The following is a 51117-nucleotide window of genomic DNA, read 5'->3' as shown; positions in this document are numbered from 1 at the left end:
CCGTACTGCCCCCCGGGCAATACCGTCACTATGGTATCCATGTAGGCCTTGAGGCCCGTTGTTCCGCCAGCCGACTTTTCGCCGTATTCGTATTCCGTCTTTTTTACAGGCTTCAATCCCGTATTCGTATTCCTGTACTGTATGACGCTTTGCGGCTGCACGCCGTTGAAGCTGCCTGCAAACGAAACATAGTCGCTCCGCGTGGTCAGCGTATCGGCGCCGTCCACCAGGTCCTCGAACACCGTACGGTAGTAGTTGGGCTGTCCGCCGTTGACCCCTTCGGAAATGAAGGAGCTCACGCTCCTTGAGTTTACCGTCGTTAACTGGTTCAGCTGGCTTGCCGTTATCTCCGTAAGCAGCCTCTCGTCGTATACCTTCGACATGGCCGAGCCGCTCGAAAAGCCGGCGGCGTCGGTATAGCGGTAGCTCTTTACCGTAGGCAGGCCGATGACCGGATCGTTGGTGATCCGTTTGATGCGGATGCCGCCGGCAGCCTGGCCTTCGATGGGCGTAGTACTGTTGTTGCTGTAGCCCAGGGTCGCCGTCATCGACAGCTCGTTTTCGTCGATAAAGGTCTGCAGGTAATAGGTTCCCGCCGTCAGGTCGAAATGCTTCATCATGCCACCGTTATCTGCGTCGTCAAGTATCTTCCATGTGTCTATGAAAGCGTATATCCCATCTTCGACCTCTCTGTACAGCCTGGCGTCAAAAGAGCCCTTTATGTTGCCGTCGCCCGTCAGCGACTTGGGATAGCGGACCAGGTTGATGCCTACGCGCTGGCCGTAGTTGATCGTGAACTTCCCGCTCTCGAAGTCGGATTCGAAGTGGTCCAGCGGCGGGGCACCGGATGGCCTGTAGACGTAGCTGGTAAGGTTGCCCGGGATCTTGACGTAGTCCTTGCCGTTGAAGCCCACGTTGCCCTCGTAGTCGAAGGTCGTGCTGCCACCGGTGGGATAGGTGATTTTCTTGAGCGCACCGAACTGCGCCGTAAGCGGGCTCGGGTCGCGGTTGGGCCCGCCGGGATAGATATAGTCGGGGATCATGATGTTGCCGAAAGAGCCTCCCTTGTAATAGCCGTAATGGTCTACGAAGGCCTCCGTCCTGTTGGGATAGGAGCCCGTCTCCGCTATGTAGTCGAAGGTATGGACCTGTTTCCTGGTGGTGTCGAGCACTTCTCCCTCCTTCCAGCCCGGCAGCTCTTCCAGGCTCTTCAGCTTGAGGTACTTTTCCAGATAGGTACCGGTTCCGAAATAGCCGTATTTGAGCCTGAAGTTCTTGATGACCTCCCCCGAGCTGTTGTCGGTAACCGTAATGCTGCCAAGGACCGGAGGGCCGGTCAGGATGTCCTGGCGGGATGCACCCCCCGAGAAGTCTACCGTCTGCTTCTCTGAAATGATCGTCGTCAGCCTGACCGGCTCTATATATGAGGAGAAGCCGAAATAGGGCGCGTAGAGCTGCGAGGAGCCGCCGCTGGACACGTCCTCTACCTTTTTGTAGGTCTGGCTGTTGGTGCCCAGCTGCGGGTAGGAAGTTTCGGTGGTATAGAGGAACCGGATGGCCTCGGTATTGGCTGCGTTGGTAATGGAGGTGAGGTACCAAGCCGAGACGTGGTATGGGATGTTGTAGCTGCCCGGGCCGCTGTAGGTAGACTTCGGTTTTGTATGTTCCACGTCGCCGAAACCATATTTGGTACCGTCTTCCGTGGTGATGGTAAAACCGGCCGCAGACCCGCTGATCTTCAGTTTCGAGTACGGGAACAGGGTAAACGCACCATTCACCAGCGTGAATTTGCCCGAATAGCCCCCGAAGTTGAAGCTGAAGATATCGGCCTCGCCGTCGTAGCCGCCCTCCATAACACCTTTCAGGAAGTTCTGCATGTCTGTGGATTCATAGCCGCCCGCAGCGACGATATTGCCCTGCACAAAGCTGCTTCCGAACCGTTGGTTTTCCGTATCAACAATATCGTCCACCCTTCCCCTGATCTGGCGGGTAATAACCCCGCCGGCCTGCAGGTTCCAGCCCATTCCGGTCCAGCCGTTGGGCTGGGCGGGCCTGAAGCCGTCGTAGCTGTAGCTCAGTACGATGGGAACGTTCAGGTCGTGCCCCGTAACGGTGAATATCGGGATGGAAAGGTTCGGCGCCCCGCTCGACTGGTTGACCGATGCGTCGCCGTAGCGGCCAAGGGTTGAGGCTGTAGCCGACGGGCTGACCAGGTCGGTGCGCAGGTAGTTCATCGGGTTTTCGGAAGTTTTCTGGGCCAGGAGGCTGGCCGGAAGACCAAAAAGGAACGCGCACAATATAAAGCACTTTGCAGGGCGGCTCAGATAGTCGGCAGCATATCTTGATACGCTGAAAAGCAGGCGGCGAAGGACAGCGTCCACGCCCCCGGTTGGGTAGAGTGTTTTCATTAGATGGGTTTATAGTCTTGGTTCAGGCAGCCTCCATATTCCGAAAAGCGCTGGAACCGGATAAATTTGACAATTCGGTTTCGGATTCGCAAGTTTATTTAAAACTTGTTGTCAAGGCCTGTCAGGAGGTATCTGTAGTGGTGTTCATAAGGTTAGCCGTCGGTCAGTTTTATAGGATGATGGAAGACAGAGGCAGATTCCATAAGGGAACTGAAAAAACACAAGAGGCGATTGGATTTTATCAGGCTGTTTTGCCCGTGCTTTTTATCATCAATTCCAATCTGGTCACCCATTGCCGGTAATCCTTAGCCCGTTTCTGACTAACGATAACAGGGCTTTGAACAGCAGGCGCGATATGCAGCTCTATTTTACCATTATCGATTGTCCTGGACTTTGAGACGGCGTAATAATTGACAATGAATTTCCGGTTCACCTGGAAGAAAAGGCCGCTGTCTAATGCAGCGCCGATCTGATCAAGCGTTTCGGGAATGAAGATCTTATCGCCTTCATGGGTGACCAGGAAATTGGCGCCTTCTTCATGGATGAAGTAGGCAATGGCTTCCTGCCGGATAGGTACTGAAGCGAGGTTTTTAGTAACTAAAAATGTTGCGGGTTCATGATGCGTTTCATCTCCTGAACCATGGATATGTAAAGAGGCAACAGCATCCGTCAGGTGTTGGATCTCCCGGTTGGCGGCTCTCAGTTCTTTTCTATAAGTCAGAGCGACCTTTGCAAAATAGAAGGCTACGTAATAAAAGTTCACCACGATGATCATCAACACGGCAAGCGGGTAGTCGTTGGTGTAAAAGAAGGTTTTGAACACATCTTTTCCGCGCAGGGTGAAATAGGCGAGTCCTAAAAGGAACTCGATGATACCAGGAACACAGATGCCCCAGAAAAACTGCAACAATGCCCTTTTTAACAAATTTCCGGTCCAGGGGTATTTTTTATCCAGTCTGCGTACTACATAGGCGACCAGTTCGATCTGGATGATGGCAAGGGGCAGTGATGCAAAAAGGGATAGCCAGTAGTCTATCCCGGCCATCATTTTAAACAGCGGAATATCTATGCCATAAACCACCAGGTAGTGGGTGGCCAATAAGGCCGCAATAATCCGCAACGGAAAATCATTGTAGCGAATGGATTCGTCTCCGGTGACAAGTTCCATAGGTCAAAACTTAAGGGTTAGCCTGTTTGTTATACTAATAACAATAAACGACCGTTGGTTGTTTAATAGTATCTAACCGGATAAACCTATGAACCGATATGAATTTTCTCAAAGCGGGATAGATGAAAAACTGGCCACGCTTTACGCTTCTTCCGAAGAAGAAATCGCTATCGAAGCCGAACAGGCAAATGCAGATTTTGCGAAATGGGTGGACGATAATTTTATCCTGACGGCAGATGAACTGGCATTCCTGTACAGGATCGATCCAAAATTTTTAGGCGATGCAGGAGTGCAGACGGCCCAGGCCATTACGGACCGTGTGCCGATCAAACTGACCCGATTTCCAAGACCGGGTGAGGGCGGTGAAAAATACATCATTACCCGCCCATCCAAATGGTCGCTGGAATTTGAGATCGGCTGGATCATGATGCCATAATCTGAAAATGGCTCAATCGATGATGCGTTGTTTGGTTGCCTCTGTTATTTGTATGGGTTTACCTGCCAGCTCTGATATCGTTGCCTCGATCATCTGGCACATATTCGTTAAGGCGAGGTCGTTATCATCCATCCCGAACGGCTCTTCAATTTCGTCTGCAATGGCTTCAAATGCCACGAAGGTATAGGCAATAAAAACAACCATCAGTGGGGTAACCCATCCAAGGCTGTCCACCAGACCGAAAGGCAATAAAAAGCAATAGATGTAAACGGTGCGGTGGAGGAGCACGCTATAGCTATAGGGTATGGGTGTTGACACAATCCGTTCGCATCCCCCCACAACATCGGCCAGCCTGTCTAAATTTTCATCGAACCGTGCCTGCTGAATAGAATCTATTCTGCCTGAATTCTTCGCTTCCTCAACCCAACGTGCTAAAAGTTTCATCAGGATGGTAGGTTTATACTGTGCCGGGGCCACTATTTCCAGCTGCTCCCTACTTAACTTTTGAGCCAGATCCTCACCCGCATCAGTGCCGCGCAGCTGATGCTTTAATGCGTAAGTAAAAGCGCTGAGCAGCTGTATGAATTCCGTGATTTCTGACTCGTTGGCTTTGGGATTAATTAAAGTGAGTGCCTGGCGGGTCATAGATCGTGCTATGTTGAGCAATGCACCCCAGAGCTTTCGCCCTTCCCAAAAGCGGTCATAGCTTGCGTTGTTGCGGAAACCAAGGAAAAGGGCCAGCACGAAACCGAACAAAGTAAAAGGAGCGGGATTAAGCGGGATTTTGAAAGAGAAAATGCTGCCGTGGAAATAAACAACGACCACGGACAGGATAAACAACAGAGATAGACGGGGCAACAAGCGGGGCAATACAGAGCCATGCCATACAAACAGCATTCGGAACCAATGCTCTTTTCTTCTAACGATCATAAGGTATTCTTAGCCCTGCAAAAGTAAAAAACCAAAATACAGGGAATTAATTGATAAAATAATAATTAAATTTATAATATTTATCAACCAAAAGAAAGCATATCCAATGCAGTCGGCAGGCGGTCAAGACGAAGGTGTATTACTCCGGTCATTACGTGATGGGAATGAACTGGCTTTTGACCAGTTATATCGCCTGTACAGCTATCAGATTTACACTAACATCCTGCGCATGGTCAAAGACCCGGATGTCGCGCAGGAGCTTTTGCAGGATGTATTTCTTAAGGTCTGGGAGCGCAGATCGTTTATTGATCCCCAAAAGTCGTTTAAGGCATACCTGTATCAAATTGCCAGAAGCAGGGTATTTGATTTTTTCAGGCATGAGAAAATCGCGCGAAAGGTAGAAAGCTATTTATCGGGCATCCATACCGAACTGCATACAGACCTGGAGGATCAGTTGCAGTATAAAGAAACCCGGGAACGATATGACCACGCTGTTTCGATGCTGCCTGAGCAACGCCAGAAAATCTATATACTGTGCAAGATCGAAGGAAAATCATATAGCGAAGTAAGCAACCTGCTCCGGATTTCTTCCTCGACGATACAGGACCATATGGTAAAGGCCAATAAGTTTATCAGGGCCCACCTCGGCGAAGCCATCGCACTCCTGCTTATCAGCAGGCTTTGAGCGGTTCTTTCTTTCCATCATTCTTTGTTTCCGCTGCAATAAAATCCGTCCGGTTGAAATCCTGGTAGCCCTGAAAATGTTCTGTTTTTTTACATTTTTATTTTTCCCTTCAGCAGTTACCGAACGCGACGAAATAAATTAATATTTTAGAGAAAACCCAAACAACCTAAACCAGCACCTGCGTATGAGTAACAAGAAGTGCGCCCTGTTTATTGGTCTAAACAACATAAATGGATTCCCGCCCCTGTCAGGGGCTGTGGAGAATGCAAAGGCCATGTATAGCTGGGCGAAAGCCCAGGACTTTGAAGCAAAATTACTCACTGATGAAGGCCAGGCCAGGGTAACACTGGACGACCTCTTCAATGCTATTGAGGATTTTATTAAACGCTCACCTAAACAACTGATTGTTTACTTTGCCGGCCACGGGTATATCCGGGACCCGGGCAGCGAGATATGGCTTCTCTCTGATGCGAGGCGACGGAGCACGGAAGGGGTTAACCTGAGAGCCAGCAAAGAGGATGCCCTGAACTTTGGTATTGAAAATGTGGTATTCATTTCGGATTCCTGCAGAACGGTAGCAGCGAGCATTGATGAACTGCGCGTCAGCGGGGGGAGTATTTTCCCCAATGAGGCAGTCCCTGATACCAGGACCAGGGTCGATGTGCTTTACGCCACAAGGGCGGGAAGCTCGGCCAAGGAAGTAAAGGACCCCAATGGAAAATATAGTGGCATATATACCGAATGCATGCTTGATTGTCTGTACGGCCAGGTCCCCCAGGTAATTAAGGAGCTGAATATGCTGACGCCTCCTGTGATGGCGGTCATCTCCTACGATCTGAACGAGTACCTCGAAGAACGGATACCTTTGCTGATTGCCGAAAGAAGACTGGCCATTAAACAACATCCGTTCGGGGAAGTAAATTCAAGGGCGCCTATTTACCTTTCAAAAATAATATACATGCCCGAAGGAATTCATGGTATCGGCCCTCCTGTATCAGAAGCACAGGCTCCTTATGATCGCGATTACGACCGACCGGACCGACAATCATTGGAAGAGAAACTTTTAACGTTGCGGAAGAGCGAGCCTGAAACCTACCAGTATATTAACGAAACCTCCTCCTTCATTAACAATATTATCAGCAATCCGGTTCCGGATGAGGGCCATTTAATCCGCCTTCCCTATAGGGGAGCAAATACACCTGAAGGGACAATCCGTGTAATCGGTTTAGAAAATTTCGGTGTTTACTTCCTTCAGCGTCCCTGGAGATCCGCCGAACGGTATACCCGCCATAGCGCAGTTATCCGGACAGGCGGTGATAACTCAAAATGTATCCCGATAACAGTGCTGCCCGGATTTGCCTGCCGGCTGATATTTAACGAAAATAAAGATCTGGTACTGCTGGATTACTATCCTATCGGGACCAATGAACAGCGGTTCCAGTTGTACCAATATGAAGCTGGTTACATAGCGGAAAGAAAATCACTGATCATTGCTGCGGCCAAACAGGGTGTTTTTGAAGGCGGTGATCTGGCAGCAGAAAATCTAAGGCAATACAAAGCGCTCGATCCGATGCTTGGCTTGTTCGCTGCTTACGCCTATATGGAAACCGGGAACCGGGCAGGGGTGTTATCCGTTTATGATTTTATGGCCCGTGAACGCGAACCGGTTCTTTTTGACGTTGCCATGTTGCGCAACCTCGCCAGCCATCGTAGCCTGGAAGAATTTGTATTTGGACGTACGCCGGCAAGAGGCAGTACGCGTTTGATGCCCATACTCACCCAAGGATGGTCCTATCTGAAAACCGGCTTCGGAGAACGCGGCTTTTCTCTTAAAGAATATCTGAACCCGGGTTTATGGACTTCGTTCCGGCCGGAAGTAATCGATAATTTTTTCCGGTATTATAACTATTCAGCATTTTAGCCATGAGAATTTTATTCATCCACGGCAGGGGCCAACAGGACAAAGAGGAAGTGATACTTAAAAATGAATGGGTATCGGCGCTCCGGGAGAGCTTTGATAAAGCCGGGCTGATCATGCCCGGGGAGCTGGTGTTTGATTTTCCGTATTTCGGAAATCAGCTGATCGCATTGCAGCAGGAATACCAGGAGAAAATAGACAGTGGCGAATACAGGATGCGTGGTCCCGGACTGCCCGAAGATCCTGCACTTGAACTCGAGCAACAGCTCCTGATGGAACTGGCAGAAAACGCCGAAATTGACCTGTCAGCTGAGCCTGACACCAATGAAGAGGACTACAAGAGCCGTGACGTGCAAAATTCCTGGCCCGTCATCACACTGGCCCGTATCATTGACCGGTGGATAGCGCCTGGAGGAAATTATTCAATCCGGAAAAAGACCAAAGATGTGGCCGCTTACCTGGCAGTCGGTTTTATCCGGAATGACATCAACCATTTTGTTAGAAGCTTTATTTCGGATCAGCCCACTATTATTATCGCCCATTCGCTGGGTACCATAATCGCCTATGATGTGTTAAGCCATCTGCATGCCGAACACTGCGATATCCGTGGATTAATAACACTGGGGTCTCCCCTTGGTGTAAAAGCGGTAAAACGGCAGCTCCCGCAGGGAGTTCGCCGTCCCGAAGCACTGCACGGCGACTGGCTGAACATCTACGATACCAGGGATATTGTTTCCCTTTATCCACTGGATGAAAGGCATTTCAACATTTCCCCTCCCGTTAAAAATATAGTCGGGATCAACGCTACGGAAAACAGGCACGGCATCAGCCAGTATCTGAACGATCCGGAGATTGCAATCATGATTACAAAATTGCTTTTAACGGGATTCTGACTTTTTTTACCGGACCAGCCGACATACCCCCTCTGATAATCGTATTACCTGTATAAACCCATAAAAATGGAAGACAGGGAACTTATCAGCCAACAGTTTAAAAGCTACCTTGAGGGAACCGCGGCAAAAGAAGAAGCCGAACAACTGCTCTGGTTTCTTTACACGACCGGCGATGAAGCATTTGTAGAACAGCTCATTGCGGACAACTGGGAAACCGAACGGATCGAATCTATCGCCGAGGATATCTTGATCCGTCGTCGGCTGGAACAAAGCCGTCTTTACCTGCGGGACCGGATCGCAGTGCCACAAAGGCGTACAAAGATCCCGGTTTTCAAATTACTGCTTTACAGCACCGCTATAGCAGCGGCCTGCCTGGCAATTATTTTCGGCAACTTCTGGCTGCTGCGGCAGGATGGCATCAGGATCATTGCTGTTTCAGCATCTGCCGGGCAGATCAAAAAAGTACTCTTACCCGATAGCTCTGTCGTTACGCTCAATGCGGGAACGACTTTGGAATATCCTTCATCCTTCAGCAGTGACTCGCGATCGGTCGCCTTAAAGAACGGGCAGGCCTTTTTTGAAGTGAAGCATCACCAAAACCTTCCGTTCATAGTGCAGACTGCCGAAGCAAAGGTTACCGTACTCGGAACTTCTTTTGATATTAAATCATACAGCAACGATGAACAGACCCGCGTGGCCGTGGCTACCGGTATGGTAGGCGTACAGACCAACGGGCGTAACAGGCCTTCAACGCCGCTGAAAGCCGGCGAACTGGCCACCATCAACAACCAAAACAACGGGCTTTTGAGAACGAGCCTGCCGGCTGGTGATATAGCGGGCTGGCGGAGTAACCGGTTGAGCTTCCGGGAAGAGCCCTTTTTGGATGTGATCCACGCGCTGGAACGCAGATACCAAGTGAAGATAAAAATTGAAAAACAAACCCTCCTGAAAGAGAAAATAACGCTCAGCCTCGATAACGAATCACTGGAAACAGCCCTAAAGGCGCTGAGTCTTTCCAATCACTTTAATTACCAAATCCATGAACATTTAGTGTTAGTTAAATAGCGCAGGCGGCTCCCAGGGAGCTTACTGCAAGGTTAGATGGCCGGTGGATACCGGCCATCCGTAACCTGTACAGAAGTGCTGCTGCAACCGGACAAAGACTCTGACCCCTTATGCCGTTATGTAGCTGGTCTAATCATTAACTACTAAACCTGAACCAAATATGGTAAGAATTTACCGTAAACCAAACCCTGTGCGTATGCGTTTAAAGCCGCTGCTCTTTGGCCTTTTCTTTTTTATTGCCCTGATGGCAAGGGAAACCGTCTATGCGCAGATAACGCTAAGCATCAAAAACAAGCCGGTCACCGAAGTATTCGGGCAGATCGAAAAACAGGCAGGGGTTAAATTTACCTACAACCAAACGACCGTAGCGAATCTAAAGCCTGTTACGCTCGAAGTCAATAAAGCCACGCTGGCAGAAACCCTGATCCTCCTCCGACAAACGACGGGGCTGGTCTTTCAGCAGGTCGGCAAGCTGATTGCTGTATCGAGGGATGAGAAGACGCAACCCGGAAACGGGCCGGTGAAAAAGAAAACCATCACCGGGCTGGTAACCGATGAAACGAACCAGCCACTCCCCGGTGCGGGTGTAACCATCCAAGAAACCGGCCAGCAAACCAGCACCGGAACAGATGGAAAATTCAGGATGGACGGCGTACCTGAAAACGCCACGCTGATCATTTCCTTTACCGGCTATGAAAGAAGAGAAATACCGGCCACCGGTGAAACGATTGCGGTTCAGCTAAAACCCGATGCATCGCTACTGAACGAAGTGGTGGTTTCCACCGGATACCAAAAGCTTCCGTTGGAACGGGCCACCGGCTCCTTTGTACAACTGGACAGCGCGATTATCAACCGCAGGGTATCGACCAATATCCTCGACCGGTTGGAAGGCATTACCAGCGGGCTGATCTTTAACCGGACCGTCGCCAGCCCGAATGAAAAGCTGGGCATTGCCATTCGCGGGAAAAGCACCATCGATCCCAAAGTAAACGCCGATCCCCTGATCGTATTGGATAACTTCCCTTACGAAGGCGATCCCGCCAACATCAACCCGAACGATGTCGAAAGTATCACGGTGCTGAAAGATGCGGCGTCTGCTTCAATATGGGGCGCACGTGCCGGCAATGGGGTAATCGTTATTACCACCCGGAAGGGCCGGCTCAACCAGCCGCTCAGCATTACCCTGAACGCCAACCTGACCATCGGTGAAAAACCTGATCTGTATTATTCCCACGGCTTTCTGAATGCCGGCGAATATATAGACATCGAAAAGCAGCTCTTTGACCTGGGCTATTTTAATGCGGATATTACCAACACGACGACACGCCCGCCCTTGTCGCCGGTGGTTGAAATACTGCTTCGGAAAAGAAACGGCCAACTGACCGATGCACAGGCAACGGCCCTGATCGACCCTTACCGGAGCATCGACGTACGGGATGATTTTTCAAAATACATGTACCGTACGTCTGCCAGCCAGCAATACGCCCTGAACCTGACGGGAGGCTCTGATAAAGCGACCTATGCATTCAGTGCGGGTTACGATAATAACCTGGATAACGTAAAACGGTCCGGCAATGACCGGCTGACGCTGAATGCCTACCAGACCTACCGGCCGGTAAAAGGATTGACGCTGACGGCCGGTATTAATTACATCCAGGGCAACCGCGACAACAGCTCCACCGGGCTACGTTATGGGTCGCTCGGGATCGGCGGAGCAGGCGCCAAGTACGGCCTCTGGCCCTATGCACGACTGGCCGATGACAACGGCAACCCCGCCCGACTTACCCAGAATTACCGTGACAGCTATATCGACAGTACGGTCCCGCTAGGCTTCCTGGATTGGACGTTCCGCCCGCTGGAGGAGCTGGAACTGGCCGATAATACCGTAAAAACAAAATCGACCATCATTCGCACGGGTGCCAGCTACAAATTCATCGATTACCTGAATATTGACCTGCAGTACCAATACGAAGGGCAAAGTACGGACAGCCGCAACCTGCGGAGTCAACACACCTATTATGCCCGCAACCTGGTCAACCAGTTTTCGGTACGTAATACCACGACCGGCCAGTTTACCTATAATTTCCCGGTGGGTGGTATCCTGAACCTGTACAGTAGTGAGCTGCGCTCTAATAATGGCCGGGCACAACTGAATTTCGGCAAAACGTTTGCGGATAAACACGAGGTGAATGCTATTGCGGGCGCTGAAATCCGGCAGGTGGAAACCGAAGGCTATGGCCGGACTTCGTATGGCTATGATGATAACCTGGGCACGGGCGCTACGGGCCTGGACTTTAAAACGTCGTACCCTAAAAACCCTTCCGGTACAGGGCGTTTGCCGGGCGTTGAGAGCAGCGTGGCGGGGACAACCAATCGCTATATTTCTTATTACGCCAACGCCTCTTATACCTATGATGGCCGCTATACGATCAGTGGCAGTGCCCGGAAAGACGGTGCCAACCTGTTTGGGGTAAGAACAAACGATAAAATTACACCCCTCTGGTCAGCCGGCATTGCCTGGAACGCCGCCCGCGAACCTTTTTACTCACTCGATTGGTTGCCCCAATTGAAACTCAGGGCTACTTATGGTTTCAATGGCAATATTTACAATGCCTCGGCTTACCTGACCGCTACGACACTAACCAGTTCCAGGACAGGCTTGCCGTACGCATTTATCCAGAACCCGCCGAACAGCGAACTGAGCTGGGAGCGGGTAAGAAATGTCAACCTGGGTATGGATTTTGCCACGCGGGGCAACACGCTTACGGGTACTCTTGAATTTTACCGGAAAGACGGACTTGGCCTGATCGAGAGCCGTCCATTGGCGCCATCATCCGGGTTTGCGTCTTTTAAAGGAAATGCGGCGAGTACGCGCACAAAGGGGATGGATGTTACGATTAATGCCACGGGCCGGGTAGATGCGTTTGGCTGGCAGGCATCCCTGCTGACCACCTTGCAGAAAGATAAAGTGACGGCTTACAGCGCTCAGTTTTACGCAACCCAGCTCGTTGATCCGCCGGTGGCAAGCTCTCTGCCGGAGGTGACCGGGCAGCTCGCGGTGGTGGGACGTTCGCTGTACGGAATTTATAGTTACAGGTGGGCCGGTCTTGATCCGGCAAACGGCGATCCGATTGGCTATCTCAACGGTCAGCCGAGCAAGGACTACCTGAATATTCTAAGAACTACGACCCCGGAACAACTGGTATATCATGGTTCGGGAAGGCCTGCGGTATTTGGCGCTTTACGTAATACAATTACCTGGCGACAGTTCTCTGCATCGGCAAATGTTACCTACAAGCTGGGCTACTACTTTCACGCCAATGCACCGGCCATCAACCTGGCAGGTGCATTAAACAGAAACGGTGCACGATCTGAAATAGCTTCAAGATGGAGGCAACCGGGTGATGAGCTCATTACCAATGTGCCTTCACTGGCTTACCCCGCTAATTCCAACCGGTCCAATTTCTACCGTGGCGCCGAGGTCAACGTACATCGTGGCGATCATATCCGCCTGCAGGATATTACACTGGGCTATGAGTTGACACGCAGTCAGTGGAAGCAATCGCCATTCAGCCGTTTACAGCTGTACATCTACTGCAATAACCTGGGCATACTCTGGCGGGAGAATAAGATCGGAGCCGATCCTGACTATTATTCGTCGGCAACAACGGCCATTGAATATCCCAACCCAAGAACTTATGCATTAGGCCTGAAGGTTGGACTTTAAACAATTATAAGATGAAAAAGAACTTTATAATAACCTTGCTTTTTCTTGCCCTTGTTTCCTGCAAAAAACAGGACGAGTGGCTGGACAAAAAATCCGATAAATCGGATGTGGTACCGACTACACTCGCAGACCTCCAGACGGTACTGGACAATGACAAAACGCTCAACGAAGGTATGCCTGCCCTTGGCATTCTCGGTTCAGACAATATGACGTTACTCTACACGATCTGGCTTACAGGGACTACTAACCAGGAGCGTGGTGCTTATATATTCGATAAGGATATCTACAAAGGGGAGTTAGGATTTGAGTGGAATAACGGTTATCAGCAGATTGCAGCAGCTAACATTGTACTCGAGGGACTTGCTAAAATTGATCCTAGCCCAAGCAGCCAGGGACAATGGAACGCCCTGAAAGGCGCAGCACTTGCGCACCGTTCAATTGCTGCCTACAATCTGTTGCAAGAATTTGCCAAATCTTACGATCAGGCCACGGCGGCTACTGATCCCGGCATCATACTAAAAAACAGCGCTGATGTAAATGAGCCAGTAAGCAGGGCCAGTGTAGCTGAATGCTACGCCCGCGTTATTACTGATCTGAAAGAAGCGGAACAACTATTGCCTATACTCCAGGCGGTTGCCACCCGTCCTTCAAAAACAGCGGTACAGGCCATGCTAGCGAAGACCTACTTGCTGATGGGCAATTATGCTCTGGCTAAAGATTATGCTACATCGGCGCTTACCGCCAATGGAACGCTGGCAGACTTTAATACACTGAACGCACCCGCAGCTCCTAACTATAGTATGCCGGCATTTGATAAAAAGTTTGCAGAAATCATCTTTTACAGTGAAACAGGCAATTTTAATCTCATGGGGTACCAGCAACTGATGGTTGCCCCGGAACTCTACCGGTTGTATGGGACAAATGACCTGCGAAAAAACCTGTTTTTTGAGGACCGTGGCAATGGAAATGTGTATTTCCGCGGGCAGTACACGGGAAGCGGTATCTACTTTTCGGGGCTGGCCACCAATGAACTTTACCTCATACGGGCAGAATGCCAGGCGAGGCTGGACAATAAAGAGGGGGCTGCGGCTGATCTGAACGCCCTGCTTGTCAAACGATGTAAAACAGGCACCTATGGCAGTTACCAACCCGCAACTGCGGACGAAGCGTTAAAAAAAGTGTTGGAAGAGCGGAGAAAAGAACTCCCGTTTACAGGGAACATTCGTTGGGAAGATTTAAGGAGGTTGAACCATGAACCTGGATTTGCCAAAACTGTGACCCATGTACTAAACGGGCAGAGTTATATACTGCCGCCTAATGATAAGAGATACGTGTTACCGATCCCGGATGATGAGATCCGGTTGAGCGGCATTGCGCAGAATGAACGATAGATTTTTAGAAAGATGAAACGATTAATAGCATTGATTATAATCATGCTGGCGCTGGTAAACTTTTTACCGGCATCCGGTCAGATAGCAAAAACTAAAAACACAAAACAGGAATGGGCGACGATCCGCCTGAAAAGTGAACATTTAAAAAGCAGCGACACGCTGGTACTGACAACTTATGGAAACTACATCTACGGTGAGCTGAACAGTCAACGTACGATTGCTACACAGGATGGGACGGGCATCTATACGTTCAGAATTCCCATTCGCAACGTTCCGCAACGGTTCAGTATTGATGGTGCCGGTCTCAGGGAAAATTCTGCGTTGCTTAGCTACTACGCTGAACCCGGAGATAATATTACAATAACCGGGTCACGTGAAGCCGGTGGAGACTGGCAAATGTCCTTTTCAGGAACAGGAGCTGCCAAATATCAAAGTATTTATTCCGCAGATACGGCAATAGCAAAACTTGCACGGAGATTGGGCTCCCGGATCATCCGAAGCCCTATGCAGAGAAATTTCGGCCGTAGTGATAGCCTGTCTGCTTACGGTCTTTCTTTTATCAACGGAAGAAGTAGGGGTATGATACCTGAAATAGCCACCCTGATCAAAGCCAGGGTTATCGGCAAACTTTATGAAAGAGGTGTTCTTTTTCTTAGCCCGAGGCTCAGCCCCAAGGCAACCGCTGCAGAGCTGAACTATCTGAAAAGGCAATACGATGAGCTGGCTGCACGGCCAATAGATACCGTGAATGTTATAACAGCGCAATCACCCGAGTATATAAAACTGCTGTTCGAACGCCTGAGGACCGGTGCAACCTTCGCAGTATATCCCAGCAACCCATCCTTAAAGGCACTTTATGATCAGATTGCCGCTTCTTTTAAGGGGCCTTATTTTGATCGTCTTACAACTCATTTATTAATGGGCTATAAGCCCGATGCAAATAGCACAACAGGCGATTACCTGGATTGTATACGTATTGCACTTAGCAAGCTAAAGGATACGATTGCACAGGGCTACTTGCGCCGTCAGTTGGCGGCGTATTCAAAGGGAATCGACAGTTTTTCGTTTGCGCTTCCGGATACAGCCGGTAAAATACATAGGTTGGTCGATTTCAAAGGTAAAGTCGTCCTGATGGATTTTTGGTTTACCGGGTGCGGCCCCTGCCTGCAGTTTGCGGAACTATTGCACAGGGATATCATACCCATCTATAAAGATGATCCCAGGATTGTATTTGTCAATATCAATGCCGACCGGGATGCCGGTAAATGGAAAGAAAGTGTCAGTGGCGGCAGGTATACGCCACCCGGTTCCATCAGCCTGTTCACGGAGGGTAAAGCATTTGACCACCCGCTGATCCGGCACTATAATTTCACGGGCTTTCCGCAAGTAGTGCTCCTGGACGGTAATGGAAAAGTTTATTCGGCATTGGTACCACACGACCGAAAAGGCCTGCTGGCATTGTTACAGGAAGCGCTTGCTGAAGGGAGTATAAGCAAAGGAAAAAGATAAAGCCAGGGTGGATAGACATCCACCCTGCTTATGAAAAAATTCCGCTTATGGCTGCCATTCGGCATTGACATCGATCGGAGTAAAGTCGTTGGGATTGGACGGATCACCGTTTGTTTTAAGCCGGTACTCACAGTGTTTTCCCTGAGCCTCTTCACAGGTACCGCCCGCGAGGGTCTTGAGCTCGAAAGTGCCCGGAGCCGTTTGCACGTAGATGCTGTCCTCCATAGTGGCGAATGCGCTGCCCACACCGAGTACAGCGGCAGCGGCGAGTAATAGACTAAACTTTTTCATAAAATGAAAGTTGATTGGATTAAGAAATTGCCTACTCTGTTCTAAAGGTTTTCGGCTACTCCTTTTTTTGACTGCGCAGTCGGGTAAAGAATTTATTAAGAAGCCGGGACGGCCAATTGTCTGTGATCTGTTTTATTATGGAGCCAAAGGGCGAGCAGAGTGATCCCTACAAAAAAGAGGTTAAAGATCAGGTGCTGCGGCCAGGTGAGCGAGCGTATAACCCCGCCACAACTGCAAGGCATACGGTCGAATGTGCCGGTGAGTACCAGGCTGGTGTATAGGGTGAAAACAGACATAAGGGCCAGGGAGGCGATTAAGCCTGTTTTCCTGCTGCGTGGAAATAACAACGCAATAGCTGTGACTAACTCGATCGATGGAATGGCAACGACCATAACCATCCTCCAGCTTTTAGGGAAAACCTGGTTGCCCATATCGAAGTAAAAACGATCAAAATTGACCAGCTTGCTACTGGCCGTATAAAGGAACAGCAATACCAACAAAAAGCAGGAAAATTGATAAAGGATGCGATAGAACATAGACAGTCGGTTTAAAAGATTATAATACTTTAAAACGATCGGAAAAAGAGGTTTTAAACGGTTTTTCCAAATTGCGCTGTAGGTTACTTTTAGGGTTGGCGCCAGGATCGGCATTTTATCGGAATCTTGATAAACGCCATCCCGAACCATCTGTATAACCCCTGTTTTCAGGTTCTGGTGCTAAGGTAAATGACCCCAATACTTCGACACGAAAATTTTATGTGAAAAGGCATATTCGCTATGTGTTAACAAAAAAGCGCTCGAAAAACTGCAAAGGAAGAACAATAAAAAACCCGGGCTATAAGGCTCCGGGTGCGATTGTCATTTGAGACTGGTGGGGCAGGTCTGCGTGGGACAGGTACAGGTCGGAAGCATGCTTGCCAGGGTTGTGGTGTTGTTGGTGGTGTCCCAATTTCCAATCCCGGCAACAATGCGGTTTTTAAAGCGGAAAGCCGTTCTCCGGTGTGTCGGGGTTTTAATGATGTTCATAATTAACGGGGTTTAAGTAAAACGATAATTAAAGATAATGATGAGCTACACCGACCGTGAAATCTTTTATGTGAAACGGTCGATTGTCTATGCGAAAACCCGGGCAACTAAAATCAGTACGAAACAAATGGAACAAAGGACTAAAAGGAAGTTATATCATCTGCCGGGCGTTCTCCTGGTTATTGGTTATGAACAGGGCTTTGTGTTTTCCTATACCCATGAATTCCATTTCATTTCCACGATGATTTATTACCTGATTGACATCCCTGTTTTTTTTCTGATCTCCTATAAAGCCGCTCCATATCTGCATGCCGGGCATCGCCGGCTGTTAAGAACTGTCTGTTTGCTTACGGTTATGTTTATTTGTTACCTGTTGCTTCAGAATATAGCAGATTATTTTGTCCTTTGGTACAGGAGCGGACAAACAGTTGGTTGGACATTCTCGGGTAAAAAATCCTTTTGGCGGTTTGTCTACCTGACAGGATTTGCCACGGCCTACTTTCTTTCCAGGGAAGGCCTCCGCCGCGCCCGTGAAGGAAGAGACCTGGAGGTCAGAAACCTGGAACTGGAAACAGCTTATCTGCGGTCGGTGATAAAACCGCACTTCATTTTCAATACCCTGAATTTCATTCACAGTGAGGTGGCTGAGCTTTCAGCCACTGCCGCTACCTCTGTGTCTTTACTTGCAGAGGTCATGCAATATGCTGTCCAGCCTTCAGGAAAAGCCGTTTCATTGGAGGAGGAACTGGCCCAGGTCAACCACTATGTGATGCTTAACAGGATCAGGCTCGGTGAGCAGCTACAGTTGCAAATGGATTTAAGGGCAACGCCCGAATGCCGGCAATACAACGTTCCGCCGCTTATTCTTACCAACCTGGTAGAGAATATGTTTAAACACGGCAACCTGTATGACCGTATACATCCGGGCAGGATTAGGATAACCTGCGAAAAGCGAACCCTGTCGCTGTTCACCTGGAATCTCAAAGCGAGGGCGCGTCCATTGGAAAGTGCCTCGGTCGGGATGGCTTATCTGCAAAACCTGCTGGACCGGAACTACCCGGGAAAGCATTGCTTGCAGGTAAAAACGGAAGAAAACACGTTTGAACTTTTAATGACCCTTCAATTATGAGGCTTCGTTGTTACATAATAGATGATGAGCTGTCGAGCATCAGGATCATCAGCCGGTTAATTGAACAAAACAATGAGCTGGAATTGATCGGTTGGGAAACTAATTCCCGTCATGCGATGGAACAGCTGCTGAAAAGAAAAATTACGCCTGACGTGGTTTTCCTGGATATTAAGATGCCTGATATTAACGGAATAGATGTTGCCGCAAAAATCAAAGGCACGACCCGGATTATTTTTGTCAGCAGCGACAGAAGCTACGCTTTGTCAGCCATCGAACAGGAAGGGATGGATTACCTGCTAAAGCCGCTGACAGTGGAGCGGTTTGGGGAAGCGGTAAAAAGGGTGCGGGCCTGGTACGATGGAAAAGATCCGCGGATGCGGCTTGAACAGAACCGGCTGCTGGTCCAGGTTGAAAAGAAAGGGCGGTTCATTTGCATTGACCTGGCACGTTTGGTGTACATAGAGAGCGATTCGAATTATCTGCGGATCAATATGGAACATGACAGATTCTATTATATTAATATGGCGCTCTCGGCCATGGAAGAGCGCCTTTCAGGGTGTGGATTCAGCCGGGTTCATAAAACCTTTCTGGTCAATCTTCGCTTTGTAACCGGTATAAATAAAAACCTGATCGAGCTTTCGGAAGGAACCAGGATTCCTATCGGGCCGAAGTACAGGGCACTGTTTTTGCAGGCTTTTGAACCCTTGAATGCTAAACCCGGTGAAATGTAAACCATGCCGGAGCAGCCACTGCATGCTTTCCATGTTTGAATTCTTTGGCTATAAAATAGTAGATGACGGCTTCGTGGGTTCTCTGGGCAACAGGGAAAAGGCGGTTAATGTGCATGTGAAATAACGAGGTGAAGATAAACGGCCGTTCACCGGGCAGATACGTCTGCATCAACTCAACCATTGAAGCTATGCAGCGATGAATTCCATCCTTGAGCATTGGGGACCATACGGATGGCTCTCTTTTCATAAATACTCTATAGGCCGTATTCAGCGCCTTGAACTCAGTGGTCGTGGCGCTATGTTCGGACAGATAACCTTCGGAAGCATCATGGATCAGCTTGCTGAATACCTGTTTGTCGATAATCCCGGTTTTACCAACTTCAGCAGCCAGGAGCAGGCAGAGCTCATATTTGACACTGTCGGTTAAATCCATCGCAATTATTTGCAGGGCAAAATCGCTGTCGGTATAAGAGTGGGATTCCGCTTCGGCTATATGCTGAACCCCATACCGCTCTGTTTCCCGCTCGTAAGTTCGCAGGAGCAGGTCTTCCACGAGGCCCGACTCGACCATAGGCAGGAGCAGCGCACTTAAAGCCGGAATGATGACCTGCCCTTCCCCGGGATCATGGAGCTGGAACCGAAGACGCAGGTGATGGCCTCCTTTGGCATACCGGATAAAAAACCATTTTTTAAGGTAATGGCCATGCATACGAACCAGTTCGGCTACCGGCCCTTTTAGCAGTTCGTCGCTGCGTTTGGGATGGCAGTAAAGCTCGAAGTAAAGCCAGTCATTGCCGGGAAGGATAAACTTTCCCTTAAGCGGCTGGCCGTCTTCCGGGACTGCCGGCTGCCGTTCCTTGTAGATTTCCTCCCGGTGATACAGGCTGACCATAAATTGCGGCAGGTAGGGCTTGTTTTCGGGATCGACCAATAGCCCGGACCGGGGCACTCCAACTTCTTCCAGGTAAAGGCTTCTGTGTTTTCTGAGCAACTGCAACAGCAGCTGAAGATCTTCCTGGCTGGCCGTATCAATGCACAAAGTCTGGTCGCCTCCGCCGGTACGCACAAAAGCGGACATGGCTTTTTCCCGGATCACGGCAGAAAGGCGTTCCGAGTCCGAACGACCCTGTGCCGATTGGAGTTCTGCGATCTGCAAACGCCAGGTCATAGGAGAAAGAATGATGTTTTTAAATTGCAAGCGCGGGTAAAAATCCAGGTCTTTAATCCGGTCGCGTAATCGAAAGTCCAGGTTTTTGTGCGTATCCTGGTGTTGCAGGTCGCACAGCAGCCGGAATACCGGCAGGTCGCTCAGCAGGTAATTATAAGCGGTGCTGAACCGGGGAACCATTTGTTTGCCGAGGCTTGCCGAGCGAAGGATCAGTTTTGTACCGGTGACCGAAAGGTAGAGATCATCCAATGTTAATGGGTTTTCAGAAGTGTCATAATCCATCAGGCTCAGCTGAAGGTCGTAGACGGATTTTCTGCGGTGTACATTGCCAACCACCCCGTCCATGCCATAGGCAATATCAAAAAAGCAGACTTCCGGGTTAGCCAGTTGCTCTGTTTGGGCAAGGCTGCGGCATTCGTGCAATATGGCGTCATTGGCCAGCGTGAACCGGCCAAGCAATGCATTGGCGGTACAGCCCCCCGTATATTCCAGCTGCACCAGGTCGTCAGCCACCGAGCAAAGTACCGACAAGGTATTGGGCAAGGGCTTATTCCGAAGGTTAGGCGGTATGGGCAGGTGCTCAAGGTCGATCACTTTGTTTGCCCGGTCCAGCAGGTGAGGCAACAGTTGCTGGATCGTTGAGTACTCCGGTTCTTTGCTGGCTTCTTCCTTGCGCCGCGCGAGTTGGTCAATTAATTCGCCGGTAAGCATCGCGTCATCCATTTGGCCGTAGCCCAGACCCATTTCGGGGTCGAGGGCCATCATGACCGGCACCTGGCGTTCACCGAATTTCCTGCGGAACTTCTGCCTGAATTCATCCAGGTCCTGCGACTGATAGGATGGCAGAAGACCGTGCAACCTGGCAATAAGTTCCGGCAGATGCCTGAACAGGCCGGGCGGAACGGCTCCGCTAATTACCGGGCGTTCCGTGATGAGGTACCGGGATGAGCCTGGTGGAAGAACCTGCGGTACCCGTTCAAAGTAATCGGTGCCGATGAGATTGGGATGAAATTCGGAGATCAGCAAATGATCTGCCATCATTTGCTCCAGCACGCTTAAAAGGGTTTTTGTGCCGTTGCGAGTGACGAATGACGCCATTAATTCAGAAATTCGAACGGGCTTGCGACATGCTTTAAGCAATGCCACCATCAAAGGGTCCTGGGGCACTTCGGATAATTCATAGCCTGTCCCGGATTTCCCAACGTACCGTATTTCGGAATTGGTCAGATACCAGCTGCTGTTGGCAAAGAGCTGGGCATCTTGCGCCACTAGCTCTCTGAAGTCAGGCAGGATTTGATTTGTATCCGTCCAATCCCGGAAGGCCGTTGTGATCGGCTCCTTTGATAGGATAACAGGGGTACCGGTATTATTGATACTTACAGTGCCTATTGCCGCAAAACGGCCATAAGGCGTTGCCCGGAACCGCGACCTGTTAAAGTATTTGCGGATGATATGCTGAATAGCTTCGGGCTGCTTGCCCAGGTCCCCATGATCCAGGTCTTTGATCAGTGCATAAAAATGAGTAGAGGAAACGCCGATCGATTGCTTGAGTTCTTCCCAGCAATCGCCCAGTCTGTCGAGGTAGCTGAACTGGGGGACACGGTATACCAGGGTTTTGCTTAGGTGCATTTTCGTCATGATGGAAAATGCACATTCCTACCGGAATATGTCCTTTTTTTTATGTGAAACCCGGTATTGTCGATATGAAAACTACCGGTAAGGTCAACCGTTTAAAAACGGGGTAAAAATGGGTTAAATAACGGTTGGTTCGGTTTATACACTGATTTTACATTTGCTGGCAAATAAAAAATCAAAGCGAATGCTATGAAGAAACTATTTTTGTGACTATACATATACAGAATTAGCGTTTAGCTAAAACAGACTGTCAGCTGAAAATGTAGGAAACTTTCAAATGAATGAACAGTCAAGTTTAATGCTAAGCGCCCCGGAATACCGTGGGCGTTTTAGTGTTACTTGCTTCATTCGGCTTCCTACGGCCTCAGCGGACAAGTGATGCGACGAGCCCCACGGTATTCGTGTGTTTAGCATTATACATTGCACTTAAATGAGTGATTCAATTCATTTTTAATCAGTTTGCTATGGCTTCAAAATATCCTGTACAACTTCAAGCTTTATTGATCTCCTTCAAACCGCGCTGGTCGGTTGTCATTTTTCACTTTTTAAAAACTCGCCTATGATCTAAACTCAAGTTCAAAAAAATCTTCATTTTACTTTTTAAACACACAATTTCTTTCCCATGAAAAAAATCATTCTGGCATTATCGGCCGTTCTATTGATTATTACAAATTCTAGTGCTATGATAAGAGTCACTGAGTATAATGGTGGCCCTTGCGGTTATAACTCTGTAAGACAGGGCCGTTCTGGTGATGAGGACCGCCTTGATTGCAATGACCCTGGATATTGCGATTGCCGTTTTGAAGATTCGCCAACCTGCGGTGATTTGCAGCCAGAGGAAATTGATGCTTCTTTCCTTGAAATCCGAAACGTCCTTCAGCAAAGAATTGCCGAAGGACGTTTCGGAGGAGAATTTAAAAGTAACCTGGGATCTGTAGCATGGACCTATAACGAAGGGTTATTAACATACACAATCGACAATAAATAATTCTTTAATACTTCTGAATTTAAGAAAATGAAAAAGACCATTTTTGTTGCCCTATTCCTTTTCAGCACAGGGCTAGTCAACGCAACGGTGTATTATACGACAAAGGATTGCCAAAGGGCGGGTTACGATCGCGTAGAGGAAAGTCACTTTACCGGCGGGGCCAATTTAACTTGCACTAGGGCCGGATCGACTCAATGTAAATATAAGGATGGGCATGTTCCCCCGCGTGTTATCGAAAATTACGGAAATATTGATGAGATCGTTTCTGCCAACGTCAACGAAGGTGTTCTCTCTGGCTCAGCCGATTTTGAAGGTGGATATTATACTTGGAATGCCACTAAAGACGGTGAAATTCAATTTAGCATTGTAACTACTGAATAGCATTTTTGCAAAGTTCAAAAACAGATTTCTAAGACTGAGCGGCATGTATTACTGTTCTCTCAATAGGTAACCTAAATTTTGGGTTACCTATTGATCAAAAACTATTATGAAAGCAACTTACTTATTCCTCATCCTGCTATTTTCTTACACTCACCTTTCGGGTCAATATAAGATCGAGCAGGCGATTTATCGTTATCCAGGTAAAATAGATTTTAAGGATAAAAATGGAGAAAGATTACTTTTTAAAGGAAATGATAACACGCTCTATGTATACTCAAAATATACCTCTAACGACTCTCAATCATCTTTTAGGGTTGTTAAACTGAATCTAGATATTGATCAGGCTGTCGATAGCTTCGATTTGCCTCCATTATCAAGCCAATTCTATATAACAGACATTATACCAGGAAAAAATCGTACCCTTTTTCTTTCTCACAACAGACTTGTGTATCAAGATAGAGATGGGCAAACTGGTACAGTTTTGCGGGAAAAAGTCGACTTCAGATCGGGAATATTACTAAATGAGTCGTTAGCCCTACTTTATGAGCTTTACAATCATCATCCCAAAGACGGGTCATCTGGACTATGCCTTAATCTGTATGACATGAAATCAAATAAAATAGTTAGATCGAAGGTGTTCCAATTTCCAGGTACTTTTTTAGGCAATTTAACGATAAACTGGGTTACAAATGATGATAGGTTTATATATGCTTTCGCTGGCCTAAGCGGAAGAGTATTTAAGTTTGATCTAAACCTCAATTTTATCTCTGAAAAAGATACAAAACTCTTTGAAAACGAAACTAAGCTGAAGAATTATTTTTATGAGCAAAAAATGGACTCTTTAGTTGCCACTGAAAGAAGGGAGTTAGCCCACAAACTTTCAGAAAATGATACAGCGCTCGTCAAATTAAACTATACATCAACGATCTACTCTAAAGATTTTGTGGTGAATACATCTAATGAGGTACGTAGCCAATATGACTTTATTGAAAAGGTCTTTAAGACTAACGATAATAGAGATGAAGTTCTACTTACAGTGTCTAGACCGGGATATGGCTGGGAGTTTAGAGACGTATATATTTACAACTTAAAAACCAATGCCATTTCTTTAAAATTCAGCAAGTGGCGCACTGGGAAAGCAAAAGAGATTAAAATTCCTGAAGATTATTTTCCGGTTTATTTATCGAACGATGAACTTATTGCCCCTTATTTTTATAAAAGTAGAATCTATAACAAAGTGGATAGGAATATGCGGTTATATAAGTCTGGCTTGGCTGATTCCTTGAATGCAATGCAGTATGAAGATATTATAAGAAATGGATATACTTTTCAATTGGTCGAGTATACTTATTAAGTCAAAGTTTCACCTAAATAGCATACACAAAATGAAGCAATTATTTAATGTTGTCATTTGTTTGATTGTTTCTAATGTCATAGCCTCAGCTCAATATAAATTGGTTAAGCCAATTTTTTATGCTCCTTTTAAAGTAGACTTTAAAGAAAGGTTCTACGATAAGATTTTTATTCAGGGAATGGACGACTATCTGTACGTTTATTTGAAAGAAGGTGGAGCTCAAACCGGCGATACTGCAATAATTTTTAGTATGAAAAAAATTGACCTGAGAACTGACAAGATTATTGATAGTCTTCAATTTACGCCACTATCCAAAAACATGTTTTTAAAGGATATTATACCTGGCAGTGATTATGCAATATTTGTTGACTACGGACAGCTTTTTTTCACAAGGCGAAATAACGTGCAATCTTTTAGCAAAAAGGGTGCAGATTTTAATGCCGGGGTCAAATTGAATGATTCCTTGGTTTTACTGTATACCTTGTATAATCACCACCCCGCAGATGGGGGGACCGGTTTATTCTTGAATATATTTAATGTAAAAAAATTAAGATTTGAGGAGACAGTCGTACATGAGTTTCCAGGCGTAATACTAGGAAACCTTTCAACAAACCTTGTTAGCGCAGATGAACATTTCATATATGCTTTCGCAGGGCTTAGCGGGCGGGTTTTCAAATACGATTTTAAACTGAATAAAGTATCTGAAAGCACAGTTCGATTTTTGTCAGATAAAGAAAAATCTAAAAACACTAATTATGAGACAAAAATTGACTCTATTATTAGACATGATCGGGCAGAGCTAGAACATTATGCAAATGAGAATAAAAATTCCGAATATGTCTCAGAAGTATATTCAAAAGATTTTATTGCCCAAAAAATAGCCGAAATAAGGAGCGATTTTAGTTTTATAGAAAAAGTTTTTAAATGGAAAAATGAAGAGGTGATATTGTCGGTTTCGAGACCCGGATACGAAATGGATTACAGGGATTTATACCGATATAATTTAAAAACAAATAGAACTTATTTGATTTATAAGAAATTTCAGACCGGCCGAAAAAAAAATCTAAAAATCCCTGAAGACTATTTTGTAGTTGATATAATCAATGACAAGATTATTGCACCTTACTTCTATAAAAAGCAAATTTACGCTATAGCCTACAACGATGAAAAGTTGTTCAAATCTGGAGCTATAGATAGTTTGGATTTAAGGTTATTTAACGATGTAATATCCCGCGGATATCAGCTTCGAATATTAAAATATAAGTTATGAAAAGCTTTGCTCTAATAATACTCTTTTTAAGTGTCAGCCAATTTGCATTTTGTATAAACGATAGCCTAACCTCGGCTATTTCAAGCCAATTGGTTTCTGTCTATAATAAACCTGTCATTTTAAATGACACCGAGCAAGCAGTTTATATGATTGCTACGAAGAAAAACTGTAGCAGATGTTTTGAAGATATTTGTAACCTCTATAGTGGAAAGATTAAATCTTTCTACATTATTGTTTTTATGGAAAGGGACTTGATGTCAATGCTTTCTATTTACAATAGGTATGCCAATATTGCTGGATGTGTAAAAGATGTCTACTATTTCTGGACAAATGATATCAAGACTCAAAGGCTATCGGAGATTGTTGCCGAACCATCTCCTCAATTATTGATCCACGAAAGTGGAAATTTTGAATATAAATCCTATTCAGATTTCTTAAAATTAACAAATAGTAGGTAATAGTTTTTTGCTTACAATCATATAAGGAATGCGCAGCATACTGGCCATACTGTGTTCATTAGCCGTGTGCATTGCTCAGGGTAAATCACGCAATATAATTGGCCAGGTAGTTGATACTTCTGGTGCAGGATTTTCAAATGTAATGGTGAGATTGTTTTTAGACAGTAACGTAAAAACTACTTACACAGGGTTGAATGGCGCGTTCCGATTTCCATCTATAAAAAGCCCTCGTTTTGAAATAGAAGTTAATTTCCTGGGAAAGAAGGCTTTTAGCGCCAATTACGAGCCAGACAGTAATACAAGCGGCGATTATATAATTAAACCGATCGTTCTAGGTTATGCTCCAAATAATCTTAACGAAGTAATTGTTTCTGCCAGCCCGATGATTGTAAAAGAAGATACTGTTCAGTACAATGTGGCCAGCTATAAAGTGAAGGACGGAGCAACCATTGAAGAGGTTATTAAAAAGCTTCCAGGAATTATCGTAGATAAAAGTGGTGGTATTAATGCGCAGGGGCAGCAGGTGACCAAAGTAAAAGTGAATGGCAAAGATTTTTTCGGTGGCGACATTACAACAGCCACCAGAAACCTTCCGGCATCCATAGTAGACAATGTCCAGGTCATTGAAGATTACGGCGAGCAGGCGAGGCTAACCGGTATCAAAGGCGGAACGTCTGAACGAATCCTCAATATCAACACAAAGAGTAAGCATAAAGGTTCATTTGGCAGCGCAAGCGTTGCCGGTGGCACTAATGACCGCTATTTCACCGGTGTTACAGCCAACTATTTTAACGCAGAACAACAACTATCGTTTCTCGGAACCGCAAACAATATTAATACCAGCAACAGCAAGTTGAGCGAAGATCTTTCCAATAATGCCAACGGCTTAAACAGTACGCAAACGGCAGGTGTTAACTACAGGAACAAATTGTCCGCGAAGTTATTGGCGTATGGCAGCTACACCTATACCCGGAAAGAAAATACTACAAACAGCTTCGCGGAACAGCAGGATATCAACCCGGTAAACACACGGTACAGTACAAGGAACGGATCGGGCACTTCGCAGAATATCACCCACAGGCTTCAGACCAATTTTGAATATACCATGTCTGCGAAGGACTACCTTAAAATAACCCCGTACCTATCAACTTCTTCCGCCAATATGGCCAATAACAGCATCGCAAAGATCAGGAGAACCGGGTTTTTTACCGATAATTCTGGTATATCCGAAGGAAAGGACGTATCTCAAAATGGCGGGGTGAACCTTTTTTTCAACCACAAGTTTAAAAAAACAGCAAGAAATCTTGCGTTTAGCATTGGTGTTGACCAGACCCAGACTACCGGTCAAAGAAACAGCAGAAACAGCTACCTGAATATTGATTCTACCGATGTCGATAGCCTCCGGCCTAACCCGGTAGCCTCGCAGTTGAATCAACATCAAAATATCACCACACTATCCAAAAGTTTTAAAACCCAATTCGAGGTATCATATACGGAACCGGTCAGTAAATCCGCTTTCCTGGAAATCGGTTACAAGCACAACAAAAACAACACCAGCAATAACCGGGATGTTACAAACTTTGATACGGCATCCAATGAAATGATTCCAAGTCCAGGCCAAACCAATCATTACCGTTATAGCTTCACGGTTGATAAATTCAGCCTGAATTTTAAGAAGATTTCCCGAAAATTCAATTTGGTCGCCGGCTTTGGAATTCAGGAAACCAATCTGTCCGGAGCAATTGAGAAAACAGGTATATCGACTGATTACCGCAACCTAAATGTTGTACCTAATATCCGTTTGGTTTATAATTTCCAAAGAAACAACACACTTACCCTTGTTTATTCAGGAACGAATAAAGATCCCGGTTTTGAGCAACTTCAGCCTGTAGTTGATAGTTCGAACCTAACCAATATTTTGATTGGCAACCAGCATCTGAAAACCGAATTTACTAATAGGGTTAACTTACGATACAACCGGTTTAGTAAAACATCAGAGAATTCGATTTTCCTGGACCTGTCTGCTAACGAAACCAGAAATAAGATTGTGCAGTCGGTGGCAAATGAAATCAATGGCACAGGAAGAACCACAACCTATGTCAATGCTCCCGGTGCCGTTTCTGTCGTAGGAATTGTAGGGTTAACACAACCATTCGCTAACCGGAAACTTGTTTTTTCTGCAAGTGTTTCTTCTGCTTATAATACAAACATTTCCTTCGTGGATGATCAAAGGAATGACGGGAACAGTTTAACATTTACCCCATCGGCACGGTTACAAATAGATATTCCCAACCGGTTAGATGTACAAGTAAATGCTAGCTATTCATTTGCCAGGACTATTACCGAATACCAACAGAATCTTATCAGAACGCAGTCACAAAGCCTGTCAGTAGCGATTAATGGGAAGGCGTACTTTTTAAAAAACTATACCGTAGGATATGACTACACCAAAACATTTTACTACGGCTATGGCGACGGTGTAAGCATTAACCCCGACATTATAAACGTATTTCTCGAGTACAGCTTTGTGAAAACCATACCCGTAAAGCTTAGAATACAGGTCAATGACTTGCTGGATCAAAATACAGGCGTTTCCCGGAGTGTTTATGGTTCAACCATTACAGACAGCAGGACCAATCGTTTGGGACGCTTCATTTTATTGGGATTGACGTTGACCCTCCAGCAGTTTAAAGCAAACAAAGAATAATTTCAAAAGTAGCTTAAGTAGTGTATGTGCCATGGTTTTCCGTGGCCCGCCTTGCTATGCTCCAATACAATCTATGAAAAAGTCAAATCTCTTAATTCTTGCCTTCGCAACTTTTTTACTGCTGCTTTTTGTGTATTACAAGCAACAGCAGCGAAACCGAAAACTATTGGTTACAAACGGTGTTCTTACAACCGCAAAGTTCATCGACTATTTTCAGCCCGTAACCGCAGGGCAATCCGGCCTCCGATTTATTTACTATGTTCGTGAGCGGCGATATCATGCTATGGCTTACTATCACGTGAGTGATAATTATGTCGAATATGTTGGCCGGCAGGTGCCGGTGATCTATCAAAAAGACGATCCTGATAATAACCGGATACTCCTGACCAAACCGGACTTTGCACAGTTCGGGCTTCCTTTTCCGGACAGCCTGGCCTGGATCGATAGCATGTTGCAATGATTATAAAAAGGGCAATTGTTGCCATAACCAGCCCAAATGTCCCCCGTTTTTTACCACGGTTCCGATGTTAAATGTGTTTTTCGGCAGGGCTTTATACGCCGTTGAACAATAATGAAGTGGTTTTTAATTTGGCTGAACCAGACTGCCGTTTTATGCAACTTCCAAAACACCGTATTCCGCCTGAAATCGTAGAAAACGCTTACCGCCGTCTATTTGAGGCAATGAAGGCGCTGTATCCTTTATCGGAAGAGGTATTGGAGTTATTCCATCACAGGTCGGTACCGGTGCTGTATAAGCCCAAAGAGATTATTCTTAATTATGGTGAACTGTGCAACTATTGCCTGTTCGCACTAAAGGGACTCGTAAAATCAACTTTTATCGTTGGCGGAGCAGAAAAAATAGTTTGGTTTATGCGCGGTGGCGATGCCATCGTGGGCGTCCATAGCTGGTTCGACCAGGAGCAGTCGGAAGAAAAGATCACAGCCATTAAAGAAACTTTGTGCATTGCCATCAGCTGGTCTGATGTGCAGCAACTCAAAAAAGACCGCCCGGATTTTCTGGCCTTTGTGCTGAAGCTGACGGAGCGTCATTATGTATTGGCCATCCAGCGTACCAAATGGCAACAATTCTCGACGGACGAAAAAATAGAGAACCTTTATGAGCTGTATCCCCAGCTGATGCAGGAGGTACCCGTTAAGGACCTGGCCAGTTACCTGGGTATTTCCAGAGAAACGTTTACCAGCAAGCGTCGTCGCCATTGATTGGAGCCCGCTTACTGGTCATTACCGTTCATTTTTCTTTCAAAAAGTCAATTTAGCTTAAAAAAGTGTCAGATTTTCCACAGTTTTTCTGATTTGTGCCAGCTAGATTTGCTCTTTGCGCTCAGGCAGGCTTAGTTCCAATTTATAGACCGGATATAATGCTTGTGCTGCTTGCAGGAATTCCACTGAAGTATATCCAATCCTGTTTCAGCCCTGAAAAATATACTTCACGGATTTTTCCATCTACTTCACCCGATCTGAACCCTGGTTGATGCTCCTGTCAGGAGCGAAACCCCACAGTTTTGTATCACCGCAAAGGGATTATTACGAAATACTTAAACCAACGTGAAGCATGGAGCAATATGTGAAGGAACTACAGGCTGAAATGAACGAGGCACTTAACAGGATCTCTAAGGAATCGGCAAACAAGCTACAGAAAGCGGAAAAATCCTGCCAGGCCGTACAGGACCTGCTGACCCGGCTCAAAGAATACGTCATCGCCAATCCATTAAACGGATTAGCGGATGAAATTCTTTTTTTCAAAGAAATCAAGCCGGCCTTTCTGAGCGAACTTATTTTCCGGCGGGAGGTCTATTACCTCGAAGCCAACCTGCCGCCTGGTCCCCCGGAACTGGTAACAGGCTATCTGACCGGGGAACTGGAACGCATCCGTATTTATTTTCAGCGCAATCTTTCGCTTTATAATTACCACAGGGCCGTAAGGTCCGACCAGGATCATCTGCTGTTCGCAAAAAATCCCGATCCGGGTATATTCGTTTCCGAATGCGCGGTCGAGTTTGATCCCCGTTTTTGTACCGTGCCCAGCTTCAAGCTATCCAAAATCATGGCATTCGAACGGCTGAACAAATATGTTCACCGGCTGCTCGACCCTGCCTGGACCGAACCAAACGAGGAGGAAATTCACGAAGAAAAAGTGGCCCCATGGACCGACTCCAAAGTATCACTCATCGAACTGGCCTACGCCATTCATAGCAACAGCTCCATCGACCATGGCAAAGCGGATGTAAAACAGATCGTCGCGCAGCTTCAGCGTGCCTTCAACGTCGATCTCGGCAATTACTATGCGGTATTTCAGCAGAACATCCGTATCCGTAAAAAGAACCGCACCACCTATTTGGATCAACTAAGGGAATCCCTTATCCGTCGAATGGACGATGCCGATGAAAATCCCAAATACTATCAGTAGCGGGCCAATCAGCCTATTCATGTTTTCCTCCTTTCCCAACCAGCCTGTCGGTTTTTGACAGACTGGTTCATTTTTGTCCACTAGGCTTTATTGGGTCGCATAAGCCGGCCTGCCAGACCGCTTCAACTATCGCAACCTGCCCATTTTCCGCGTCCGGATGCGCTTCGCTTTCCGCTTTTCGACACATAAGCAATTAATAAAAAACGAAACCCCTTCTCCAAAAGCCTCTTCAGAAAAAAATCTATTAGCTAATACCATAGTAGCAAAAACAGGATTTACGCCCATGCACTTTTGCTTTCGTAAACAATCGGGGATCATACCCGGACTAAAACGATAAGCATATGTTGGAATCTATATCATGGACCCAGTACCTGGCAGGCGCCGCAACAGCTCTGGCTATCTACGAGTCGGCCGTCCTTTTTCTCTTCTACTGGAACGATCTTCAAAAGGCCCTTCGTTCCAAGGCATCACCCTTAACCGGCCCTATAGCGCAGGCCGGGGAACCCTATGAAGATACCAGCCTCGTGCTGTTCGAAGAACTGCAGGGACTGGTCCGTGAACTGAACACCGTCCTGGAACAGGCAGGCAACCCTGCCGGCAAGGAAGCGCTGCTTGCACAGCTGCGAACCACGCTGGCCAGCTTCGCCGGGCTACGGCACCCTGCCTACCGGACGGCTGTTTTCAATCACATCATAAATAAGGCCTGGGAGATTAACGGGGTAAGGATCAGTGCAGAAGACCTGGCAGATTGGTAGAAGATCCTTACCGCCACTCCCGGCCAACCCAGGCTACAAACCAGTAAACAAAACAGAAAGATGAAAAAATACAAGAACAGAACCAGGAGCAGCGCCCGCAGGCGAAGCGGAAAAGTGACAACAGGTATTGTGGCGGGCCTGCTCCTGGTTTTTATGGCCTGTCTCGTACAGGCCCAGGACGGCAACGCCGGTATTACGGAAGCCACCACCAAGGTAAAAAGCTATTTCGCCACCGGCACCAACCTGATGTATGCCATCGGGGCCATCACCGGACTGGTGGGAGCGGTTAAAGTGTACAACAAATGGTCGGCCGGAGAGCCGGACACGGCCAAGGTGGCCAGCAGCTGGTTCGGCGCCTGCATTTTCCTGGTAGTCGTAGCCACCGTCCTGAAAAGCTTCTTCGGGGTATAACAAATCTTAAACAAAACTGATGTTATGAAACGGCAACTACCGATTGTAGAAATATTAGGCACCGCGTTCTATGTCGACGTACAGCGGGACGAACTCCGGGAAAAGGCGAATGCCAATAACCAGATCCCCTTCAGCGTTTTCGACCAGGAAGGCGACGGGTACACCTTCTTGTATGATGTGCAACGAAAAAGCATACCGGAGGATACGACCGTAATCAACGAACTAGGTACCCGTTACCAATGGGTCACCCTTCCCGCACTGATGGAGCTGGACCCCGAGGGCATCGCCCTTAAATACGATATCCCGCTGGAGATCTTATGCCCGGAGCGCCTGCTGCGCGGGACGGACGATGACGACGATGAGGAGGAGGAATATGATGCGTTCGGCTGAGGAACTGTTGCGCAGGCGGCTCTCGGGCATTTTGCCGGAGATCGATATTGCAGGGAACCGCTTTGAAGTGGACTGGCCGGGACGGAAGCTCATTCAATGCACCGACCGCAGGGTAGAAATAAGGCTGGACACGCTCCTGCTCACCCGGGACGCAAAACATTACCAGTGCTGCTTCGATCTGGTGAATAAAAAGGTAGTGAGACTGTCTGAAAATATCACCCGCCTTCCTGAAAACATCGTCCGGCTGCTGATCCCCTATGAGCTTACGCTTGACCCGGTGGCCGTTGCCCGGGAAATGAACCAGCCAGTCGCCGAACTGCTGAAAGTCTTTCCGATCCGGGAGGGGCTGAAAGCAGAGGTAATTCCGCTGGAGCAAACCGAATGGGCGCAAAAAGTACGGGCCAACCGGGAAAAGAAGCAAACCGGGCGCTGGTTCAAAAGCTGGCGGGGCAACAAGAAAGGACTTTAAAAACAAACGTATGAGCGAACTGATCTATGAAATCAACAAAGGGGTCAACCGCCCGGTGGAGTTCCGGGGACTGAAGGCCCAGTACATCTATGTCCTGGCTTTGGGACTGGCGGCACTGCTGGTCGGCTTCTCGGTCATGTACATCCTGGGCGTGCCGGTCTACCTGTGCCTTCCCCTCGTACTGCTCGCAGGCTCGCTCCTGTTTTTCACCGTCTACCGCTACAGCCACAAATACGGCGAACACGGACTGATGAAGGCACTGGCCTGGCGACAGGTCCCCGAAGCCATTATTGCCCGTTCCCGCAAGCCGTTTACTGATCTGCGCTCAAAACCTTTAACGTCCAACCAATAATACCAAACATTTAAGCACAAATATGGTCTTCCTACTTATCATCGCCATAGCGGTAGCTGCCGCCATGCTGCTTCAGCAGCGCAGTTCACCGGACAGCAGCCGTCCGCTGGAACAGGTATTGCCGGTCTGGAAGATCGAACAGGGCTGCCTGCTTTCCAAAAGTGGCGACATTACCATCGCCTTCGAAGTCAGCCTCCCGGAAATCTTCTCCCTTTCGGACGCCGAATACGAGGCGCTCCACCAGGCATGGCTGAAGGCGATAAAAGTACTCCCTGCCGGAAGCGTGTTGCACAAGCAGGATTGGTTCGAACAATCGGCCTACCGGGCAGCGTTCGCCGAGGGCGGCGATAATTTCCTGCTCCGGAGCAGCGACCGTTTTTTTAACGAACGGCCCTATCTGGCCCATACTTGCTACCTGATGATAACGCTGAGGCCCGGTGGCCTCAAGCCTGCGAGCTCTGCCTTTTCAAACCTGCTCCGCAGGAACCTGGCAGCTCCGGCCGCCGTACCTGATAAGCAGATGCAGGCACTGCTGAACCCGGTCGGCCAGTTCAGGCGCATACTCTCGGACTCCGGGCTGGTACGGCTGGAACAGCTCTCTGAAGAAGCGCTTGCCGGAACCTCCTCTAAAACCGGGCTGCTGGAACGTTATCTTTTCCTCTCGCCGCAACAGGTGGTCCCGGTTCTGAACGATATCCGTTTTAAGCCCGATTTTGCCATCGGCGAAAACAGGTGCCAGCTGTACACCCTGGCCGATGCCGAAGACCTGCCGTCCGGTTGCAGCCCGGCCATCGGCTATGATAAATATTCAACGGACAAAACCCGGTTTCCGATCGGATTTGCCGCTCCGGCGGGACTGTTACTGCCGGTAAACCATATCTACAACCAGTTCCTGGTGATCGGCGACGGGCCCAAAACGCTGAAGCGCATGGAAAGCAAGCGCCGGCGTCTCCAGTCCCTATCGGCTTACAGCCGCGAGAATACCATCGGCAGGGACGCCACCGCCGCCTTTCTCAATGAAGCCATCGGCCAGAGCCGGTTGCCGATCCGGGCGCATTTCAACCTGCTCTGCTGGACCCGTGATGAGAAAGAGCTCAAGGAGCTTCGCAATCTGACTGCTTCGGCCCTTTCCCGCATGAACGCCGTTGCCCACCTGGAAACTCAGGGTACGCCACAGCTCTGGTGGGCAGGCCTGCCGGGCAACGAAGGCGAACTGCCGGAGAACGAGTCCTTCGATACGTTTGCCGAGCAGGCCAGCTGTTTTCTCAACATGGAAACTGCCTACCGGTCTTCGAACAGTCCCTTCGGCCTGCGCCTGGGCGACCGGCTGACAGGGGTTCCCCTGCACGTGGATATCAGCGACGAGCCGATGAAAAAGGGCATCACCACCAACCGGAACAAAGTCGTGGTCGGCGGTTCCGGTTCGGGCAAAAGCATGTTCATGAACCATATGCTGCATAGCTACGTGCAGCAGGGCGCCCATTGCGTGGTGGTGGATGTGGGTCATAGCTACCAAGGGTTGTGCAGGTTGTTGGATGGCTATTATTTTACCTATTCTGAAGAAAGCCCGATCCGCTTCAACCCCTTTTATATTGCAACAGGGGAAATGCTGGACACCGAAAAAAAGGAAAGCATCAAAACCCTGCTGGTGGCGCTTTGGAAGCAGAACGACGAAAGCTTCCGACGCTCGGAATACGTGGCCATTTCCAATGCCCTGCAATCCTATTACCAGCACCTGGCAGAAAACAGCCGCCTCTTTCCCTGCTTCGATACGTTTTACGAGTTCCTGCAGGCCCATTTTACCAAAGAGCTGGAAACGGATGGCGTAAAGGACCGCGATTTCGATATCCGCAATTTCCTCTACGTGCTGTGCCCTTTTTATAAAGGCGGTGAGTTCGACTACCTGCTCAACGCGACCGAAAACCTCGATGTGATGCAGCAGCCTTTTATCGTCTTCGAGCTGGACAACGTAAAGGACCATCCGATCCTTTTTCCGGTGATTACGCTGATCATCATGGAGCTCTTTATCTCCAAGATGCGAAAGCTCAAAGGCATCCGGAAAGTGATCGTCATCGAGGAAGCGTGGAAGGCGATTGCCCGCTCCGGGATGGCCGAGTTCATGAAGTACCTGTACAAGACCGTACGTAAATATTTCGGGGAAGCCATTACCGTTACCCAGGAAATCGACGACATCATCAGCTCGCCGATTATCAAGGAAGCCATCATCAACAACGCCGACTGCAAGATCCTGCTCGACCTGAAAAAGTTCCAGAACAAATTCGACCAGATACAGGCGGTGCTGGGCATGACCGACAAAGGCAGGCAACAGGTGCTTTCGGTCAACAAGGCCAATGATCCCAATTATATCTACCGGGAACTGTATATCGATCTGGGCAACCAGCTGATGAAGGTCTACCGATTTGAGCCTTCGGTGGAAGAATACTACGCCTATTCAACCGAACAGACCGAGAAGCTGAAGGTTCAGGAATATACCGAAAGGTGTGGAGGCGACATTAAAAAGGCACTCCGCATGCTGGCCCTGGAAACCAGCAGCCATTAAAAAAAGACAATGGACAACAAAGAATTATTCGAATCCTATAAAGCGCTCAAAGGCCGGGATGCCTTCGAGGCACGCACTAAACAGGGCATGCTACCGATTATTGAAATTGCCGGCTACCCATTCTACGTCGATGTTCGTATCGGGTTTTTAAGGCCGAAGGACGACTTCTCAACAATGGGTATAGAAATCGGTCGTATGACCGTCGATCCTGAGACCCGCAACCTCTCGGACTTTTATGATAAGCAGTTAAAAGAACTGGTATTCCCGGATGAGGGACAAACCAGCTTTCCACCTAATGTCGTACGGCTTGGGATTCCCAATTATTATGTGCTCGATCCTGTGGGAATGGCGCGACGGCATGGAAAGGACGATGACGCTTACTATATACAGGATGGCATTCGTCAGAAAATGTACCATAAAGCCACTGTTACGCGGCGACTGCCCGGTCAGAAAATAAGGGCTGATGTAAAGCCGAAGCCAGAAAGTGGCCAAAAAAAAGTGATCATAAAACGAAAATCCAGAGGTATATGAAAAAGATTGTTTTTCTCGCTATGCTGCTCCTGCTCACAGGGCCGGCTACTTACCGGGCAAAGGCCCAGATCCCGGTCATAGATGTCATCAAAGGAGCCGTAAAAAAAGTAATCAAAGCGATGGACCTGCAGATACAGCGACAGCAGAACCGGGTGATCTGGCTGCAGAATGCACAGAAGACGCTGGAAAACGCCATGTCCAAACTGAAGCTCCGCGAGATATCCGAATGGACCGAACAGCAGCGCAAGCTGTATGACGATTACTTCCAGGAACTGAAGAAAGTAAAGGACCTGCTCAGTACCTATCAAAAAGTCCGGGATATCATCGCCCGCCAGCTTGAGCTGGTCGACGAATACAAGCGGGCCTGGAACCTGCTAAAGAGGGACCCTCACTTTACCGCGGAGGAGCTCAGCCAGATGTACGGGGTCTATACGGCCATCCTGGACGAAAGCCTGAAAAATATCGATCAGCTGTTCCTGGTTACCAATTCCTTTCAGACGCAGATGACGGACGGCAAACGGCTGGAGCTGATCGGGAAAAGCGACGATGCCATTCGCCGGAACCTGATCGACCTGCGCAGCTACAACCGGAAAAACTTTGGCCTGAGCGTCGCCAGGGCCACTGATGAAAAGGAAGCGGCCATGCTGAAGAAAGTATATGGACTTAACTAACATCAAATGAAAGAGCAGCTATACAAAAGGGCAATCGATGATTTTTCCACCATGATGTACCAAAAAGGATATCGGGGAAGGTTTTCACTTGACAAAGGAGATCGGATAAATTTCGGCACGCTGGCCGAGTGCCTGGAAACCTATGTCCGCACCCTTCTGTCCGAAGGCATACCCGCACCGCTCAAACTGGAAACCTATGCTGCCTACAAACACGCCGGCGACCACATCCTGTGTACTCTTCATGGCAATCTGGATACGGTAAAGGGGTTCATAATGGAACAGATGGATGTTATACACCAGCCATCCGGCAAAGGGCAATCCTTCCGGCTGGTAAATAACCGGCAAATACCGGGCATCAACGCGGTGCTGGGACTGTTTCCAAAACCAAAACCCTGGGACCATTTAATAAAAGGAAAGTTCAGGCCTTAACAGCTTATACGATGAAAAAAACAGCAAACATTTTGTGCTGGCTGGTGCTGGTATTCAGCCAGTATATCGCCCATGGTCAGACCTGGAGCGAGTGGTTCCGCCAGAAAGCGACCCAGAAAAAGTACCTCCTCCAGCAGATCGAAGCCCTGAAGGTCTATGCCGGCTATCTGAAGGATGGCTATAACGTTGCCAAAGACGGCACCCGGCTGATCGGCGATATCAAAAACGGCGATTTTTCGCTGCACAGGGATTATTTCGCCGGCCTCAAATCCGTAAAACCCGGCATCAGAAACCAGGACAAGGTAACTGCCATCCTGGAAATGGAACGGCAGATGCTCCGGAGCCGGACGGCCGTATTTGAAAAGGTGCGACAGAGCGGGCAGTTCAGCCCGGCAGAGCTGGAAGAAATCCGGGGGCTTTATAACCGGCTGAATGAAGAAGCCTCCAGGGACCTGGACGAGATGGAGCTGGTCATCCGGGACGGCGAAGCGGCCATGACCGATGACGAGCGCATCCGGCGAATAGACCTCCTGTACGTTTCGATGCAGGGAAAGAAAACCACCCAGCACCGCCTGAACCAAAAGCTGCTCGGACTGGCAACCAGTCGCAAGGCAAAGCAGCAGGAATACCAGACCCTTAAAGAGCTGATCCATTGACCAAAAGAAGAATGCTCCGGCAATTGCCATGTATAGCAGCCCCCTTTTTAGGAGCAAAGACTTTAACACCCAAAGACATGAAAAAAATCACCGTTTTACTGACCGCCTTCTGCTGCCTGTGGCAGCTACACCTTGCTTCCGCCCAATCGGCGGAGGTTCAGCAGCTGGCCTTGAACATTGAAAAGCTGGCGCAGTTCAAGCAGATCCTCCAGGAGATGAAGCGCGGCTACGAAACCGTCAGCCGCGGATATACAACCATCAAGGACCTTTCCGAGGGCAATTTTAATCTCCACCAGGCTTTCCTGGACGGGCTGCTGGAAGTAAGCCCCGGGTTGCGCCGTTACCGCAAAGTGGCCGACATTATCAGCGACCAGGGAAAAATACTTACCGAATATCAGGCCGCCTTTTCCCGGTTCCGGCAAAGCGGGCATTTCAGTCCGGAAGAGCTCGGCTATATCGGCCAGGTCTATGAAAACCTTTTCGACCGCAGCCTGCAGGATCTCGACGAGCTGGCCATGGTCATCACTTCCGGCAAGCTCCGCATGAGCGATGAAGAACGGATCGGATCTATAGACCGCCTGTATGCCGATATGAAGTCCAACCTGACGTTCCTGCGCCGTTTTAACCGGCAGACGGCTATCCTCGATGCCAAACGGGGGGCGCAGCAAAAAGAAGCAGAACAGCTCCGACGTCTCTATGGCCAGTAAACTCTTTATTCCCATCCATTAACTCCACTGCTATGAAACACCGACTATTTAAAATTTCCTTGAGGATGACGGCTATCCTGGTCATCGTGCTGTGCATTCCCTTTGCTTCGCAGGCACAATTCGTACCCAGCGATTATGGCTACAGCCTGAACGGCGTGCTCGACCGCCTTTTTGACGAAATGCTGCCGCTCTGCAACCGTATGATGGGCGTTGGCCGTGCCATCGGCGGATTTGCCGCGCTCTCCTTTATTGCCGTCAGGGTATGGCGGCACCTGGCGAAGGCAGAACCGATCGACTTCTTCCCCCTGCTGAAACCGTTCGGCATCGGGCTGGCCATCCTGCTCTTCCCATCCGTTATTGCGCTGATGAACGGCGTACTGAAGCCTACGGTGGAGGCGACCGCCGCCATGTCGCAGGACAGCAAGAATGCGATCCTCTACCACATCCATGAAGAAGAAAAGGCTGCCCGTGAAACGCCGCCTGCCGGCATCTACCCCGGAGGCAACGACGATACCGAAAAATACGAACCGGGCGACAGCAATACTTCTTCCGGTATTTTCTCCGGGCTGCGCAACGCCTTCAGCTGGATGACGATGAAAACGGTCTTCAAGCTCTTTATTACCGAACTGGTCCGGATACTGTATACGGCAGCCGGGTTATGCATCAATACCATCCGCACCTTTTACCTGATCATCCTGGCCATACTCGGCCCCCTGGTCCTGGGCCTCAGCATCTTTGACGGCTTCAGCCATACGCTGGCCAGTTGGTTCGCCCGCTATATCAATGTCTACATGTGGCTGCCGGTGGCCAATATTTTCGGCGCCATCAGCTCCAAGATCCTGGAGAACATGATGAACCTGGACCAGGGCTTTGCCAGCTCGACCGCCTATATCGTTTTCATGCTGATTTCGGTGGTCGGATACCTCACCGTTCCCAATGTGGCCGGCTATATCATCCAGGCCGGGGGAAGGGACACCCTGCTCCATAAAATAACCGACATGACCGCGGCCGCGGGGAAGGCAGCCGTCGGCGCCATGGTCTAGTCCACAAAAAAACCACTGATGTTTAAGCACTTTAAAAATATTGAAACCGCCTTTCGCCACGTGCGCCTGTTCAGTTTTGTGGTGATCGGAGCCAGCACCGCTATCTGCGGGTATACGCTCCTGGAAAGCTACCGCATGGTCACTGCCGCCCAGCAAAGGATCTACATCCTTTCCAACGGAAAAGCCATGGAAGCCCTGGCGGCAGACCGCCGGGATAATGTACCGGTTGAAGCCAGAGACCATATCAAAACCTTCCACCAGTATTTCTTTTCCCTGGACCCGGACGAAAAGATCATTGCCCGGAACATTGGCCAAGCCCTCTACCTGGCAGACGGCACGGCCAAGCAGCAATACGACGACCTGACCGAAAGCGGGTATTACGCAGGGATCATCTCTGGAAACGTCAGCCAGCAGCTGGAAACCGACAGCATAACGGTCGACCTGGGCAGCTATCCTTATTACTTCCGGTTCTACGGCAAACAAAAAATGATCCGCCCGACGGTCACCGTCAGCCGGAGCCTGCTGACCGATGGCTACCTGCGTAATGTGGGCCGCTCGGACAATAACCCGCACGGCTTCCTGATCGAACGCTGGCGCATCCTGGAAAACAAAGACCTCGACATCCAAAAACGATAAACCATGAAATTAACCGGAACCAACAAAGGCGGACCAGGGTCCGTACGGAACCTCCTTGCCCATCACATCGCCACCGGCATTGTACGCAGGCAACGTAGGATCGCTGCCTGGCTTCAGGCACGTGAACGGAAAGCCTCCTTAAAACAGAAAAAAATACTGCTGGTGATTTTTTGCCTTCTGGCAGGTGCCTATTTGATCTACGTATTGGCAGACGCCATCTTCAGTGCCGGTTACCACTCCGCGCCAGCTGTTTTGCCCAAGGGCAACGGACCACCCCTGTTGCTGGAGCATCCTCCGGATAACGGAAGCCACCCCTGAAGGTGGTGTACTTATTCCTAACCATAAAAACAGAAAAAACATGAAAACACCTTCCGAACAGTTTTTGAGAAAAAGAAAGTTTCTCCTGGTACTCCCTTTCCTGGCACTGCCGTTTATTACCCTGGCCTTCTGGGCCCTTGGCGGCGGGAAAGCAACACCTGCCCTGCAAAACAATGAGCAAAAGCTCAACAGCACCTTACCCGGCGCCCAGCTGGGAGCCGACGGGCCGCTGGATAAAATGAGCCTGTACAACCAGGCGGCCAAAGACTCGCTGGCCCTGAGGGATCGCGGTCAGGCCGACCCTTACGGCAGGAGCGACGACGCAGATACCGGCAGCAGTACAGATCCTGCCTTTGATGCGCATATACGAGCCTTCGACCCCGGCGCCTCCGCCGGACTGAAGACCGGCAGCGACCCCAACGAGCTTCGCGTCAGGGCACGCCTCGCAGAGCTGGAACGCACCCTCAGCCAGCCTCCGCCACCAGCCTCCGTTGCTGCCTATCCCGGTGGGTATCGTGCAGATCCCGGGATGGGCAGGGAATTGGACCGGCTGGAGCAGCTGATGCAGCAAATGTCCCCATCTTCCGCTGCCGACCCGGAGATGCAGCAACTTGGTAGCATGCTGGAACAGATCCAGGATATCCAGGACCCGGCACGGGCAAAGGAGAAACTCAGGCAGCAGTCCCAAAGAAACAGGGGCCGCGTTTATCCCGTTTCCAAGCCTCCGGCGGAAAATGTAACGACACTGATTCCAAGAGCAGAAGGCGGCAATATGGGTACGGGCAATCAACCCATCCCTGTAACAGGCTATCCGGCAAATAATGGCTTCTATACCATTGAACCATTGCCTTCTGCCATGGATACCCTGATGCAGACCGCTATACCTGCCGTTGTAAACGAAACCCAAACCCTGGTTAGCGGTGGCACCGTAAAGATGCGCCTCGTCGAAGACATTTTTGTGAACGGCGTACTCATCCCTTCCGGCAGCTTTGTATCCGGGCAGTGTTCAATTGACGGCGAGCGGCTGAAAATTGAAGTGACGGCCATCCGTTACGGCAAAAGCCTGTTCCCGGTAAGCATGAGTTGCTATGACCCGGATGGCATCGAAGGGATCAGGATACCGGGCGCCCTTTCCCGCGATGCGGCCAAGGAAGGCGCCGACCGTGCCCTGCAAAGCGTGCAGCTCCTGTCGCTCGACCCGTCGATCGGCGCACAGGCGGCCGGAGCCGGGGTGGAAGTGGCCAAAGGCCTGTTCGGCAAAAAGGCCAAACTCATCAGGGTTACCGTCAAAGCCGGACATCCGGTACTGCTGATGGACCAGAAAGCCAGGCAGGCACTCCAATAACCAATTGTACATCCATTTTAATTCTTAGAACATCATGAAAAGATTATTCATCGCACTTATCGCCCTGATGGCAGGCGTTTCGGCCAACGGGCAAACACCGCCGGCCAGTATCCATCCGGATGCGGTGCTCCAGCCACTGGGCCTGGAGATCACCTGGCACAAGACCACCCTGATCCTTTTCCCGGCACCGATCCAGAGCGCCGACCGTGGGGACAGCTATGTATTGGCCGAAAAAGTAAAAGGCGCAGAAAATGCGCTCAAGGTAAAAGCCGGCCAGAAGGACTTTGAACAAAGCAACCTGCAGGTAATTACTACCGACGGCAAAGTCTATTCGTTTACCGTGAACTATGCAGCGCAGCCATTAGCTACGACCATCGACCTGCGCAAACAGCCCCCTTTCGCGCCGGTAACTTTCAAAGACGTTTCGCTTAACAGCGGACAGGTGGCACAATATGCAACCATCGTTTCGGCAAAACCGTTCCTTAAAAAAGGGCGTTACCATAAAAACGGCATCGAACTGAAACTGACAGGTGTTTATGTAAAGGGAGATGTGCTGTTCCTGTCCTATAACCTGAAGAACGCAACGCCGCTCTCCTTTGAGCCGGCTTCCCTGCGCTTTTTTGTCCGGGACAAGAAAAAGGCCAAACGCACGGCCATCCAGGATAAAGAGGTCCAGCCCCTGGCTATGCATTATTATGGGGCCCCGGAACAGGCAACCGGGCAGACCGTAGTGGCGGTCTTTCCCAAATTCACCATTGCCGAAAAAAAATATTTCACACTCGAACTGATGGAGCAGAACGGCGACCGTAACCCGGCCACCAGGCTGGACCAGCGCCTGCTGCTCCGTGCCAGGACTTTACAATAACCACCTTTTATTATGGAAATAGCATTGCAGACGGACAGGCCCCAGACCCTGGTCACCGAGCTCGGCAACTGGAACCGCCTGGAAAACCAGTTCCGGGAGCTGTTCTCCGAACAGGCGCTGAAAGACCGGGAATTTATGAAAATGAAGCTCGGGGAATATGAGCGACTTGCCTATAAATATGCCGGCGCTCCGAAGACGGCCGATGAACGGGCGATGCAGGTGATCCTGAACTTTCAGCGTACAAAAATGCGCCGGGCTATCTATCCCGGGATCTTGTCGCGCCTCGTTTACCGGAGCCTCGTTTTACTCAGGCACGCCCTGCGACCCGCTCCAAAGGTTCCGGCTGGCAGCAATGATCCGGCCGGGTACATCCATACTGCCATTAGCGTACCTGAAGGCCAGCAAACTCCTCCGACCGAAAAACAGGAACAGGTCCGTTCATGGCCAAGATTTGGGCAGGATCTGGGCGGGCGGAAACCGGATCGGCACCAGAACAAAGGCCAATCCCTGTAACCAAGAAAACTATGCCTGTCCGCTGGTACATCCGCGTCAGGTTTATCCGAACACAAACAAAAAAAGCAGTCATGAACATTGATAATTTTGAACAGCTCAAAGAGCAGTTGTACCGCAAAGGTTTTGGCGACACGCTCAATATCCACCTGGAAGCCAGCATGAAATCCGGTCAGCCGGAGTTCACCCTGGAAACAGTCCTGCCGATAGAACAGGACGAGGTGGGCTATCGCCTCCATTTCCGCAACGACCTGGAAAACGACAAGGTGTATTTCAACAGCTATGACGTAGCCCTGTTAAGCGTCACCGATCCGGAGGGCAATCCCCGCCAGCATTCCTTCCAGGCCGAAAAGCTGATTACCGCCATGGAAGCCTACCATATGCTCAAACACGGCGACCTGGTAGCCGTTAACAAAAACCTGTTTAATAAAGACGGGGAAAAGTACAATACCTGGCTCAGCCTGGACCTGAACGGCCCGAAGGACGAGTACAACAACTACCCGTTAAATTCCTATCACGAGAAGTACTATCAGAAGTACCCGTTCATCCTTAGCGCGGAACTGCAAAAGATGCCGGTTCCGGTCAAAGAACTGGAACACGCCGGTTTTCGCGAGAACATCGGGAAGTCGCTGAAAAAGGCCCACCTCGTGCCGGTTACGATCCTGTTGAACGGCTCGGAAACCAAAGGTTTTTTGGCCGTCAACCCGGCCAAAGGACGTGTTGACCTCTATGACAGCCAGATGAAGCTGGTCGAAAGCAAGCAACAGTCCGCTGAGGTGAAGAAAACGGCAACGCAGCAACAATCACAACAGGCTGAAGAGCCGGACGTAAAAAAAAAGCCCTGGCCAGACCAGAAAGTGAACTGGACGCAGAAAAACCAGGCCGGTAAGGGAAAGTCGATTTAAGAACCCTAAGAACAAAGAGAATGACACCCGGACAGATCGAATCCTATCTAAAAGTTGCTGAAGACGGCAGTATTCCCGATGAACAAAATCCCCTGTTTGTGTTCAGCCTGACCCATCCTTACCTGTTGGCAAAGCTGGCCTACGGCGAAATTGACCCGGTACAGTTTGCCAAACGGGAACTCGCTCAGCGGGGACTGGACAGGGAAGGCAAGTGGATTGGCTTCGGGGAAGCAGAAAAGCTTCACTTCCCGACGGGAATAAAAACAAAGCCGCGCATTCAAAAGCGGTACGGCAAGCGACGCTAATAATCAGACGGATATGACACAAGAACAGATAACCAAATACCAGCAGGCTGCGAAAGAGGGCAGCCTGCCGCCGGAAGAAAATCCCCTGAACCTTTTTGCCACCACCAGTACCAACCTCCTGGCCAAAGTACTGGCGAGAGAATTTAATGTGCTGACGCTTGTACGCATGGAAATGCGCAAACGGGGGGTCAACGACAAAGGGCAATGGATCGGGTTTGAAGCGGCCAGGCAGGCGGGCAAGCCCGCATCGGGACGTAAGTAAACAGGCTGTTTTAAAAGCAAACGACATGGCAGCAAACGAACAAAAAGCGGGGTTTATGGAATATGCCGGATCGCTCGGTTTTCATGTCCCGCACCTGGACAGGTACTACGAGGCCCTCAAAAGAGGGGAGGCCGAAAAGCTGGTGCTGAGCAACCTGGAACGGAAGTTCGACGGGCAGGCATTTACCTATGAGCTTTATTTTGGCAACAGGGAGGGCGAACCCGCCCTTACCGGGTTCAGGGCGACCACCCTGCTCCTCCCAGGACTGGCCCATGATATGCATGAAGGCATTGCTACCGCAGGCCTGGAGCTTTTTATGGGATTTATCCGCTGGCGCCATCCGCCTGAAGCGGACAGCCCCGGGCTGGAACAGCAGATAGTCAACGACCTGGATCGGCTTACGAACAGCAGCGTCGCACAGGCCCGTCAGATTGCAGATGTCCTTAAAGCCAGGTATTGGACCGGCACCCGGATGGATGGCCAGGTGGATCACGACCGCATTAAAGCGCTTTATGAACGCAGCTGTTATTTCGGGCTGGAGGGCACGGACAGCGACATCACCGCCAAAGAAGCCGCCAGCCTGCTGTCGGGCCGTTATATGCTGAAGCGGTACATGCCTCATTGGATAGGTGTCGTCCCGGCAAACCCGGGAGATCAAACGACCTGCCGGCTAAAGGAGTATCCCGATTTACCTTTGGGCGACCACCTTCGCCGGCTTCCCCTGAAAGAATTATCCGACGAAGCATCCATCATCGGCATGCTCCTGAAGATGTTCAGGGGCGAACAGGTCCGGGCAACGCTCGTTGCCAAAAATGGCAGCTACCAGGTATTCCTGGTCGCCGACCCGAAAGAGAAGACGGTTTCGGTGCTTAATCCTTTGGGCCGTCCCGTCAACCTGGAAAAGCTCCTGGGACCGGACCGGGCAAAAGGCCACTTGCAACAGCAGTCAGGCAGTCCAAAAAAAAGGGGAAGGAACAAAGGCCCTTCCCTGTAATCCTTTAATCAACAACAGTGACCACGAATCCGTGCAGCATGGAAAAAAACAACATGAAAACCCCATTGACCTATTATGGCGGCAAGCAGACCCTGGCCCCGCTGATCATATCGCTGATCCCCGAAGACCATATCCTGTATGGAGAGCCCTTTACCGGTGGCGGAGCCGTATTCTTTCATAAAATGCCTTCCAGAAGCGAGGTGATCAATGATACCAACGGCGAGCTGATGAATTTTTACCGCGTGGTGCGCGACAGCTTCAGGCCCTTGCAGAAAATGATCCAGCGAACGCTTCACTGCCGTAATGCCTACCGGCAGGCTACGGTGGTCTACCAGAACCCCGACCTGTTTGATGAGGTACGAAGGGCCTGGGCCGTCTGGGTGGTCTGCTCGCAGGGCTTTGCCGGAAAAATGGACGGCCCGTTCGGATACGATAAATCCTGCAACACCACTTCCAAGCGCATCGCCAACAAGCGGCTGAATTTTACCGAAGCTTATGCGAAAAGACTGGAGCATGCCCAGATCGAATGCGCCGACGCGCTGTATATTATCAGGAGCCGTGATCATGAGGGCGCCTTTTTTTACTGTGATCCGCCCTACGTGGGCTCCAACTGTGGCCATTACAAAGGTTATACCGAAGCGGATTACGAAGCCCTGCTGGGGCTCTTATCGGGCATTAAGGGCAGGTTCCTGCTCTCATCCTATCCCGGGCCGCAACTGGACCGCTACGTAACAGAAAAAGGCTGGTACCAGATCAGAAAAGAATTGCTGGTCACCGTGAACAGCAAATCAGGCAAACAAAAAAGCAAAACAGAGGTACTTACCGCTAATTACCCGATTGGAAACGGAATAACGACAGAACAAAAAGAACCAGCGATATGAAAGAGAAAAAAGATTTTCTGATTGGCCGCACGGTAATGGTTCATCCGGATATTACTGCCGATCCCTGGGGCAAACGTGGCCGGACCGGTGTAGTAACCGGCTTCCTTCCTGGTAAAAAGGCGGCGTATGTAAGGTTTGAAGACGGCAGTTCGGGGCTCTATGCCGATGATACGCTGCTGACCCTTCCGTCACTGAAGGCAATCCTTCATGCCATCCACGTTAACGGGCGCACGCTTGATGAAAAGGGACATGAGCTGATCATGCAGGTGTTTAAGCTGGCCATGCAGCATAAACATGCCGATGCCCTGAAGCTGGCGGTGAAGGATGAAAAAGTGGCAAAGTTATGTACCATCAATTGCTTTGACTACCGGGAACAAAAAGAACTGCTGCAGACCGGGAAAGGTCTAAAGCGATAGCCATATCAGCCCATGCAATTTGAGGATTTGCATCCGGTGAACAAGTATTATACAATAATCAGCCAGGCCCTCAAGGGCCTGCTTTTTTAAACAACAGGGGGAAGAAATGGAAGAGCAGGCAGAAAAGAAGGCATCTCCCGTAAACCCGACGGAAAGCGAGGGGAACAGACCCGGATGGACCGGGAAAACAGATACAATAAATAAGGAACATCCTGCGTACGAGTTGACCGACGGAAGCAGAAAACGCAGGCGCTCTAAAAAGAAAGGGAAAGTTTACCGGGTCATTGTGACCTATATACCTGTTACAACGGAAGAAGCCAAAATCAAGCTTGCCATCATCGAAAGCATCCTGAAAAAGAGCTGCAAAAAGTAATACTGTCGCTTTCAAATGCTTGGTATTCAGGCACTTGCTTCGATCCGATGCCAAATAAAGATGGCAATTCACTGGATGTTCCCGATGTATATGGTTAACTTTATACTAGCAAAATACGGTGAAATATGGAGCAGAAAAGAGTTGGTATTTGGGTCAGGGTATCCACGGAATTTCAGGTTGCTGAAGACAGTCCCGAAGTTCATGAACAACGGGCAAGGTATTATATCCAATCAAGAGACTGGCATGTTGCCGAGGTATATCGTTTGGATGCGATATCCGGTAAAACAGTCATGGGTCATCCCGAAACACAGCGAATGCTCAATGATATCAGGCGGGGGCACATATCCGGGCTGGTGTTTTCAAAACTCGCCCGCCTCGCAAGGAATACAAGGGAGCTGCTGGAATTTGCCGAGATTTTCAGAGCAGAGGGTGCCGACCTGGTTTCCCTCGCCGAACAGATAGATACCAGTACACCGGCCGGCAGATTGTTCTTCACGATGATTTCAGCGATGGCCCAATGGGAGCGGGAGGAGATTTCCAGCCGGGTCGCTGCCTCTGTGCCTATTCGGGCAGAAATGGGTAAGCCACTGGGTGGACAAGCTAGCTTCGGCTACAAATGGCACAACAAGCAGTTGGTAATTGATGAAAAGGAGGCGCCGATACGCAAACTCATTTATGACATCTACCTGGCATGTCAACGAAGAAAAACCACGGCTGACAAATTGAACGCACTGGGGCATCGTACCAGGAACGGGTCTAAATTCTCCGATACCACCGTTGAAAGACTTTTGCGAGATACCACCGCAAAAGGAGTGCGCCTCGCTAATTATACCAAAAGTACCGGTGATAAGAAACAATGGGTAGTGAAGCCACAGGAGGAGTGGGTACAGATCCCATGCCCTGCCATTGTTGATGAACAATTATGGCAGGAATGCAATTCCATTCTTGATGAGCAAAAGCAAAAGAGAACGAAAATTGGCAGGAAGTCGGAATACCTGCTCGGCGGGTTAGTGAAATGTGCTTGCGGAAAATCGATGTACGTTTTCAGTACTGCCAGAAAGTTTACTTGTAAGGCTTGTAAAAACAGCATTGACGAAGCTGTCATGAATGATATTTATCAGGAACACCTTCACCAATATCTCAATAATATAAACCCTAAGATCTTTATCGAAGAGGTTGATGCAGAAATAAGGGAACAGGAGAAACTGCTATCGTCCACCATCAGGAAGCGGGCGCAGTTACGTAAGAAGATGGATGATTTAGTAAATCTCAGATTGAGCGGCGAATTGGACAAAGAACATCTTTCGGAGCTATACAAACCCATTGAAATACAGGTAAAACAGTTAGACGAGTCGATACCGGAACTACAGGCGGAGATTGACTATAAACGGATACAGCTGAATTCCAGTGATTATGTATTAACGAAAGCGAAAGCGCTGTATACAGAATGGGCTGATATGCAGTTCCCTGAAAAACGGGCTATTGCCGAAACGGTCACAGAGTATATAACCGTCGGGAGTGATACGATCAATATTGCATTGGCCTATCTTCCTGGGTCTTTGCAAACAAGTCAACGCAACTTCAGGGATTCATTGAAGCCACAAGCATAAAGCTAGCAGGGTAAGCCACGGCGAATCTCGCCCTCGAAATATTGACCATGCGATCTTCTAAAGGCTGACGCATTACCTCGAGTACGGCGCGTTTAAATTCGGGTAACTCGTCTAAAAAAAGCACGCCATTATGGGCCAGCGATATTTCCCCTGGCTGCGGATTAATACCGCCACCCACCAAAGCTACATCAGAAATGGTATGGTGTGGCGCACGGAAGGGTCGCTCGGTTAAGAGTGCCTGTTTGGCTGTGAGTTTGCCTGCTACCGAATAAATCTTGGTGCTTTCTAAGGCTTCCTGCATGCTTAAGGGGGGCAGAATAGTAGGCAGACGTTTGGCTAACATCGTTTTTCCGGCACCCGGTGGTCCAATTAAGATGACATTATGTCCGCCTGCGGCGGCAATCTCCAAGGCACGTTTAATGTTTTCCTGTCCCTTTACATCGGAAAAATCATGTTCATCAGGATTGGCTTCGGTAAGAAACTCCTTTGAGGCATTTACAATAACCGGCTGGGGACTTGCTTTCCCGTTGAAGAAATCTATGACGTTTGCTAAGGTGGCCATGCCATACACCGATAATTGGCTTACAATTCCCGCCTCGCGCGCGTTAGCCATGGGGAGGACGAAACCAGTAAACCCTTCATTTACGGCTTGTAAGGCAATAGGTAGTGCGCCTTTGATGCTTTGCAGGCTGCCGTCTAAAGAAAGCTCGCCCATAATGAAATATTGGTGTAGCTTGGAGGCGTCGAGCTGACCGGAAGCGGCTAAAATGCCTATGGCAATGGGCAAATCGTAAGCGGAACCTTCTTTTCTGATATCGGCTGGGGCCAGGTTGACCACGATTTTTTGCCTAGGCATGCGATAGCCCGCCGTGCGTATGGCGCTCTCTACCCTGAACAGACTTTCCTTAACGGCATTATCGGGTAAGCCTACTACAAAATACTGCGTACCGCTGTCTATGCTTACCTCAATGGTAATGGTGAGGGCGTTAACCCCATAAACAGCGCTTCCATAGGTTTTGACGAGCATA

General features: G+C 49.1%; 50 protein-coding genes and 1 pseudogene. 44 read left to right on the top strand and 7 right to left on the bottom strand.

What is annotated here, in order from left to right:
* Both VRU48_RS15040 and VRU48_RS15035 read right to left on the bottom strand, forming a co-directional pair.
* A partial coding sequence (locus tag VRU48_RS15040; RefSeq protein WP_330108738.1) for a hypothetical protein occupies positions 1-2408 on the bottom strand: 2408 nt, incomplete at its 3' end.
* A gap of 241 nt (positions 2409-2649) precedes the next feature.
* Complete coding sequence (locus tag VRU48_RS15035) at positions 2650-3576, bottom strand: LytTR family transcriptional regulator DNA-binding domain-containing protein (RefSeq protein ID WP_330108737.1); 927 nt, start codon at positions 3574-3576, stop codon at positions 2650-2652.
* Between the two features lie 88 nt (positions 3577-3664).
* Between VRU48_RS15035 and VRU48_RS15030 the strand changes: the two genes are divergently transcribed.
* Entirely contained in the window at positions 3665-4012 is a 348-nt protein-coding gene (locus VRU48_RS15030) for a hypothetical protein (protein ID WP_330108736.1), read from the top strand.
* A 12-nt stretch (positions 4013-4024) separates the two neighbouring features.
* Here the strand turns inward: VRU48_RS15030 and VRU48_RS15025 are convergent, their stop codons facing one another.
* Positions 4025-4942 carry a bestrophin family protein gene (locus tag VRU48_RS15025; RefSeq protein ID WP_330108735.1) on the bottom strand — a complete coding sequence of 306 codons (918 nt, stop codon included), beginning with the start codon at positions 4940-4942 and terminating at the stop codon, positions 4025-4027.
* Positions 4943-5048: 106 nt separating this feature from the next.
* On the opposite strand from VRU48_RS15025, the gene VRU48_RS15020 reads away from it, so the two are divergent.
* The 7 genes from VRU48_RS15020 to VRU48_RS14990 all read left to right on the top strand — a co-directional run bounded on the left by VRU48_RS15020 (position 5049) and on the right by VRU48_RS14990 (position 16130).
* Positions 5049-5627: an RNA polymerase sigma-70 factor gene (locus tag VRU48_RS15020; protein WP_330108734.1), complete on the top strand. Its 579-nt coding sequence runs from the start codon at positions 5049-5051 to the stop codon at positions 5625-5627.
* Positions 5628-5811: 184 nt separating this feature from the next.
* Positions 5812-7548 (top strand): caspase family protein, encoded by a 1737-nt coding sequence (locus VRU48_RS15015; RefSeq protein WP_330108733.1) that lies wholly within the window; start codon positions 5812-5814, stop codon positions 7546-7548.
* A gap of 2 nt (positions 7549-7550) precedes the next feature.
* Positions 7551-8438: a lipase family protein gene (locus VRU48_RS15010; RefSeq protein ID WP_330108732.1), complete on the top strand. Its 888-nt coding sequence runs from the start codon at positions 7551-7553 to the stop codon at positions 8436-8438.
* Between the two features lie 66 nt (positions 8439-8504).
* A complete protein-coding gene (locus VRU48_RS15005; RefSeq protein ID WP_330108731.1) occupies positions 8505-9503 on the top strand; it encodes a FecR family protein in 999 nt (332 codons plus the stop codon).
* 196 nt (positions 9504-9699) lie between these two features.
* Positions 9700-13230, top strand: coding sequence for a SusC/RagA family TonB-linked outer membrane protein (locus VRU48_RS15000; RefSeq protein ID WP_330108730.1), 3531 nt, complete (start codon positions 9700-9702; stop codon positions 13228-13230).
* Positions 13231-13241: 11 nt separating this feature from the next.
* The gene (locus VRU48_RS14995; RefSeq protein ID WP_330108729.1) at positions 13242-14621 is read left to right on the top strand and encodes a RagB/SusD family nutrient uptake outer membrane protein; all 1380 of its coding nucleotides are present in this window, start codon (positions 13242-13244) and stop codon (positions 14619-14621) included.
* Between the two features lie 12 nt (positions 14622-14633).
* A complete protein-coding gene (locus VRU48_RS14990; protein ID WP_330108728.1) occupies positions 14634-16130 on the top strand; it encodes a TlpA family protein disulfide reductase in 1497 nt (498 codons plus the stop codon).
* Positions 16131-16175: 45 nt separating this feature from the next.
* Here the strand turns inward: VRU48_RS14990 and VRU48_RS14985 are convergent, their stop codons facing one another.
* Positions 16176-16421 carry a hypothetical protein gene (locus VRU48_RS14985; RefSeq protein WP_330108727.1) on the bottom strand — a complete coding sequence of 82 codons (246 nt, stop codon included), beginning with the start codon at positions 16419-16421 and terminating at the stop codon, positions 16176-16178.
* A gap of 95 nt (positions 16422-16516) precedes the next feature.
* Complete coding sequence (locus tag VRU48_RS14980) at positions 16517-17107, bottom strand: MauE/DoxX family redox-associated membrane protein (RefSeq protein WP_330108726.1); 591 nt, start codon at positions 17105-17107, stop codon at positions 16517-16519.
* A gap of 376 nt (positions 17108-17483) precedes the next feature.
* Here VRU48_RS14980 and VRU48_RS14975 point away from each other — a divergent pair, with 376 nt between their 5' ends.
* Both VRU48_RS14975 and VRU48_RS14970 read left to right on the top strand, forming a co-directional pair.
* Entirely contained in the window at positions 17484-18575 is a 1092-nt protein-coding gene (locus tag VRU48_RS14975; RefSeq protein WP_330108725.1) for a sensor histidine kinase, read from the top strand.
* Positions 18572-19306 carry a LytR/AlgR family response regulator transcription factor gene (locus tag VRU48_RS14970; protein ID WP_330108724.1) on the top strand — a complete coding sequence of 245 codons (735 nt, stop codon included), beginning with the start codon at positions 18572-18574 and terminating at the stop codon, positions 19304-19306. Before VRU48_RS14975 ends, VRU48_RS14970 begins: the two co-directional genes overlap by 4 nt.
* Here the strand turns inward: VRU48_RS14970 and VRU48_RS14965 are convergent.
* Positions 19287-22112 carry a lantibiotic dehydratase gene (locus tag VRU48_RS14965; protein ID WP_330108723.1) on the bottom strand — a complete coding sequence of 942 codons (2826 nt, stop codon included), beginning with the start codon at positions 22110-22112 and terminating at the stop codon, positions 19287-19289. The genes VRU48_RS14970 and VRU48_RS14965 overlap by 20 nt on opposite strands.
* Positions 22113-22731: 619 nt before the next feature.
* On the opposite strand from VRU48_RS14965, the gene VRU48_RS14960 reads away from it, so the two are divergent.
* From VRU48_RS14960 to VRU48_RS14795, 34 genes are all read left to right on the top strand, one after another.
* Positions 22732-23097 (top strand): hypothetical protein, encoded by a 366-nt coding sequence (locus tag VRU48_RS14960; RefSeq protein WP_330108722.1) that lies wholly within the window; start codon positions 22732-22734, stop codon positions 23095-23097.
* 27 nt (positions 23098-23124) lie between these two features.
* Positions 23125-23478 (top strand): hypothetical protein, encoded by a 354-nt coding sequence (locus VRU48_RS14955; RefSeq protein WP_330108721.1) that lies wholly within the window; start codon positions 23125-23127, stop codon positions 23476-23478.
* 106 nt (positions 23479-23584) lie between these two features.
* On the top strand, positions 23585-24832 hold the full coding sequence (locus VRU48_RS14950; RefSeq protein WP_330108720.1) for a hypothetical protein: 1248 nt from the start codon (positions 23585-23587) through the stop codon (positions 24830-24832).
* A 31-nt stretch (positions 24833-24863) separates the two neighbouring features.
* Positions 24864-26102 carry a hypothetical protein gene (locus VRU48_RS14945; RefSeq protein ID WP_330108719.1) on the top strand — a complete coding sequence of 413 codons (1239 nt, stop codon included), beginning with the start codon at positions 24864-24866 and terminating at the stop codon, positions 26100-26102.
* The gene (locus VRU48_RS14940) at positions 26099-26560 is read left to right on the top strand and encodes a hypothetical protein (protein ID WP_330108718.1); all 462 of its coding nucleotides are present in this window, start codon (positions 26099-26101) and stop codon (positions 26558-26560) included. The genes VRU48_RS14945 and VRU48_RS14940 overlap by 4 nt, the downstream gene beginning before the upstream one ends.
* Positions 26561-26588: 28 nt before the next feature.
* On the top strand, positions 26589-29267 hold the full coding sequence (locus VRU48_RS14935; RefSeq protein WP_330108717.1) for a TonB-dependent receptor: 2679 nt from the start codon (positions 26589-26591) through the stop codon (positions 29265-29267).
* A gap of 73 nt (positions 29268-29340) precedes the next feature.
* The gene (locus VRU48_RS14930; RefSeq protein ID WP_330108716.1) at positions 29341-29727 is read left to right on the top strand and encodes a DUF3592 domain-containing protein; all 387 of its coding nucleotides are present in this window, start codon (positions 29341-29343) and stop codon (positions 29725-29727) included.
* Positions 29728-29879: 152 nt separating this feature from the next.
* The gene (locus VRU48_RS14925; protein ID WP_330108715.1) at positions 29880-30488 is read left to right on the top strand and encodes a Crp/Fnr family transcriptional regulator; all 609 of its coding nucleotides are present in this window, start codon (positions 29880-29882) and stop codon (positions 30486-30488) included.
* A 352-nt stretch (positions 30489-30840) separates the two neighbouring features.
* Positions 30841-31695, top strand: coding sequence for an RteC domain-containing protein (locus tag VRU48_RS14920; protein ID WP_330108714.1), 855 nt, complete (start codon positions 30841-30843; stop codon positions 31693-31695).
* Between the two features lie 341 nt (positions 31696-32036).
* Positions 32037-32450, top strand: coding sequence for a hypothetical protein (locus tag VRU48_RS14915; protein ID WP_330108713.1), 414 nt, complete (start codon positions 32037-32039; stop codon positions 32448-32450).
* Positions 32451-32510: 60 nt separating this feature from the next.
* Positions 32511-32861 (top strand): DUF4134 domain-containing protein, encoded by a 351-nt coding sequence (locus VRU48_RS14910; protein ID WP_330108712.1) that lies wholly within the window; start codon positions 32511-32513, stop codon positions 32859-32861.
* A 24-nt stretch (positions 32862-32885) separates the two neighbouring features.
* Positions 32886-33251 (top strand): hypothetical protein, encoded by a 366-nt coding sequence (locus VRU48_RS14905; protein ID WP_330108711.1) that lies wholly within the window; start codon positions 32886-32888, stop codon positions 33249-33251.
* Complete coding sequence (locus tag VRU48_RS14900; RefSeq protein WP_330108710.1) at positions 33235-33720, top strand: hypothetical protein; 486 nt, start codon at positions 33235-33237, stop codon at positions 33718-33720. The genes VRU48_RS14905 and VRU48_RS14900 overlap by 17 nt, the downstream gene beginning before the upstream one ends.
* Before the next feature lie 10 nt (positions 33721-33730).
* Positions 33731-34072, top strand: a complete 342-nt coding sequence (locus VRU48_RS14895) for a DUF4133 domain-containing protein (protein WP_330108709.1) — start codon at positions 33731-33733, stop codon at positions 34070-34072.
* A gap of 22 nt (positions 34073-34094) precedes the next feature.
* Entirely contained in the window at positions 34095-36632 is a 2538-nt protein-coding gene (locus VRU48_RS14890; protein ID WP_330108708.1) for a TraG family conjugative transposon ATPase, read from the top strand.
* A gap of 9 nt (positions 36633-36641) precedes the next feature.
* Positions 36642-37163 carry a hypothetical protein gene (locus VRU48_RS14885; RefSeq protein ID WP_330108707.1) on the top strand — a complete coding sequence of 174 codons (522 nt, stop codon included), beginning with the start codon at positions 36642-36644 and terminating at the stop codon, positions 37161-37163.
* The gene (locus VRU48_RS14880; protein ID WP_330108706.1) at positions 37160-37834 is read left to right on the top strand and encodes a conjugal transfer protein TraI; all 675 of its coding nucleotides are present in this window, start codon (positions 37160-37162) and stop codon (positions 37832-37834) included. The genes VRU48_RS14885 and VRU48_RS14880 overlap by 4 nt, the downstream gene beginning before the upstream one ends.
* A 6-nt stretch (positions 37835-37840) precedes the next feature.
* Entirely contained in the window at positions 37841-38263 is a 423-nt protein-coding gene (locus VRU48_RS14875; RefSeq protein WP_330108705.1) for a hypothetical protein, read from the top strand.
* A gap of 11 nt (positions 38264-38274) precedes the next feature.
* A complete protein-coding gene (locus VRU48_RS14870) occupies positions 38275-38919 on the top strand; it encodes a hypothetical protein (RefSeq protein WP_330108704.1) in 645 nt (214 codons plus the stop codon).
* Between the two features lie 77 nt (positions 38920-38996).
* Entirely contained in the window at positions 38997-39626 is a 630-nt protein-coding gene (locus VRU48_RS14865) for a TerB family tellurite resistance protein (RefSeq protein WP_330108703.1), read from the top strand.
* A gap of 65 nt (positions 39627-39691) precedes the next feature.
* Positions 39692-40669, top strand: a complete 978-nt coding sequence (gene traJ / locus VRU48_RS14860) for a conjugative transposon protein TraJ (protein ID WP_330108702.1) — start codon at positions 39692-39694, stop codon at positions 40667-40669.
* Positions 40670-40687: 18 nt separating this feature from the next.
* Positions 40688-41305 carry a conjugative transposon protein TraK gene (gene traK / locus VRU48_RS14855; RefSeq protein WP_330108701.1) on the top strand — a complete coding sequence of 206 codons (618 nt, stop codon included), beginning with the start codon at positions 40688-40690 and terminating at the stop codon, positions 41303-41305.
* Positions 41306-41308: 3 nt separating this feature from the next.
* Positions 41309-41623 (top strand): hypothetical protein, encoded by a 315-nt coding sequence (locus tag VRU48_RS14850; protein WP_330108700.1) that lies wholly within the window; start codon positions 41309-41311, stop codon positions 41621-41623.
* Positions 41624-41663: 40 nt separating this feature from the next.
* Positions 41664-42968 carry a conjugative transposon protein TraM gene (traM, locus tag VRU48_RS14845; RefSeq protein WP_330108699.1) on the top strand — a complete coding sequence of 435 codons (1305 nt, stop codon included), beginning with the start codon at positions 41664-41666 and terminating at the stop codon, positions 42966-42968.
* Positions 42969-43002: 34 nt separating this feature from the next.
* On the top strand, positions 43003-43833 hold the full coding sequence (traN, locus tag VRU48_RS14840; protein ID WP_330108698.1) for a conjugative transposon protein TraN: 831 nt from the start codon (positions 43003-43005) through the stop codon (positions 43831-43833).
* Between the two features lie 12 nt (positions 43834-43845).
* Positions 43846-44346 carry a hypothetical protein gene (locus VRU48_RS14835; protein ID WP_330108697.1) on the top strand — a complete coding sequence of 167 codons (501 nt, stop codon included), beginning with the start codon at positions 43846-43848 and terminating at the stop codon, positions 44344-44346.
* 71 nt (positions 44347-44417) lie between these two features.
* Positions 44418-45248, top strand: a complete 831-nt coding sequence (locus VRU48_RS14830) for a hypothetical protein (protein WP_330108696.1) — start codon at positions 44418-44420, stop codon at positions 45246-45248.
* A gap of 20 nt (positions 45249-45268) precedes the next feature.
* Positions 45269-45553 carry a hypothetical protein gene (locus VRU48_RS14825; RefSeq protein WP_330108695.1) on the top strand — a complete coding sequence of 95 codons (285 nt, stop codon included), beginning with the start codon at positions 45269-45271 and terminating at the stop codon, positions 45551-45553.
* Between the two features lie 13 nt (positions 45554-45566).
* Positions 45567-45815, top strand: coding sequence for a hypothetical protein (locus VRU48_RS14820; RefSeq protein ID WP_330108694.1), 249 nt, complete (start codon positions 45567-45569; stop codon positions 45813-45815).
* A gap of 25 nt (positions 45816-45840) precedes the next feature.
* Positions 45841-46809, top strand: coding sequence for a hypothetical protein (locus tag VRU48_RS14815; protein ID WP_330108693.1), 969 nt, complete (start codon positions 45841-45843; stop codon positions 46807-46809).
* 38 nt (positions 46810-46847) lie between these two features.
* On the top strand, positions 46848-47690 hold the full coding sequence (locus tag VRU48_RS14810; RefSeq protein ID WP_330108692.1) for a DNA adenine methylase: 843 nt from the start codon (positions 46848-46850) through the stop codon (positions 47688-47690).
* Positions 47687-48106 carry a hypothetical protein gene (locus VRU48_RS14805; protein ID WP_330108691.1) on the top strand — a complete coding sequence of 140 codons (420 nt, stop codon included), beginning with the start codon at positions 47687-47689 and terminating at the stop codon, positions 48104-48106. Before VRU48_RS14810 ends, VRU48_RS14805 begins: the two co-directional genes overlap by 4 nt.
* 106 nt (positions 48107-48212) lie before the next feature.
* On the top strand, positions 48213-48479 hold the full coding sequence (locus tag VRU48_RS14800; RefSeq protein WP_330108690.1) for a hypothetical protein: 267 nt from the start codon (positions 48213-48215) through the stop codon (positions 48477-48479).
* A 125-nt stretch (positions 48480-48604) separates the two neighbouring features.
* Positions 48605-50089: a recombinase family protein gene (locus VRU48_RS14795; protein ID WP_330108689.1), complete on the top strand. Its 1485-nt coding sequence runs from the start codon at positions 48605-48607 to the stop codon at positions 50087-50089.
* On the opposite strand, the pseudogene VRU48_RS14790 reads toward VRU48_RS14795, so the two are convergent.
* Positions 50064-51116: pseudogene (locus VRU48_RS14790) on the bottom strand (YifB family Mg chelatase-like AAA ATPase); the annotation flags it as partial. The gene VRU48_RS14795 and the pseudogene VRU48_RS14790 sit on opposite strands and share 26 nt — an antisense overlap.
* Position 51117: the final 1 nt, after the last annotated feature.

Origin of the sequence: Pedobacter albus, assembly GCF_036324255.1 — a bacterium.
Lineage (GTDB): Bacteria > Bacteroidota > Bacteroidia > Sphingobacteriales > Sphingobacteriaceae > Pedobacter > Pedobacter albus.
Note: the sequence above shows the minus strand (reverse complement) of the source record. Positions and strands in the feature narration are given on the sequence as shown.

Excerpts from the sequence above, each read along its gene's own strand:
- VRU48_RS15035 (WP_330108737.1), bottom strand. The coding sequence starts at position 3,576 with ATGGAACTTGTCACCGGAGACGAATCCATTCGCTACAATGATTTTCCG.
- VRU48_RS15030 (WP_330108736.1), top strand. The coding sequence starts at position 3,665 with ATGAACCGATATGAATTTTCTCAAAGCGGGATAGATGAAAAACTGGCC.
- VRU48_RS15025 (WP_330108735.1), bottom strand. The coding sequence starts at position 4,942 with ATGATCGTTAGAAGAAAAGAGCATTGGTTCCGAATGCTGTTTGTATGG.
- VRU48_RS15020 (WP_330108734.1), top strand. The coding sequence starts at position 5,049 with ATGCAGTCGGCAGGCGGTCAAGACGAAGGTGTATTACTCCGGTCATTA.
- VRU48_RS15015 (WP_330108733.1), top strand. The coding sequence starts at position 5,812 with ATGAGTAACAAGAAGTGCGCCCTGTTTATTGGTCTAAACAACATAAAT.
- VRU48_RS15010 (WP_330108732.1), top strand. The coding sequence starts at position 7,551 with ATGAGAATTTTATTCATCCACGGCAGGGGCCAACAGGACAAAGAGGAA.
- VRU48_RS15005 (WP_330108731.1), top strand. The coding sequence starts at position 8,505 with ATGGAAGACAGGGAACTTATCAGCCAACAGTTTAAAAGCTACCTTGAG.
- VRU48_RS15000 (WP_330108730.1), top strand. The coding sequence starts at position 9,700 with ATGCGTTTAAAGCCGCTGCTCTTTGGCCTTTTCTTTTTTATTGCCCTG.
- VRU48_RS14995 (WP_330108729.1), top strand. The coding sequence starts at position 13,242 with ATGAAAAAGAACTTTATAATAACCTTGCTTTTTCTTGCCCTTGTTTCC.
- VRU48_RS14990 (WP_330108728.1), top strand. The coding sequence starts at position 14,634 with ATGAAACGATTAATAGCATTGATTATAATCATGCTGGCGCTGGTAAAC.
- VRU48_RS14985 (WP_330108727.1), bottom strand. The coding sequence starts at position 16,421 with ATGAAAAAGTTTAGTCTATTACTCGCCGCTGCCGCTGTACTCGGTGTG.
- VRU48_RS14980 (WP_330108726.1), bottom strand. The coding sequence starts at position 17,107 with ATGGTTCGGGATGGCGTTTATCAAGATTCCGATAAAATGCCGATCCTG.
- VRU48_RS14975 (WP_330108725.1), top strand. The coding sequence starts at position 17,484 with ATGATGAGCTACACCGACCGTGAAATCTTTTATGTGAAACGGTCGATT.
- VRU48_RS14970 (WP_330108724.1), top strand. The coding sequence starts at position 18,572 with ATGAGGCTTCGTTGTTACATAATAGATGATGAGCTGTCGAGCATCAGG.
- VRU48_RS14965 (WP_330108723.1), bottom strand. The coding sequence starts at position 22,112 with ATGACGAAAATGCACCTAAGCAAAACCCTGGTATACCGTGTCCCCCAG.
- VRU48_RS14960 (WP_330108722.1), top strand. The coding sequence starts at position 22,732 with ATGAAAAAAATCATTCTGGCATTATCGGCCGTTCTATTGATTATTACA.
- VRU48_RS14955 (WP_330108721.1), top strand. The coding sequence starts at position 23,125 with ATGAAAAAGACCATTTTTGTTGCCCTATTCCTTTTCAGCACAGGGCTA.
- VRU48_RS14950 (WP_330108720.1), top strand. The coding sequence starts at position 23,585 with ATGAAAGCAACTTACTTATTCCTCATCCTGCTATTTTCTTACACTCAC.
- VRU48_RS14945 (WP_330108719.1), top strand. The coding sequence starts at position 24,864 with ATGAAGCAATTATTTAATGTTGTCATTTGTTTGATTGTTTCTAATGTC.
- VRU48_RS14940 (WP_330108718.1), top strand. The coding sequence starts at position 26,099 with ATGAAAAGCTTTGCTCTAATAATACTCTTTTTAAGTGTCAGCCAATTT.
- VRU48_RS14935 (WP_330108717.1), top strand. The coding sequence starts at position 26,589 with ATGCGCAGCATACTGGCCATACTGTGTTCATTAGCCGTGTGCATTGCT.
- VRU48_RS14930 (WP_330108716.1), top strand. The coding sequence starts at position 29,341 with ATGAAAAAGTCAAATCTCTTAATTCTTGCCTTCGCAACTTTTTTACTG.
- VRU48_RS14925 (WP_330108715.1), top strand. The coding sequence starts at position 29,880 with ATGCAACTTCCAAAACACCGTATTCCGCCTGAAATCGTAGAAAACGCT.
- VRU48_RS14920 (WP_330108714.1), top strand. The coding sequence starts at position 30,841 with ATGGAGCAATATGTGAAGGAACTACAGGCTGAAATGAACGAGGCACTT.
- VRU48_RS14915 (WP_330108713.1), top strand. The coding sequence starts at position 32,037 with ATGTTGGAATCTATATCATGGACCCAGTACCTGGCAGGCGCCGCAACA.
- VRU48_RS14910 (WP_330108712.1), top strand. The coding sequence starts at position 32,511 with ATGAAAAAATACAAGAACAGAACCAGGAGCAGCGCCCGCAGGCGAAGC.
- VRU48_RS14905 (WP_330108711.1), top strand. The coding sequence starts at position 32,886 with ATGAAACGGCAACTACCGATTGTAGAAATATTAGGCACCGCGTTCTAT.
- VRU48_RS14900 (WP_330108710.1), top strand. The coding sequence starts at position 33,235 with ATGATGCGTTCGGCTGAGGAACTGTTGCGCAGGCGGCTCTCGGGCATT.
- VRU48_RS14895 (WP_330108709.1), top strand. The coding sequence starts at position 33,731 with ATGAGCGAACTGATCTATGAAATCAACAAAGGGGTCAACCGCCCGGTG.
- VRU48_RS14890 (WP_330108708.1), top strand. The coding sequence starts at position 34,095 with ATGGTCTTCCTACTTATCATCGCCATAGCGGTAGCTGCCGCCATGCTG.
- VRU48_RS14885 (WP_330108707.1), top strand. The coding sequence starts at position 36,642 with ATGGACAACAAAGAATTATTCGAATCCTATAAAGCGCTCAAAGGCCGG.
- VRU48_RS14880 (WP_330108706.1), top strand. The coding sequence starts at position 37,160 with ATGAAAAAGATTGTTTTTCTCGCTATGCTGCTCCTGCTCACAGGGCCG.
- VRU48_RS14875 (WP_330108705.1), top strand. The coding sequence starts at position 37,841 with ATGAAAGAGCAGCTATACAAAAGGGCAATCGATGATTTTTCCACCATG.
- VRU48_RS14870 (WP_330108704.1), top strand. The coding sequence starts at position 38,275 with ATGAAAAAAACAGCAAACATTTTGTGCTGGCTGGTGCTGGTATTCAGC.
- VRU48_RS14865 (WP_330108703.1), top strand. The coding sequence starts at position 38,997 with ATGAAAAAAATCACCGTTTTACTGACCGCCTTCTGCTGCCTGTGGCAG.
- traJ (WP_330108702.1), top strand. The coding sequence starts at position 39,692 with ATGACGGCTATCCTGGTCATCGTGCTGTGCATTCCCTTTGCTTCGCAG.
- traK (WP_330108701.1), top strand. The coding sequence starts at position 40,688 with ATGTTTAAGCACTTTAAAAATATTGAAACCGCCTTTCGCCACGTGCGC.
- VRU48_RS14850 (WP_330108700.1), top strand. The coding sequence starts at position 41,309 with ATGAAATTAACCGGAACCAACAAAGGCGGACCAGGGTCCGTACGGAAC.
- traM (WP_330108699.1), top strand. The coding sequence starts at position 41,664 with ATGAAAACACCTTCCGAACAGTTTTTGAGAAAAAGAAAGTTTCTCCTG.
- traN (WP_330108698.1), top strand. The coding sequence starts at position 43,003 with ATGAAAAGATTATTCATCGCACTTATCGCCCTGATGGCAGGCGTTTCG.
- VRU48_RS14835 (WP_330108697.1), top strand. The coding sequence starts at position 43,846 with ATGGAAATAGCATTGCAGACGGACAGGCCCCAGACCCTGGTCACCGAG.
- VRU48_RS14830 (WP_330108696.1), top strand. The coding sequence starts at position 44,418 with ATGAACATTGATAATTTTGAACAGCTCAAAGAGCAGTTGTACCGCAAA.
- VRU48_RS14825 (WP_330108695.1), top strand. The coding sequence starts at position 45,269 with ATGACACCCGGACAGATCGAATCCTATCTAAAAGTTGCTGAAGACGGC.
- VRU48_RS14820 (WP_330108694.1), top strand. The coding sequence starts at position 45,567 with ATGACACAAGAACAGATAACCAAATACCAGCAGGCTGCGAAAGAGGGC.
- VRU48_RS14815 (WP_330108693.1), top strand. The coding sequence starts at position 45,841 with ATGGCAGCAAACGAACAAAAAGCGGGGTTTATGGAATATGCCGGATCG.
- VRU48_RS14810 (WP_330108692.1), top strand. The coding sequence starts at position 46,848 with ATGGAAAAAAACAACATGAAAACCCCATTGACCTATTATGGCGGCAAG.
- VRU48_RS14805 (WP_330108691.1), top strand. The coding sequence starts at position 47,687 with ATGAAAGAGAAAAAAGATTTTCTGATTGGCCGCACGGTAATGGTTCAT.
- VRU48_RS14800 (WP_330108690.1), top strand. The coding sequence starts at position 48,213 with ATGGAAGAGCAGGCAGAAAAGAAGGCATCTCCCGTAAACCCGACGGAA.
- VRU48_RS14795 (WP_330108689.1), top strand. The coding sequence starts at position 48,605 with ATGGAGCAGAAAAGAGTTGGTATTTGGGTCAGGGTATCCACGGAATTT.